Source organism: Trichocoleus sp. FACHB-591 (assembly GCF_014695845.1).
Lineage (GTDB): Bacteria > Cyanobacteriota > Cyanobacteriia > FACHB-46 > FACHB-46 > Trichocoleus.
Genome location: NZ_JACJPA010000118.1, coordinates 1 through 57,671 on the forward strand (window position 1 = coordinate 1; position 57,671 = coordinate 57,671).

The following is a 57,671-nucleotide window of genomic DNA, read 5'->3' on the forward strand; positions in this document are numbered from 1 at the left end:
GCGACAACCGTGCTCGGAGCCTGCCTAGGCGAGGTGGTTGTTGCCCTGTTGCTTCAGGAAGTTGAGCAAAAGCGCATGCTGTTACAGCAGCAGGGGTGGGAGGTTCAGATTACGAGGTGCAAGATCTGAGTTTCGCTTGTTTGGGGTGACGAGGAGGTAAGGGCACTCGGTAAGATAGAGGCTATAGGGGATGATTTCCCTCTGATCCCAATCGAACCCTTGCAAGTCAAGATATTTCTCGAATGATTCAGCAGCAGATGCCTTCTTCAGAAGCTCCTTCTTCAGGACTAGCCGAAAAAATACATTTACCTCGCACCAGCGAATCTGAAGCCTTGAAGAAGATTCGTCATACCACGTCCCATGTGATGGCAATGGCGGTGCAGAAGCTGTTTCCCAAAGCGCAAGTCACGATTGGCCCTTGGATTGACAACGGGTTCTATTACGACTTTGATAGTCCCGAACCTTTTACTGAGAAAGACCTCAAAGCCATCAAAAAAGAGATGGTGAAAATCATTAATCGCAAATTGCCTGTGGTGCGCGAAGAAGTGAGCCGCGAAGAAGCAGAGCAGCGCATCAAAGCAATTAACGAACCCTACAAATTAGAAATTCTGGAAGGTCTAGAAGCCCCAATCACGATCTACCACTTGGGTGAGCATTGGTGGGATTTGTGCGCAGGGCCCCACCTCGAAAACACTGGCGAACTGAAGCCCGACGCGATCGAGCTAGAAAGTGTGGCGGGGGCTTATTGGCGCGGTGACGAAACCAAAGCTCAACTGCAACGCATTTATGGCACTGCTTGGGAATCTCCAGAGCAGTTAACTGAGTACAAACGCCGCAAAGAAGAAGCCCTGAGACGCGACCACCGCAAGCTGGGTAAGGAACTCGGTCTGTTTATCTTCTCCGATATTGTCGGTCCTGGTTTACCTTTGTGGACTCCTAAGGGCACACTTTTGCGCTATACCCTAGAAGATTTTTTGAAGCAGGAGCAACTGAAACGGGGCTATTTGCCCGTTGTGACTCCGCACATCGCTAGAGTGGATTTGTTCAAAACTTCGGGGCACTGGCAGAAGTACAAAGAAGACATGTTCCCGATGATGGCGGACGATGAGCAAGCGGAAGCTGAGGAGCAAGGCTTCGTGCTCAAGCCAATGAACTGTCCTTTCCACATCCAACTCTATAAGAGCGAATTGCGCTCCTACCGCACCTTACCGATGCGCTTGGCCGAGTTTGGCACGGTCTACCGCTATGAGCAATCGGGTGAGTTAGGCGGATTGACTCGTGTGCGCGGCTTTACAGTAGATGATTCGCACCTATTCGTCACCCCCGAACAATTGGATGCAGAATTCTTGAGCGTGGTGGATTTGATTCTGTCTGTGTTCAAGAGTTTGAAGCTACAAAACTTTAAAGCTCGGCTCAGTTTCCGTGACCCTTCATCTGACAAGTATATGGGTTCGGATGAGGTGTGGGATAAAGCCGAAGGAGCAATTCGGCGAGCTGTCGAAACCTTGGGGATGAACTACTTCGAGGGAATTGGAGAAGCCGCTTTCTATGGGCCAAAACTCGACTTCATTTTCCAAGATGCGCTCGATCGCGAATGGCAACTCGGAACCGTCCAAGTAGACTACAACTTGCCGGAGCGCTTTGACCTGGAATATGTGGCAGAAGACGGCACTCGTCAGCGTCCAGTGATGATCCACCGGGCTCCATTTGGTTCCTTAGAGCGCTTGATCGGGATTCTGATTGAGGAATATGCTGGGGACTTCCCGCTGTGGCTAGCACCGGAGCAAGTTCGCTTGTTGCCTGTGAGCCAAGATCAGGTGGAGTTTTCTCAGAATGTAGTCAACCAGATGCGATCGCTCGGCATTCGGGCAGAGGTGGACCTGAGCGGTGAGCGACTGGGCAAGCTGATTCGCAATGCTGAGAAGGAGAAAATTCCGGTGATGGCGGTGATTGGAGCGAAGGAAGTGGAGGCGAATAGTCTCAGTATTCGGACAAGGACCAATGGGGAGTTGGGTTCGATTCCGGTGGTTGAAGTGTTGGATAAGTTGAAGGTGGCTTTGGCGAATCACGATAACTTCTAAACTTTCGGAAGTAAAACCAAGAGCTTGGGGGCGCTTGCCCCCAAACCCCCGCTGAGGGACGGTTGCGCCCCCCAGACCCCCTCCAAAAAGGGTTTTATTGCTTGTGTAGTCCTTTGTCTGGAAATTAAGGTGCCTCAACGGCTTTATGATCAGGTTTGCGAGAAATAATATTTCGCGATCGCTGCTAATAGGTATTTGTAATGTCGTTGAGTTCTACGGTTACTGTTACGGTTCCAGCTACTACTGCCAACATTGGACCAGGGTTTGATTGTTTGGGTGCCGCTTTAACGGTTTACAACCAATTCCAATTTGCTCAACTGCGAACCAATACAGAGCAGCAGGTCGATATTACGGTGGAAGGTTTAGAAGCCGATCGCGTGAACCGAGACGAGAGCAATCTGGCTTACCAAGCTTTTGTAAAACTCTACGAACACTTGGGTCAAACGCCGCCACCTGTGGAAATCAATATCCAACTGGGAGTACCGTTGGCTCGTGGTTTGGGCAGTTCGGCAACGGCGATTGTAGGTGGATTGGTTGGAGCAAATGCTTTCGCAGGTTCGCCTCTTTCCGCAGCCGAAGTCATGCAACTAGCGATCGCAATGGAAGGTCACCCAGATAACGTGGTGCCTGCCTTAGTTGGCGGTTGTCGCCTTGCCGCTACCACCTCGGAAGGCAAATGGGAAATCTGTGAAATTCCTTGGCACAGCGATATCGTGCCTGTCGTTGCCATTCCTAATTTTGAACTTTCCACTGCCGAAGCTCGCCGGGTCTTGCCCAGCGACTATAGCCGCGCCGACACCATCTTCAATACCGCTCATCTCGGCTTACTCGTCCGAGCCCTAGAAACTGGCAACGGTAAATGGTTGCGAGGCGCCTTGCAAGACCGCATCCACCAACCCTATCGCCAAACCCTCATTCCTGGATACACCGCTGTTCAAGATACTGCGATCGCAGCGGGAGCCTACGGTCTTGTGATCAGCGGGGCAGGTCCCACCCTACTGGCCCTCACGAATAACCAAGAAGCTGCCAATGTAGAAGCCGCGATCGCCAACACCTGGATCGAGCAAGGCGTCACCCCTTTAGTTAAAGCGCTGAAAATCGACTCCACTGGGGCAACTACCAAAGAGGCATGAGGAGAGGACTAAGGGTAGGGTGCCGACGCAATACTACTTTGCTGATAAAACGGCTTTGGGGTAGGCGATGCGTTGGTGATTGAATTGTTGCCAAACCTGGACAAAGACTTCGGCGATTTGGTTCATTTCTTCGCGGCTCAGACCAGAGTGAACTAGCTGATTGTCTTGCCAGCGGGCTCGCAGGATTTTGTTAATCATGGAGAGGGCTTCTTCCGAGCTAGCATCTTTGAGCGATCGCAAGGCGGCTTCGCAAGAGTCGGCTAGCATGACGATGCCTGTTTCGCGGGATTGGGGCACAGGGCCGTCGTAGCGGAAGTCGCACTCATCGACGGTGCAAGTAGAGTCTTGTTTGGCTTGCTGCTGCGCTTGGTGATAGAAATAGGCGATTAACATCGTGCCTTGGTGTTCTGGAATAAAAGCTTGAATAGCTTTGGGAAGACGGCATTTGCGCGCCATGACCAACCCCGCACTCACATGCTTCTTAATCAGTTGAGCACTTTTCCAAGGGTCGTTGATGGTGTCGTGCTTATTCGGACCACCCATTTGGTTTTCAATGAAACCCAAGGGATCATGCATCTTGCCAATATCGTGATACAAGGTTCCAGCCCGCACCAGTTCCACATTGCAGCTCAAGGCTCTGGCCGCAGCTTCGGCTAAGGTGGATACAAACAAGGTGTGCTGAAAGGTTCCGGGCGCATCAGAAGCTAACCGTTTCAACAGGGGGCGATTTGGGTTAGAGAGTTCGGCTAGACGAATGGGGGTGACAAGATCAAACAAGTGTTCCAAGTAGGGGCTAAGTCCTAGCGCCACTACGCTCCAAGCCACCCCAGCTAAGCCATGCAGCATGGCTCCACTAAGTACGAGGTACCAGACAGGCCCAGAAGCTGCATTCAGAATTAAAGTCAGAATTAGGTAGGCGACACCTTGGGTCAGACCCACCACACCGCCTAAGAGGGCGAGTTCTTCCCGCGATCGCAATCTTCCCGCAATCAAGCCGCCTAGTAGACCGCCAACAGCGCTAGCTAGCCAGTAGCTCCAACTCACTTCCAATCCTAGGGGCACTAGCGCTGCCAGTAAGCCGACAACTGCCACGCTCAAGGCAGAACCGTAGAAACTACCCACTAACAAACCAATCGCGGGCAGGCTGGTGGAAGAAATGCCAAAAATTCCTAGCAGAGGAGCGCTTAAAGTTAAAACCAGGAGCAAGAGATGGTCCCGCTGCCGCAACCCTGGGTGAAATCGTCGCTCTACCACCCAAACAAGACCTACCGCCCCAGTCATCACCCCACCGAAACCCAGCAGGCCGAGCCAATTAATTTCTCGACGGCTCAAGCGGAAGTAGTCTAGCAAGACAAAGTTAGCTTGGGTAATCACCTGCCCTTCTTTCACAATTACTTCGTCTTGCTGAGCGGTGACGAAAACAGGCTTAACTTCTTGAGCTGCTTGCTCGGCGCGGAGCTTAGTTTGCTCGGGATCGCGAGTGAGATTAGGTTCTAAAACTTTAGGCAAAAGATTGATCGCGATCGCCACTGCTGGCTCTGGAACGACTCCCCTCACTTGCACTTTTACCGCGTTTTGCAAAATGGCTTTAGGTAAGCCTGGGGAGATACCTTGGGCCAAAATGCGTGTCACAACTTGGCGAATGTTCGCTTGAGCAGTCTCCCACTCTGCATCCGACAAGTTAAATAGGGTGGCGTTGTAAAGAGCCTCCGAATCCGGGGTGATTGTGTTGGATAAGGTGGCCAGGGCAATCGGGTAACTCCTACGACTTTTAGCAATGACTTCCGCGAAGGCAGCAAAGTCTTCAGCAGGCATAGTTTGGCGATAACTACGCAGTTCGGCGATCGCTTGCTGCTGAGCTGCATTCAGGGGAGGATTGCTTGGGTTTAGCCATTCATTCAAGCTTGGGTCAGTACTACTCTCCAGCCCTGAGTTATTAACGGTAGGAGGCTCCACAGCTTCCAAAACCGCGCGCCACTCCCACTCTTCAGCTTGGCGTAAGTAGATTTGCGTAGGCAAAGATAGGCTAATAGTAGGGACAAACGGAAAAGTTCCAGCCATGCGCCGCAGTTCAGTGCCCTGCGTTAAAGCTTGATCTAAGGCCTGCTGCACTCGTTGATTCACCGCCCCATCTAGCGCTAACACTGGAACCGCGCCAGTCCGGGCTTCTCGACGCTTTTCTTCTGTGGTTTTAGGGTCTTCTACACTGGCATTAAAGGGCGCTCGAATGGTCTGGGGCGCTGCTGTACCGACGTCTAGCTTCGGTTCGTTATAGAAACGGTACCCAATGGTGCTCGTTAAGGAAAGAACAGCCACGAAGATCATAGCCGGAGGGCGATGACGGTGATGGTTGGGCGATCGCGGACCTGCTGCGGCACTAGTGAGGGGTTGCCGATTCCAGGTTTGGCTCAAAGCATGACCGAACGTCTTACGCGATACGTCTGCCACGTACACACGCCACCCTTCATTTCGATAGCGTCTGTGCAGCCGCTCTGCCCGCCGCATCAACAATTGAATCGCTCTCATAGTAGTTAGGGTCTACCAGCGAGAGGGTGAGGTGGAATGCAAACGAGCAGGTAAAAAATTTATTGTGTGCATGAACTGGTTTCCCTGGTTAGAAGCTGTCTGTAAAGTTTGTGACAGCACCCGCTTGGTTTATTTATTCATGCTACTCGGTTCATAGAGGAAGGTGAGTGGGGGACACCATCACAATCGAGGCGATGAACAATAGAGGTGAATGGGTAAAGTTAACGGGGCCGAATAACACGAGGAGCGGCGATCGCCGGAACTTGACAGCGCTTAACTGGAAACTTTTGTGTATCATAAGTGCCCGACCAGGTAGCTAGCAAGTGAGTCGCTAATTCAATCACCTCTGCCTCGGACTCAACCACCTGCCAAATTGATTTGAGCGTAGAAATTCCAGAGTGTTGGCGATCGAGGGCTAGCCGCCAAACCACCGGAATGCCAGCCAAGCTGTTGTAAGCCCCAGCCAAAGCACCTGTGAGGGTTGCCACTAACTGTGGCGAAATTTTCATCTGCAAGGAGCGTAAAACAGCCAAATGCCAATCCTGGGGTGTCGCCAGGCAACAATAAAGTGCTGCCATCATCGGTGAAACGAATTGAGCGTTTGGCAAAGCTGTAGCTTGCAGAGGCTGGCATAACTGCGATCGCGCCATTTCTAAACTGGCATTCTGCTGTATTAAGGTTTGCACTTGAGCCAGTTGCTGCATCAATACAGCGATAGTCTCTGAGTCGGCAATCGGATCAGCGGATTGGGCCTCTAAGCGAGTTAAGGCATTAATGATTTGGGGAATTAACTCTTGGGGCTGCAACTGATTCTGTAAAGCCTGAGCGATCGCCAAACTCAGCACGAAGCTAGGCAGAACAGCACTGTTCAGAATCGAACCGGGAGGCAGGGAAGCGCACTGGTAAAGCTGGCTTAGCTTTCGATAGAGTTTGGTTTCATCCTCATGAAAAAATAAGGCGATCGGTAGACTGGCGATCGCTATTCCTTCCGCTCCTAACTCATCTGGATGACCAAGCTCAACATCTGACTGGAAGCGCTGCTGCCAATCTGCTAAATCCAACTCTCCTCGCTCCACCAGACTCCGAGCCCCTAGTACCGTTAGGCGGCCCCATGCTGGGGCTGAAAGGCTAAGGGGTTCGGAAGCCAGCAGTTGCTGAGCTTGGCGCTCAGGATGACCCAAAAAAAGTTGAGGCTGGGCTAGCTCACTTTGGTCTTGTTGAGACAAGTGAGCTGCCCAAGCTAAAAGTTCTCCGATCGCCGCGCCTACGAGTACTCCTTGAAATTGACTCAAGAGTGAGTATCGCATTCATTTTCTTCCTGGTTGAGTGCAATCGATGGCAGAGGCAAGCGTGGCTTGAGCTGTCCTTCCCTACTCACCATCCCAGCCAATTCTGCCTACTTTCATAGTCCTTGGTGCATAACAAAAGAGGGGTGAAACACCCCTCTTTCTGCCAATATTATGCCAATGTAGTTTGGTGCTGGTTGAGTACCAAAGCGTCAATCTACTTTAGTGGTACAGCTACAGAACAGCGATCGCTGCCTTAGGCTTGGCCTGGCTCCAGACGAGCATAGAAGATGCCCCGGATCTTAACTTCTACAGGTTCACGAGAACCCATGTCAGTTTCCGAAGGCTGCTCACTTTCAAAGGTGCCAGCAATCTCGCCACTGGTATTATCTACCTTAGCAACTTGGAGAGAAATCTTACCTTTACCGACATCAAAGCTCTTCACGTTCTCGCGCCGTAGTTCATCACTATCAGCTTGAGCGGGTAACGCAACAGCGTTGTCATAACCTGTTGCTAAACCACGGCCCTTGGGGTCTAGGAAGTTAGCAGTCCGGTAGGATGGGACTTTGAATTTACCTTCGAAGTCAGTAGAGGTGTTGATCACACCATTCAAACCCGGTTGGGTCTGCGCGACTAACCCTTTGATGGTGAATAGGAAAGGCACCCGCTCACCACCAGCCAATTGCACGGTAATGGCTTGGAAGTCGAGACCATCTTCTTCCTTAAAGGTGAAGCTGCCATCAGCATTGGGTTCAAGTGCGCCGCTGACGGCTTCAATAGAGGAAGTTTGACGGGTCACTAGCTTCGCAGGCTTATAGGCAGCCTGGGAGCGCTTGCTAACACCTTCTTCCTTCACAAAGAAGTCAACTGGCTGTAAGCACAGGCTGTTTAGGGTGTAAGACTTACCCGTATCCACGGTGATAGACCCACGTGAGGTCTCATCTAATTGGGGACAAGTGTTTGCCAAACCAGTTCCTCTGATCTGCTCGTAAGTGAGAAGATCTCGGTTCACGGTAGTACTTGGCCCACTGCTACAAGCAGTCAGCACACCCAAGCACAAAGCCAGGAGTGAAACGATTAAAGCACGATACCTCATAGTCAACCTCAATACCAATGTTATAAATCCCTGCCAGGGCAATCTAAAATTTGGGCTTCAGGCACTCAAGCGAGTAGGGTGATGGCCCGCAACCAACCTGAGGCAAAACGGCCACACTTCATAAACGCCTGCGCTCTGTTTTGGGCGTGCTGCCGCAACCACCAGGAGAATTTTGAACCACTGCCAGGTTTAGCTGGATTCTTATGATTTTCGCAATGGTCCGGCCAAGACCTAATACAGCATTTTACACGTCCTTGGATCGCCTTTCGCTTGAGGTGGCAAGCAAATCACAATTGTTTGAGTGAACGGGGATCAAGCTGAGTGATTTTTACCTGGAATGGCGGAGTAGTTTTTGAGCAGTAGATTCTAATTCAGCTTGGGATAAAGACTCCTGTAAAGTTGGGTTGACCCAATTGCGATTGATTGAAACGCAGCCCACAAGGATTAAATGGTGATGGATGACAATATTCAGGTGGCATCGGAGCTAAGGCCCGACTTTGCCGCGATCGCTCAGGTAGTAAGAACTTCGGCTCAGAGCCATGAGGGTGACTGTTTAACTCTCTTAGCTCTCCTGCGACTGCTGGAAAGCTTGCACCGAGAAATTAGTGACAGTTTTTTTCAAGATTCGCTACCGACCAATCGCCAAGCGCTCTATGCATTGTTACGGGACATAGAAGCTGAGGGAGGTTGGCCCTATATTCATCGCATGAAGCTACAGGCACTTTTAGTGAATTTGCCACCAGAAGATCCAGGTGAGGTATCTTCAGAAGTAGTTTCAGAAGTAGTATCGATGACAGCTGAACCTGGAGTTGAGTCTGAGGATTACGGTTGAAGGTAGCCATCGTTCACTCTATCGTTAACTATTGAGCTTCAGGTCAGCAAAAGGGCTCTAGACCTGAAGGCTCTCAACTACGGTTCAGTTTCAGTTGTCAGGACTAGGTGTCAGGACTAGGGTGTAACGAAGCTAGAAAAGTTAAGCTTAAATTCAGTTCAAGCTCGCAGCATTCAAGCTTTACTAAAGCAGTAGCTGACGCATCTCCTTAAGCTTAGGCGCGTCTTACATAGACAAGCAGATCTTAGTATCTTCCCTAACTCCAGGAACTTTTACTGATCCTTATGTCTAGTGCCTCCCACTCCCGATTGCTTCCCCTGTTGTCAGACATTTGTGGGCGAAATCTGAAGCTGGAGTCAACTTTAGCAGAATTAACCCTATATGACTTTGCAGTTGAGTCTCATCAACCGGGAGAAGAGGTAGCGCAAGCGTTCCATCAGAATCCTTTGCTGCCAGGGGTGATTCTGATGGAAGCAGGGCGCTTTGTCGGGATGATTTCTCGGCGGCGCTTCTTGGAACATCTCAGTCGGCCCTATGGGTCGGAACTGTTTTTAAGGCGACCGCTAAGAGCGTTGTATCGCTTTACAGGAGAAGATTTTTTAATGTTTTCGAGTGACGTTGCCATTGTGGTAGCAGCCCGTCAAGCCTTGCAGCGATCGCCCGAACTTTTAGCAGAACCAATTTTGGTGCATTTTCAGCCGCACACTTACAAATTGCTGGATGTACATCAATTGCTCGTGGCGCAGTCTCAAGTTCATGAACTCGCTACTCAGATGTTAAATAAGCTTTATCAAAGACTAGAAGTTACCAACCAAGAGCTATATCGCCTCGTAGTCTTAGATAGCGTCACTCAAGTGGCAAATCGGCGGCACTTTGATGAATATCTGGCGCAGGAATGGTGGCGAATGGCCCGTGAGCGATCGCCTCTTTCATTAATCCTCTGTGATATTGACTGCTTCAAAGCCTATAACGATACTTATGGCCATTGCGAGGGCGATCGCTGTCTAAGGCAAGTAGCTCAAGCCTTGAGTCAAGCGGTCAAGCGTCCTGCCGATCTAGTCGCTCGCTATGGCGGAGAAGAGTTTGTGGTAGTTTTGCCCAATACAGGAGCGGAAGGGGCGGTTCGGGTTGCTGAGGCGATTCGCTTAAGTATTAAAGATTTAGGAATTCCTCACGTTAATTCTTCGATTGGCGATCGCTTGACGCTTAGCTTGGGCGTTTCTAGTACGATTCCCAATCCAGAGATTTCTCCTGAGGAATTAGTGGTGGCTGCTGACAAAGCTCTTTACCATGCCAAAACTGCCGGGCGCGATCGAACCATTCTCAACTTGTCTCTGGGTAAGATTTAAGTTTTTGATTTAATAAGCGGGTGGCGAGAATCGAACTCGCATCAATAGCTTGGAAGGCTATGGTTTTACCACTAAACTACACCCGCACTTGAATTTTGCCTGCTTGCCAGTCTTAAACATCGCTGGTAATCAAGCCTAAACTAGGATAGCACAACTATTAAAAACTTCAAACTAAAAATTGTTCAATTAATTAAGTTGATCGTGATACTCACATTTAGGTTACTAGAAACCTCAGATTTTTCATTCTCCTTTATGAGGTTAGAAGCTGGGGTAAAATCCCAAGAAGTGATCACACACTTGGCTAGTTCGTCATAGGCTGGACTCGCACTAGGCTTTATGACCTCTATCTCTCCCTCTCGATTTGAAACGCGCCCTTGCTCATCGATCGTGATTCTTAGTTCTACTAGCTCACCATAATAACGCCGACTTTCAGGCTCGAGTAGACAGCCAAAACTCGAAGCATCTGAGAAAAAGGTTTGGTTGGTGACTTTAGGCTCAGCGGGGTAATCGGGAATATCTCCCACATTTTCAGGCACGCTGACCCCGGTTAAGCTAGCTTGAAATCCAGCAGGGTTTGGATCTTGCGAAACGGGTACTTGACCGATCGCCTCACCTAAACCGCCATCAGTCGGAGGGGGCGCTGAGTCTGGAACTGTGGGTGCTGGAGGTAAAGGGTTTGATTCAGTTTCCGATTCTTCCGAAGCACTGTCAGGATTCCCCAACGGAGCTTCGCTACCTTCCTGAGTTGTTTGGCCTTCAGGTGCTGGTAAAGCCCCAGTATCCTCCGAGGTTTGTTCGGGTGGGATATTAGATTCTGTCGGTGCCTCACTCCCATTGTCCGGCGCTACAGGTGCCTGATTATTATCAGCTGGCGGGGGTACTACATTTGCTTCTGGCTCTGGATCGCGGCTGGGTTCGGGACTGGCTTGGGGGTTGGGTAAGACAGGTGGAGTAAACGGTAAAGATGCTGGTGGAGTGGCAGAGGATGGTTGCGGCGGCTGCGATACAGGAGGCGAAGGGCTAGGAGATGGGACCGTAGCCTCTACAGACTCTGGGAGGATGGCAGTTACCCCAGGTTCCAAGACGGCAACTCCGTCATCAGCTTGAGGTGGTGCTGAATCAGTCACAGGGTCTGGAGCGATTGGGGCGGTTGGGGCGGCTTCAGCTTCTATAGACGCTGTTTCAGGGGCAATATCTACCACCTCAATGGGTGCAGAACTGGCGTTTGAAGATTGAGCGATCGCGACTCGAATGGACCACCACCGCAGCGTCAACGCCAAGAGCACATGGATCACGATGGAGCCAGAGAGGACAGCCAGCCAAAGGTTGGGCGGATCAGCGTGGCGACGCCAATCAGCAGACTGGGTTTGAGCGCTGGGATCAATTAATGGGGTCATGGTCAAACGAGATAAAAGCTAGGCGATAAAAATTCTAACGATTCCTCATCTAAATTTGCTTTTTCGAGATAATCGGAGCAAAGCTGGGAAAATGTTTAATGCGGTTACAAGATATTTGCAACGGACCTGCTACCTTAACCTTGAATCAGGTCGCGCATGATGCAGATTTAGTGAAGCAGATTCAAGTTCGTTTGCGCGATTTACAAATGCCCATTGGTGAGCCTGATGGTCGGTGTGGACCTTTAACTGCCGCAGCGATCGCTCGTTTTTGTAAAGCGTTTAACGCGGCAAATGACGACCTCACTCCAGAGATTGCTAAGCAGCTAATTCAAGCAAAAACGATTCCTAACTGCAACCCGTTGCTGGAGATGCTAAGTCCAGGACAGGTGGCTGAGATTTTGGACTGCCCTCTGAGTGATCTGGAGGCTTACTTACCGGGAGTTTTGCAAGCGTTTCATCAGCGTCAGTTGCTTAATCGTCCTACTTTAATTGCCGCGATCGCCACAATCGGCGTTGAAACAGGAGGTTTTCGCCCGATCCATGAGTGGGGAGACGACGATTATTTCACCCGCATGTACGAATATCGGGATGATTTAGGCAACACTCAACCCGGCGATGGAGCCCGCTACCACGGACGTGGTTTTGTGCAAATCACGGGACGAGCGAATTATCGAGAATATGGTCAAAAGCTAGGGTGCCAGCTAGAAGAGAATCCAGACCTGGCCCTCGACCCCAAAACTGCTGCCGAAATTTTAGCGTTGTATTTTTACGATCGCGGAGTCGATCAGGCTGCCCAAAACTCTGATTGGGAACAAGTTAGACGACTGGTTAATGGTGGCCTCAATGGTTGGGATGAATTCATCAACTTCGTCAAACGGGCTCAAAAAATGCTGTAACAGTACGTCGCTGCTTTTTGCTGCGTGTTTCGTCACTACTCCTGCGACTTCGCTTCTGGGTTAAGGGCAAAAGTCAATACCGTTTCATCCACTCCTTTTAACTTGAGCGGGCTGAACTTGGTGATTTCTTCTTCTTCCAAATAATCCGCTACTGCGGCAGAAACCAGAATGCAATTAGGTTCCGCCGCCTCTTGGATGCGCGAAGCAATATTGACACTGGGGCCAATGGCTGTGTAGTCAGCGCGGTCAGCACTACCAAACATACCCACCACAGCGGTTCCTTGATGAATACCACAGCGGAACTGAACTTGACTAATCCCTTGCTCCTGCCAACGCTGGTTGAGTTGATCGAGCGAGCGATACATCTGCCGAGCCGCCGCGATCGCCCGCCGCACTTGCTCGTTGGGGGTTAGTTCCTCAGGAGCCCCAAACAAAGCCAGAATCGCATCTCCCATAAACTTATCTACCGTACCGCCATTGTCAAAAATGGCCTGGGTCATTTCTGCCAGGTACTCATTGAGCAATTCTGCCACGCGGCGCGATCGCAACGTATTCGACAGTTGGGTAAAGCCAATGATGTCGCTAAATAAAACCGTTATAAGGCGCGGTTCAGGCCGTAAATCTAGGGACAAATCCCCTGCTGCGGCTTTCTGCACCATTGTTGGTGGCAAGAACCGTCGTAGGACAGACTCTGTTAGGTAAGTATTCAGCTCTGCTACTCGTCGCTCATTCGCTTTCAATGCGAGCAAGTTCCGCACTTCTGCCAACAACTCTCGATCATTAAAAGGTTTAGACAGATACGCATCTGCACCCCGCTCCGCTCCCTCAATCCGGGTATCTTCATCGACCTTCGCAGTCAGCAGAATAATTGGAGTGCCGCGCAAAGTCTCAGAAGCCCGCAGCATTTGGATCATGTCGAGTCCAGACACCAGCGGCATCATCAGATCGGTCACAATCAAGTCTGGGTGCTGTGCCTGAGCCGCCTTAAAGCCCTCACCCCCATTGCGAGCAGTTAATACTTGGTAGCCCGCTTGCCGCAATACCCTGGAAACATAAGTTCGTAAGTCTGGATTGTCATCTACAACCAGAATCTTACTGAGCGAGGCTACCGCAGTAGCAGTTTTCTCCTGTCCGGGTCTGGCAATTTTACTGACAACTGTATCTAATCCAGTGAGTCCTGATTCTGGTGTAGGTGATGCTTTCTCATCCTTTTCATATCGTTCAGCTTCAATATCAGCCAGTTCGACAGCAGCACGACTCATCTGGGCTTCTGTCGCGACTTCAATCACTTGCTCCGCTGGCAAGTGCGCCAGACCTGTCTGGAGCCAAACAGTAAAAGTCGTGCCTTCGCCATACACAGACTCAACTGAGATCTGTCCTCCGTGCAGCTCAACTAACTCTTTCACCAAGGCAAGGCCCAAACCGCTTCCTTCATAGCTCCGATTCGCAGAGCCCTCAGCTTGTCGGAAGCGCTCGAACAAGTGAGGAATTTGGTCGGTACGAATGCCGATTCCGGTGTCTTTGACCTGCAACAGGCAGTGATCGCCAGCCAATTGCATCGATACTGTGATTCTCCCGCCCGCTGCCGTAAACTTCATGGCATTGGACAAGAGGTTGTAGAGTACCTTGTCAAATTTTTCTAGGTCAAGGTAAATGGCAGGGCAGTCTTTTAGCTCAGTCAGCAGTGTAATTTCTTTCTTATCGCAGTAAGGCTGAAACGACTCCACCACCTGACTAACAAACTCTGTCAGGTCGCAGGGTCGGAAGCTCGGCTGCATTCGCCCAGCATCGAGTCGCTGCAAATCAAGCAATTGATTGACCAACCGCAACAGGCGGCGCGAGTTTCGCAAAGCGATCACTGATTGGTCAGCAGCCAACCCTTCTTTCTGAGCAACTGCCGATTCTAAAGGACCAATCATCAACGTGAGCGGGGTACGAAACTCGTGAGAAATATTTTGAAAGAATTCAGTTTTTTGGCGGTCTAACTCTATGAGCTGCTCCGCTTGCTGCCGAGTTTTTTGGTAAAGGCGGGATTGTTGCACAGCGATCGCAGCTTGTGCTGCCACAGCTTGAGCCAAATCAATCTCTGAAGCTTTCCAGCGGCGAGAATGACGCACTTGGCGCAGAGAAATGCTGCCAATGATCTTGCCATCGGACAGCAAAGGCACTACCAACAGAGCGCGGGCGGGCGATCGCAAAGGTAAATCAACTACGTTCAACTCTGGATGCTGACTCAGATCCTCAGTGGCTACCGGTTTTTGAGTAGTCAACAGATGCTGTAATACTGGATTCCCCTTGATCGGCACCCGGGACTGGGGCAGATGCCGCAGAGTCGCTCCCGCATCTTCTAATCCATCCAGCGATGTTCCACTCCGACGAGTATTTATTTGAGGATGACCCGCTGAAGGTAATTGGGTGGTTTCCAGAAACAAGTGTGAATTCAGCGACGAATTGGTACCAACTGTAGAAGTCGGCAGCAAGCCAACCAAATCTTCGCCTATTGACTCACTCGTCTGCGAGCTGGAGTCATGCAAGCCCACACACTGCACATATTCATCATCTTCCGTCCACAGCGACAGCGCACAGCCATCCACATGCAGGGCTTGACCTAACTGTTGAGTAATCGCAGCAAAAATATCTTGCGGATCTAAGCTAGAACGAATTGCTGAGGTAATCGTATTCACCAACGCCTCTCGCTGGGCCAAAGCCTGGACCTGCTCGTAAGCGCGGGCTTGGGATAAAGCTAGGGCTGCTTGATCCGCCACCACAATTACTAATTGAATTTCGTCATCCTGCCAGACTCGGGGTTCACCACTTTGGTGCAACGCTAGCACCGCCATCAACTCTTGGCGGCAGATCAAAGGTACAACCAGGCTAGAACGAATATCCGCATCACGATAAATCTGCTGACGCAGCTTAAAATCTGGAATCTCCGATTCAGAATCGCTCAGCGTAGCAATATCGTCTAGGATTTTGACTTCCTGAGTTTTCCAGACAGTCTGAGCTAGGTGGCTCCAATCATTAGTACTTGGCTGTGCAGCATCATTGGGCACAGAGATCAGTGTGCCTGCACTACTCTCAGCACCATTATTCTCCAGAGCGTGGTCATTTGAGTGGGTATCGCCATAAAAACGAGCTGCATAAACAAACCACTCATCCTCCATGCGATCGTCTTGAAAGGGGCGTAGAACGCAGCAACTCACTTCAAACATTTGCCCCATCGTATCGACAATCGTCTGCATGATTTGTCGATAATTGAGAGCGCTGCGAATTGTATTCGTAACAGCGTTTAGCAAAGATTCTTGACGTAGCGTTCGACACAATTCTCGGGTGCGAGCTTTAAGCACATTGTGAGTATCAACTGCTTGCCGCACTACACCTTTAAGCTCCTCATCATCCCAAGGCTTAGTGACATATTTAAAGACTTTGCCAGAGTTAATAGCCTCTACCAAATCTTCCACATCCGTATAACCCGTCAAAATGATCCGGATAATATCTGGATATTGCGTGGCTGTGAGGCTCAGAAACTCTGTACCACTCATCAGGGGCATGCGCTGGTCTGAAATGATGACCGCGATATCCCCCTCATTGGCTAGAATATCCAGCGCCAGAGGTGCACTTTCAGCTCTAAGTACCTTGAACTCCCGGTGGAAAGTTCGGTAGAGCAAATCCAAGTTGTCTGGTTCATCATCGACAACCAGAATTTTGGGTTTATTATTTTCTGGTGGTTTCATGCACCGCTCTCCTGCTGTAGAGGCAGTTGGTTCAACAATCGTCGTGCTGGATATGAGTTACTTAAACAGGAAAAACCGAGCTGTGCCAGACTAGCGGCACACCTGAGCGCTCCATCAGTGAGTTGATCGACACCAAGTTGCTGCACTACAGTTAAAGCGATAATTCGTATTTTTCTCCCGCAAACTCTTGGTAGAGATTGCAGACTTGAAGGTTGCTGACGAGATACCCCCATCAAAAGCAGCAGGGCAAAGACCTGCATCACAAACCTAGGTTGCGGTCCTTTGCTACCAGTTCTGAAGAAAAGAGATGTGACGACAGTCCCGATACTCAAAGACGAGAAAATCCAGTTGCTAATCTGTACTGATTTACTAATTCCGTCTGAAATAGGACTCCTCAGAAAAAATCGTGACAATTTTAAGGAGCAAACCTCGATCATGATGGTAGTTAGTACGCGAACGCTCTGCTGTACAACTTGTGCAATCAGAGCTGAGTCTTGCAAGACTATCTAAATATCTAAAGTTAAGGTGCCCAATCTAATTGAGGATTTAGCCAGGCTTAGCTCAAGGTTAATGCACTCCTCATACAATCCTAATACAGTTCCAAAATTGCAAAAATTAACAAGCTAGCTATGGTGCGGAGGGCTCTAGTCTGAATTGCAGCCTTGATAGAACCCTGACCTCGTCTCGGCAAATAATTTAGGATCTTTACTGGCTATGTATCCTGAAAACAGTGAGTTTTCCTTTTTATTCCTCAATGTCTGATGAGCAAACCTCTTCTGAACGACTACTAGACTCGGCCAACTTCAGCATTCGTGTTGCTCAGTTGACAGATTTAGGTGGTCTAGCTGACGTTCTGGCCGATAGTTTCCATCCTCGGTCTGGCCTTATGCATTGGTTGTACCCGCTGCTCCGCCTAGGCATTTATGAAGATTTGCGGAATCGCCTCCGGTCTGCAGTTCCGGATTATGTCTGTTTAGTGGCTGTGCAAACTTCGACCGAGTCGGAGTTGTCCGCTTCAGCGGCGGGTGATGCCTTAATGGGAACGGTGGAGATGGCGCTACGCCCTGCGCACCTGTTCCAGTTTCATCAGACTAAATATCTATATCTTTCCAATTTAGCGGTTCGCTCAGAGTACCGTCGGCAAGGGGTGGCTCATCACTTGTTAACTGCTTGTGAGAGCATTGCCCTAAGTTGGGGCTTTCAAGATATTTATCTCCATGTTTTAGAAAATAATCATCAAGCCAGACGGCTTTATCTCAAAACAGGTTACAAACTGCAACAAGCCGATCCAGGTTGGAGTGCTTGGTTACTAAGGCAGCCACGACGTCTGTTTTTACACAAGCGTCTAACCCCTATATCAGCAGCACAGCTCACATAGGCATGTACTGCTTACTGCAACAAACTAGATTTACAAGATTTCGTTAGTTAGGGCTGGCCACGTTCGAGCGCCTAAGACAACCCTAACTAGCAAAATAAACGTAGTGAATACTAAAAGCATGCAGAACTTGCCTGTTTATTCTGCATTGCTTCTGTAGTTATAAGCAGTCAGCATAATTTTTGCTAAGACAGATTAAATTCCCTAACAAAAGCTGATTTTCTACGACAAGCCATTCAATTTTGTCAGGAAACTTTACTCTTTCTTGATTTAACTTCTGTTTATCTTTATATGCACTTTAAACTATGACCCATCAAACAACTTTTGAGCATCAAGCTACTCCTAAGGATTGATTAGTCTAGGGTTGATTGCATGCCATAGAATATGGGTATGAAGCCAGCATTTGACTCCTGAATGCAAATTAGACAAAATTAACCTCAAGTTATAGCCGACTAACCAAGATTATTTTTAATCGCCATACTTGCCATACTTATGGTTAGTTAGCTAGTCTGTGCTGGGTTCGGGTGCATGCCCACAGGAAGTTACTAGGAGTAAGTCTTGATGGATAGCGAAAGTCAGCAGCGCTACCAGACTGCCTCTTTCGAGGTTGATGTTCCCGTCAACCGTACCTGTGCTGTAGGCAAACACGCAGAAGCTCAAAACATTCAAAGGATGAATATTCCAGATCCCAACCCTTGCCGAGCTGTTGTTGAGCACCCAAGTTCACCTGAATTTATCACTCAACTAAACAGCGGACGGTTGTTGATGGTGAATAGCCGCCGTAGAAATGGTTTAGTTATTTACAAACAATTTCATGCCGAGTTCGCTGGCCCTGGTGCGGCGGTAGGCGGATTCTTTGATGTTAATTGTACAAAAGCAATTGCGGTTGGAGATTTGTCGCTCATAGACCCTAACGCTCATGAAGAACGACAAAAAGCTTATTTAATTCGCCGGCAATGGATTCGGCTAACTCAACAATTTACAGATAATGCGGTGCCCCTCCAGCGGGCACAAATGATTTTGAATCAGTTTGACAATTATTTTGACCCAGATACAGTAGCTCAGTTACCAGATGAAGCATTTGCGCTTTTGGTGGGGGTGCTGCCTCAAACGATTCGGATGGTGCGTCAAGGCTCCACTAATCTCAATGCCAAAACTCGACGCTAGGGCTTGAGTTGGCAAAACCTTTGAATAGCGATCCATATCTGCTCGCTGACGTTGATAAGGGCATGATCGCTCTCTAGCTCTATCATCTCAACCCACGATCGCTGGGCTGCAAACTTTTGACTAGCTTGGATCGGGATCACATCATCGACGCGGCCATGTAAAACCAACGTAGGAATAGGGCGTCGTAGTTGGGCTGTTGGGTATTGGGCCGCATCGCGAATGAATTCATAGTTGAGGGGTAGCGATCGCTCTTCGCCATAGTGGTAGACCGATAAATACTGCTCAGCTTGCCAACGTTCTACTTGAGCGGCTCCTAAGCGCGGTAGCCAGTGGTCTAAAAACTGAAATGCTGGAGCTAGTAAAACCAAGCGTTGAATCTGAGGTTGCCCCTCAGCGGCCCAAGCTGCTGTTAAACCTCCGAAACTAGAGCCAATTAAGGTGACAGGGGTAGAATCTGCCGGAAGTAACGCTGAGACCTGTTGCAGTTGTCTGGTCAGGGTTAAATCGGTAAAGTCTGGTTGATTCAAGTCGGGGATTATTAGCTCAATGCCTAGCGCTTGGAAGCGATCGCGGAGATCTTGGGCTTTCGTAGAACGAGGGCTGGAGGCAAAGCCATGCAGGTAAATGTAATGAGGCGACGCAGCAATCATGCTAGGAAGTGATAGAAGTCTAGCTAAGGTCAGACCTGAGTATGCCAAAATCCCACGTCTGCTAGAGACAAATTTCTGTCAAACATTGCAAAATGGGGCGGCAATCCATTAGACAGCAGCATGGCTGAGCGATCGCCTGCAACCTTTACACCTTGACTGGAGTTGGTCATGTCTTATCCTTGTCCGCTTGCCGAACAAGTCGTTCTGATTACCGGAGCTTCTACCGGAATTGGCGCGGCTTTGGCACGAGTTTTAGCTGCAAAATTTTTCGGTATTCGACTGGTGTTAGCCGCTCGCAGCGCCGAAAAGCTAGAAACTGTCGCTACGGAGTGCCGCAAAGCTGGAGCCGAGGTTTTGGCGGTTCCCACGGATATTGCTCAAATTGAACAAGGACAGGCATTGGCCCAAACAGCGATCGACAAGTTTGGCCGAGTTGATGCTCTAGTCAATAATGCTGGCTATGGTCAGATGGGGCCCCTGGAGATGGTTCCTGCCCCCGCCACTCGTCGCCAGTTTGAGGTCAATTTGCTCGGTCCTTTGGCCTTAACCCAAGCCCTAATTCCGGTCATGCGGCATCAAGGCGGGGGCCGCATCATCAACATCAGCTCTCTCGGCGGGCGCTTGGCGTTTCCCTTTGGCGGTCTCTATAGCGCTTCCAAGTTTGCCCTAGAAGGGTTGAGCGATGCTCTCCGGATGGAACTGGAGCCGTTCAATATTCAAGTCAGTGTGGTGGAGCCTGGACCTGTCAGCACTGACTTTTTTGGTGTGGTGGCGACGGCAGTCGAGGAAGCAGTTCCCGATCCCCAGAACACGCCTTACCGTGCGGCTTTCGAGAAGCTGGAAAAACTAGAGCAACAAACCAGCAGTCGCGCTTGGAGTGCAGAGCGAGTGGCTGACGTAATTATTCAAGCACTGAGCGATCGCCGTCCTCGGCCTCGTTACCTAGCGGCTACGGGTGGGGGCATTTTGCTGTTTCTCATGACCAAACTTTTACCGACTTGGGCTGTCGATAAATTTTGGCAGCGTTTCTACGGCATTGACCGTGTGGCGAAAGACTGGCAGAGTCGGCAGAAATAAGCGAAACTAGCCTTTACCGAGCTGTGTGAAGTAACGAGTCTGCCAGCTCCAGCTCAAACCGAAGTTGCTTCACGCTTTTTAGTGTTTTTCTCCACCGATTACAGGCATTCTCGGCTCTCATGGATTTGCTAGAGTACCAAGCGAAGGAATTATTTCGGGAGATGGGCATCCCTGTCCTGTCCTCCCAACGGATTGACCACCCCAAGGATCTGAAGGGCCTGAAAATTCCTTATCCTGTTGTGCTCAAGTCGCAAGTGCGGGCTGGCGGACGCGGCAAAGCCGGGGGCATCAAGTTCGTGGAAAACACCATTGATGCGATCGCGGCGGCTCAGACCATCTTTAACCTGCCGATCATGGGGGAATACCCTGAAGTTCTGCTGGCCGAAGCTAAATATGACGCCAATCAAGAATTTTATTTAGCAGTTGCTATTGATCCCTCCGCTCGCCGTCCGGTGCTGCTGGGCTCACAGCATGGCGGGGTGCAACTGGAAGTATCCCTAGAGAAAATGCAGCAGGTCATGGTCGATCAAGAATTCTCGCCGTTCTATGCTCGTCGCCTAGCGCTGAAGATGGGACTCCAGGGAGCACTGATTCAATCAATTAGTGCCGTAGTCGAGAAAATGTACCAGCTGTTTGTCCAGAAAGATTTAGATTTGGTAGAAATCAATCCGTTGGGAATCAGCATTAAAGGCGAGGTCATGGCCCTAGATGGCAAAGTCACGGCCAATGATGATGCTCTGCATCGCCATCCCGATCTAGCTCAGCTAGCCGTCAAACGCAGTCAGCGCATGAAGGAGACAGCGGCGCAGTCAGCGGGCCAGTACCGTCGCTTTGCCAAGCTGCCTTTCTTGATCGAGATGGAGGGTAATATTGGCATTCTCTGCAATGGCGCAGGTCTGACCATGACGACTCTAGACTTGGTGCATCAAGCGGGAGGTAAGCCCGCCAATTTACTCAACATTGGTCGAGATTTCTATAGCGATCGCATGCCCGCCGCTTTGCCAGAACGCATTGAGCAAGGATTAGAGCTGATCCTTCGAGACAAAAGCGCCAGAGTAGTTTTGGTCAATCTACTAGGCAATATTGTTTCCTGTGACGAAATTGCTCAAACCATCACGACCTACATGCAGAACAAAAACTGGGCGGGGCGGATACCACGGTTGATTGTGCGCTTGGTCGGGCCAGATTTTGAAGCTGCGAAAGAACGATTGGCCGCTCAACAAATTACCCTTACAGAGAGCCTAGACGAAGCGATCGCTCAGGTCGTCTCCTCATCTAGGTCTAATGCTAAACAAGCCTAAGCTCCCTTTAACCAATTGCGAATTGAATGTAACTGCTGGTCTTCTGACCCCATACAATCAAAGTAGATCAGCACTTGGGGCAGGTGCTATATCTGGGGATCAGCTTCGTTCCAGTAGGTAGAAAGATATGAACTTTAATCCAGACAGCAAAGTCCTGGTTCAAGGCATTACAGAACCACTGGGCAAGCTATACACCCCTCTGATGAAGGCTTACGGCACCAACATTGTGGCAGGAATCAGCCCTGGCTATGGCGGACAGCAGCTTGAGGACATCCCCATTTTTAATATGGTGGAGCAGGCGCTACCCACAGTCGGGCCAGTCGATACCACCATTTTGTTTGTCTCGCCCTATCTCATCCTAGACGCAGCTCTAGAAGCGATCGCTGCTGGCATTCGACAGATCATTATTGTGACTGAGGGGATGCCACCCTTGGATATGGTGCATCTGACTCGCAAGGCAGAAGCGACAGACACTCTGATTGTGGGGCCGAATTGCCCTGGCATAATCGTACCGGGGCAGAACGTGTTGCTAGGAACTCATCCAGCGGAATTCTACACCCCTGGGCCAGTCGGTCTGATTAGTCGCAGCGGCACGCTCACTTATGAAATTGCCTTAGAACTTACCCGCTCAGGTTTGGGGCAATCTATTGGCGTGGGCATTGGAGGAGATAGCATTGTCGGCTCCTCGTTTCCCCAATGGTTGCAAAGCTTGGACGAGGACGACACGACCGAAGTTATTGTTTTGGTGGGAGAGATTGGGGGAGACAGCGAGGAAGTTGCCGCTCGTTATATTGCGGAAGTGATTGATAAACCAGTGATTGCTTACCTTGCGGGCCGTACCGTTCCTAAGGGCAAACACATGGGACATGCGGGAGCGATTATTGCAGCCCAAGTAGCTGAGTTGGGCACCGAAATCGGGACGGCTGAAAGTAAGATTGCCGCCTTTAAGCGGGCCAATATTCCTGTTGCAGAGCGCCCTTCTCAAATTCCAGCTTTGGTGAAAAAGGCGCTCCGCTAGGGATAGTTTTAGTTAGGTTCTCCCGGACAAGTGGGGGCGATCCAGAGGGCGATCGCTCAGCAAAGCCTTGGAAGCCGACTCCCCAATCTGTCGCACTTGCCGCGTCAAGTTCAAACTCAATAAGCTCACAATGCTTAACTGGCCTAGCCAACTCAGCACAATTTCATGAGCGGTAGCCTCATGGATAGCAGCGAAGGGAACCGCCGAGAACAGCCACAGCCCAGCCGCTTTGTCAGGACCGAGGGACAAAATGGCAAAGACTAGAACTGGTAATACTACTGCTGCACTCACTGACCCAAAAGCCCAGAAACCCCGCTTGGGGCTAGGCAGGAGTAGTAAGACTTGTGCTAGCACTGCGTAGACAGCCAGCACGCTAAAACCCAGCACTAGTCCTGCGATCGCTCTTTCTCGGGTTGCGACCGGAGGCCAAGAAAGCACCCAAAGCAGCAGCATGATAGAGGCAATGCCTAGATTATTGGCGATCGCCAATACCGCAGGACTTTTCTCATTCCACAGTAAGTCGGCAATCAGAGCCCTGGACCAAAAATGTTTACGACTTGTAACTCTCTCATGCCGATACCTGGCCCAGTCCTGAACTGCTTGTCGATGGGGTAGCAAAGCAGCGATCAGGCCCAGAAAGAACACCAGATTTAGCAATAGGGCAAAATCTAAGTTTTGCGATAGCAAGTGTAGAAAATGCTGGAATGAAGCTGACTCTTGACCCGCAGGAACAATCTCGTTTGGCATTTGTTCCAGAGATTTCTGGGTCTGTACTGCCAGACCTAAAACCAAAGTTTCAAAGCAAAGCGTCAAACCATAACTTTGCTGTTTGCTGAAAAGCGGAATATTAGCGTTACGAAAGCGGCGACCTAGGGCTTGCCAAGCCCAAAAACTGTAGAACCCATAATTTAGCAATGTAAAGCCCAGAGCCGCAAACAAACTGCTACCGACAGGCAAGTGGAACCATTGTAGGTGCTGGAGCCTTTCCTGATACAAAAGGGATTTCTCTAAAAGCTCCATAGGCATTATTTGCTCTAATACCAAACCAGGCGTGAGCCCCCTTAGTAAATCGCCCGGAGAGTTGTTAACCCTTTGGCTGAGAGAACAAACAAATAGGAACAGTAGACCTCCGCTACCTAACCAAGCTTGAAAACCACCTAACCAAGTCCCTGTCAAGCCAATCAGTAGCGCGACACTATAAAAACAAACACAGCTGGCTAAGACTGCTCCATAAAATATGAACATGGCAGTTAGGGAAATTCCCGCTGCATTACCCAACCATAGATGTAATGGCACTGCTAGCAGAGTCGCCCAATACAGCAAAATTGGTACTCCCAGCATCTTGCCAACTAACAGACCGCCCGCTGACTGAGGGGTCAAACGCAGAAAGTTAAGGGTACCCCGTCGCTCCTCGCGATCGAGATCGCTTACTAGCAGATAAGTACCCACTACGGGTAGCATCACCATGCCAATCATGCTTAGGGTGATAAAGGCATCCAGGGACCATAGGGGCCAATCGACTAAAATATGGCCCAAGGCATTAGTTAGGCAACGACGTGCATGATCTGATCCAACCCCCGTACAGTATTGATGACTAGAAGTTAGGGTTGGCAGCTGTCCCCACACGTACAGCAGAAAAACTAGTTGTACCCCGACCGAAATCACGATCGTGAGTAGTAAATTGCGCGGCTTTAAGCGACCCTTGAGTTCTCGAAATAGTTGCGGGTTCCAATCCCCCAGACGGTCCAAGCCAACTTGTAGCATGGCGATTTTCTCCTGGTAATGATTTTGGTCATCAAAGCTCAGTGAAGGGCGATCGCTAATCTGGCTAATCTGCACCTCGCGGTCTCACCCGGAAAGCGGTATCTCTTCCAGGGAGCAAAGCTTTTGTTTCGGAGGCACCCAGTTGCGTCAGTTTTTGCGTGAAGCGGAAGGTCAGCAGCCCCAGCAAACCCAAATGCCCTAACAAACTCAAGGCGATCGCGGTTGCAGAAACATTGTCTAAGACCAGCCAGAGCAAAGGAGAAAAGAGCATGAGTTCTTTGGCGTGGGTGGGCTCTCCTTGAGCGGCCAAAACCAAGAGCAGTGGTGGCAATAAAGCAACTCCACCAATGGCTACTGCAACTTGCAAAGTATGTTGCCGTGACTTGGCTAAAGTGGCAAACTGAGCGATCGCGACGTAGATTGCCAGCAAGGTAAAACTGAGGAGCAAGCCTGCGAACAATCGAAGTTTTGGTGCCTCGCCAGACACCACAAAGACCCAAGTACCCAGGATTGCAGCCACAAGGCCGAAGTTGAGCAACATCGCCACCAGCACAGGGCTTTTGTCACCCCCAATCAAATCTGAGATCAGAGAACGTTGTCTTGCTCCTGAAGCCATGTCAGTCATGGCGTGGCGATACCGAGCCCAATCTAGCAAGGCTTGCCGCTGAGATGAGAGGAGCAACATTAAAACTCCAAACCAAATCAGGTTGACCAGGCTGAAGCAGAGTAGAACGCTAAACCAGTCAGATGTAGCGTTCAAGGAAACGGAACTTTGAACCAAAAACCCTAGCAGCAACAGCTCTACATGAGCGGTCATTAAGTAGCTGTAGTGCTTACTCAGTAAAGCTCCTGTCGGAGAACGAAAACAGCGGTTGAGGATATGCCAAACCCAGTAAATCCCTAAGCCCGCATTGAGCAAGGTAAAGCTATGGGCGATCGCTGGACTGCCTCCAATCGGCAAAAAGAACCATTGCAAGTCATTGGCACCCCCTGTATCCAGCCCTGACAGCCAGACACTCCAGACGGTGAGCTGATTCCAATTCATGTAGATCGGCAAAAAGGCTAGTCCTACCAACAATGCAGTTACTAGAGCCGAAGTACTGCCCAAGGAGTTTGCCTGTCCTGCTGAAAATCGCCCGATAAAGGCAGACAACAGCGCCAAGCTAAAGATGAAAGCGCAAGCGACCCCTAAAAGACCATAGAAACTAACCAGAAAGCTGAGAGACACGTTGGCCGCTAAGGTAGACCAAATATGCATCGGTACTAGCAATGCTGCACCGAGGTACACCAGAACGGGTACTCCCAGCAACTTGCCTAGCAGAATACTTTGGCTAGTTTGCGGACTCAAGCGAATAAAATTCAACGTGCCTCGTCGTTCTTCTTGCTCTAAATCGGTCATCAGCAAGACGGTACCCAGGACAAATAGCATCATGGGTAGCAGCCAATTCAGAATACGGAAGACAGGAACAGGATCGCTCCCACTCTCAAACACCAAACTCCCTAGCAAAAACTGCAACAGCAGAGCTGCCAAAGTGACTAAGAAAGCGCTTTGCCGCGTTAAACGGCCTTTCAGTTCTCGAAACAATTGTGGGTTCCAATCTCCCACCCTATCCAACCATTTAGCTGTCATTAGCCCCTGTCTCCCTTTCATCCTTCACTTTCACGTCTACCCTTTATCCTTCCTCCCATCCCTCGGGAACGCCAAAGGCGGAGGGATGTACGCCTTCCTAGGACGCTTGTTTGTGCCCCAGCTTGAGGAAAATTGTTTCCAAATCTTCTTGAGTGCAGTGAAATTCAGTTAAAGGAATTCCGGCAGCAACCAGCGATCGCAGTAACACTGCACTTTCTTCAGCCCCACCCGAAAACTGCACCCGTACTTGCTGAGTTCCGGGTACGATTTCGTAACCTTCTACCGAGGAGTGATTTCTCAACTCCGCCTGCAACGCATCTAAACTGCCCAGCGTCGCTACCACAATTTGCTGCCGACTGAGGCGACGATATAGGTCTTTGAGAGAAGCGCTTTCGACCAAATAGCCCAGCTCCATGATGCCGACCGAGGTGCAAAGCTCGGCCAAGTCGCTGAGGACGTGTGACGAAATCAAAATTGTCATACCCGCTTCGCGCAAAACCTTGATGATTTCGCGAAACTGCATCCGGGCGATCGGGTCAAGACCTGAGACAGGTTCATCCAAGAGCAGCAGAATTGGCTCATGAATAATCGTGCGTGCGAGACTGAGTCGCTGCTTCATGCCGCGAGACAGGGTGGCGATCGCACTATTTCTTTTGTGGCTCAGTTGCACCAGTTCCAGCACATCTCGCAAACGCCGAGTCCGCCGGGGTTCTTGCAAGCGGTAGAGCCGCGCAAAGTAGTCTAGGTAGTCCCAAACAGTGAGGTCATCGTAGAGAGGAAAGTCGTCGGGTAAGTAACCCAGTCTTCGCTTCAGATTGGGGTTGCTGTGGTCTCGCAACAAGCGATCGCCGTTGATAAAAATTTCGCCTGTGGTTGGTTCTTCTGCCGCCGCCAACATGCGAATTAACGTAGTTTTTCCCGCCCCATTGGGGCCAATTAGCCCGTAAACTTCCCCCGTTGCAATTTCTAAATCTAAATCGTGAACCGCAAGGTGACGGTCGAACTGCTTAGTCAGCCCACGAGTCCGAACTGCTAATTCTTTTGCCATAGGTGCTGAGGAGCGATGCAAGTTAACAGCAAGGCTAGCCTTTCACCGATTGCTTTGGCATCTGGTTTATAGAATTGAAACAACTGGCACAATCAGCTTCTTCGTAGTGCCTAATAGCAACGTTATTTCTATGTTTAAAAAATATTCAGTTGCGATCACAAATCAGGTGGATGCAGGGGCAACTGGCACTGCTTCTAAATGAGGTTGCTCGACTGAACCATCCTTGAGGGCTTCACGAAACTCACGCCAATCTCTCTCCACCTGCTGACTGTAATGTTGGGCATAGTCCAGCGCTGTGGTTTGCCAAGTGGGTTGTTGAGCAAAGTCGATCAGCTCATCCGCGATCGCTGAGCCTTGCCGCCCGCCGCTGCGCAACTGCGCCCAAGCAACCACCTCTCCCATCGTCGCGATCACCTTTTCTAAACGCTTCAGTCTGCCGCGATTCGCTTCTAGATTGACTCGACTTTCAAAAGGTTGCAGTTCGGTCAAAACAAAGGATTTGTTGTCCTGAGTCACTGCTTTGAGTAGGGCAGGCGGACAAGCCTGAACTCGTTTGTGAACAGCCACGATCCGCTCTGCTTCGTTGGGCCATTGCGGTTGAGCCACTGTCAGGTAAGGTTGCAAGGCGGAGGAGTGAGCTTGCTTGAGATCGAGCAGGTAGTTGCCGTTAGGCGAGCCATGCCCCACCACTAGCAAGATGTAGCGCTCTATCCCCAAGCTGCCAGTGCCCGCTGCTCGCTGAGCCACATCCAGCAGCTTAAAAAACTTAGGTTTGGTTTGCTGCGCTCTAAATTTCTCAATCAAAGCGGTGATTTTTTTGCGCTCAGCAGCTTCAATTGGCAAGGCTCGTTTGCCATCTAAGCGAATGCGGCGAGTATTGCCCTTGATCTCAGTCCGGTTGTTCAAAAAATCTGGGCGTTGGCGCTGCTTGAGCTGACTCAAAAGTTCTTGTACTAAGCCAGTCGCGGTGCTGCGTTCAATCCAGCCTGCTTTGCCAGTCGCAAGTGCCTGCTTATAGTGGGCGAGAAAAGATTGGGCCAAAGCGATCGCGTCTGTGTGTCCTAAACCTAGGGTGTTGGCTCCGACAAAAATGCTAGTGAGAAAACGAGTAACATCCCAAGTACAGGGAGCCAGCACAGCTTCATCAAAATCGTTTAGGTCAAAGTAGGTTAAGCGGTTATCACCCTTGAACGTGCCAAAGTTTTCTAGATGTAGGTCGCCACAAATCCAACTCAGAGGCGCTTGATTTAGAGCCGATGTACTGGGCCAATCTTGATAAAACAGATGGCAAGTTCCGCGCAAAAAGACAAACGGACTTCGTTGCATCGCCTTGTATTTGCGGTGCAGAAGTTGGGGGTCGCGACCTTGATTAAATTGCTGAATGCGCTCGACTAGGGGGGCACGGGTCATAGGCGATCGCTGCAAGCCATTGCCGTACTCTACAGCGTCATCCTAACAACAAATCAGCAGAAATCCTAAAACATTGGGTGGTTCGTTGATGGCTGAATTAGCTGGAAAGACTGGCGATTTCAACTGGAACTAATCTCAGGTTCAGATAGCCACAGCGTCTTCATCGGGACTTACGAAACACTCGCATCCTAGACCAATTAGCCTTCCGAGTACTCCAATCGGAACCGCCGAGAGAAATGCAAGCTGAACATGATGGCGGACAAGAGAATTTTCCTGTGTCTCTACAGCAGGCCTGTTGGATCTCTCCATTAAATTGCGTCTCTGGTCCTTCAAATCCTGTTCTAAGCAGGTTATCACCCGTGTTTTAACCATTGGCTTATCCCTTACGAAAGAGGGTTAGACGCAGAATTTTCGATAGGTTGAAGTCGTCATATTTTCGTGGCAAAAAACAAATTTTTTAGAGGAGATTGAAGTGAATTTACTTCAGCAAATTCGTCGAGTTCTGACCACTGTTGTCTTAGGATTGGTGCTGACCTTGGCTAATGTAGCCTTGGCTCAGCCTAGCTTGGCTGCTTCTAGCCAGGGTGGTAATGAAGTAGGCCAAGAAGTAACAGGATTTGTCCAAAGCCTACAGGGCAAAACCCAGGAAATTAAAGGTAATTTGACAGGCGATCGCGAAGACCAAATTCGTGGCAAAGTTCGCCAAGCCGAAGGCAACATCCGCCTGAGCCAACCTAATTCTGATGTAGGGGCTAAAACTCAAAAAGCAGAGCAAGATATCCGCGCTCGCCAAGCTCGTCCTGAATCCGCAGGCAATTTGCACAACGTCGTGCAGTAGTCGCTAATTCTTGATTTAGCCTTGTTACCCGTAAAGACTAGTGATGACCCTAGTTTTTGCGGGTTTTCTGTTTCCGATGCGCCCTACTGGTTGGTGCCCTTGCCAGGTATGATAAATACCCTGTGAGTACTTCCACCGTTCCCTTTGAGTTGACCTATGGCACAGCAGTACCGAATTACCCTTCTACCTGGCGATGGCATCGGCCCTGAAATCATGGCAGTGTCGGTAGACGTGCTGAAGGTTGTAGGCCAGCAACTCAATCTAGAATTTGATTTTCAATCGGCATTGATTGGGGGAGCCGCGATCGATGCTACAGGTGAACCGCTGCCTGAAGAAACTCTAGAAACCTGCCGTAACAGCGATGCTGTCTTGTTAGCCGCGATCGGGGGCTATAAGTGGGACACCCTACCGCGTCACCTGCGCCCCGAAACTGGGCTACTGGGACTCCGCTCAGGTCTAGAACTCTTTGCCAACTTGCGTCCTGCCAAAATTTTGCCTCAATTGATTGATGCTTCTAGCCTGAAGCGTGAAGTCGTGGAAGGTATCGACATCATGGTGGTGCGAGAGCTGACAGGCGGTGTTTACTTTGGTCAGCCCAAAGGTATCTTCGCAACCGAATCGGGTGAGAAGCGCGGTGTCAACACAATGGCTTACACAGAATCAGAAATCGATCGCATTGCCAAAGTAGGGTTTGAAACGGCTCAGAAGCGGGGCAAGAAACTGTGCTCTGTCGATAAAGCCAATGTGCTGGATGTGTCGCAGTTGTGGCGCGATCGCGTGACGCAGCTAGCTTCTGAGTACTCAGATGTAGAGCTTTCCCACATGTACGTAGACAACGCGGCGATGCAGTTGGTGCGTTGGCCTAAGCAATTTGACACCATTCTCACCAGCAACTTGTTTGGCGATATTTTGTCCGACGCTGCTGCTATGCTGACCGGAAGTATCGGCATGCTCCCCTCGGCTAGCTTGGGAGCTTCTGGCCCTGGTGTTTATGAGCCAGTTCATGGCTCCGCACCCGATATTGCGGGGCAAGACAAAGCTAACCCGATCGCGCAAGTGCTCAGTGCAGCTATGATGCTACGCTACGGACTGAATCAACCGGAGGCAGGCGATCGCATTGAGCAAGCGGTGATGCAGGTGCTCGACCAAGGATACCGCACCGGAGACATCATGTCTGAAGGCAACACTCTAGTCGGTTGCCGAGCGATGGGAGATGCTTTGATTCAAGCACTGGAGAAGGCTCAGTAGTGGTGGTTAGCAATTAGCGATTAGCAGTGGGTAATTAGCTAAAAACTAATCGCTAAAAGTTAAAGCTAAAAACCGATCGCGAATCGCCAAAAACCAACAATTTTCTCTTCCACTCTTGCTGTAATCACCCAAATCGACTAAAGTCGAGCGTAAAAATTAGGGATAGGTTTGTGGTATACGTTTCCCAACAACGACCCGAAAATAGGATAGAAGATGTGGAGTTTCCCGTCTTTGTGGACCCAGCAATTATTAGAGCTGCGCGGCAAATTTATCGGACTTACTACGAAGTACACCCCGAACTGACGCAACCTCCTCTTGGAGTCGCGATCGATCGCTACACCCATCGGGGCAAACTGATCTTCTCTGGCAGGCCCGTTTTACTTCCCCAAGAGTGTTTCGTGCCGTTCAATCAAATTGAGTCAGAACTTTATTAACGCTGAATGAGTGCTGGCAGTTTGGAGCCACTAGAGCCTCTAAGTGCCCTAATGTTCAGTAACCTGACCATAACCGTTCGGCCACTACTGCCAAACTAAAGCCTTGGTTATGGACACCCTGTTTACCGTTCTCACCGCTCTGATTGCCTTTACCCTCGGTGCCTCTATCGGCAGTTTTCTGAATGTCGTGGTCTATCGCTTACCCGCAGGCTTATCCGTTCTTTGGCCACCTTCACGCTGCCCCCAATGTTCGCACCGCTTAGGTAAGCAAGACAATGTCCCAGTTTTAGGCTGGCTGTGGCTACGGGGACGTTGCCGTTATTGCAAAAGCCCTATCTCTATTCGGTACCCGTTGGTAGAAGCCGCAACGGGTGCTCTCTTTGTGCTAGTGTTTCTAATCTTTGGCTTTTCCGTCCAAACTTTGGGCTACTGGACTTTTGTTAGTTGGTTGCTAGCCCTATCCCTGATTGACTTGGATACGATGACCCTGCCAGAACCGCTGACTCGATCTGGTTTGTTGGTGGGCTTAGGTTTCCAAGTTGCTGTTGGGTCGGTACTGAGTTTTAGCGTCACTCCAGTCGTCAACCAACTAATGGTAGGGGTGATTGGTGCCGTTTTGGGTCTGTGGCTACTCAACCTCATTACTCTGGCTGGTTCGGTCGCATTGGGACAAGAAGCAATGGGAGCAGGCGATGCCAAACTAGCTGCCATGATGGGCGCTTGGCTCGGTTGGAAATATCTGCTGCTAGCAGGATTTGTCGCCTGTGGAGTCGGTGCTTTTGTTGGAGGCGGGGCGATCGCTTTTGGCTGGCTGGGTCGGCGTCAACAAATGCCGTTTGGACCCTTCCTGGCGTTAGGAGCTGTAATTGCAGCGTTATGGGGCGAAGCCATTATCTCAGGCTACTTACAGCTATTTTTTCCGGCTCTATAAGTAGCGATCGCCGATAAGCCCTAAACTCTTCACTTCCTTAATCTTTTGATAAAATTCCCATATTTTTGATACAATCCCTCCGTGTCATGGATCACATTACGAACGACGAGTACCCGTTGGGAAGCGGAAATTATGCAGCAGGTTTTGGCTGCTCATCAAATTCCAGCTCGGGTGCTTGACTTAGGTGTAGCGCCTTATTTGGGGCTAGGAAGTCCTGCTGCTTTACAAGTGCGTGTCGAAGACCAATGGACAGCTCTACTCCTCATTAGCCCTGTGGAGGAAGAGCAAACAGAGGGATAACAAAAGCGGGTGAACCAAATTCACATCAACTCGTTAGCAACTCACAAGAAAACTTTCGGTCTACAGTAATTGCTGTAGCAAAATTTTTACTGGAGTATCAAAGCTGTTTTGATCAAGACTGACTAGGCCATTCTGGCTAGGTCATTAAAGCTTAAATTCAGGATTTTGCCTGCTTGGGGCTGATTGGAATAGAAATAACAAAATAAAAGGAATCAATCGCTTTCATGTCTCTATTTGATTGGTTTGCAAATCGACGAAAGGCAGAGCCGACCAGCAAGGAACGGCAAGAACGAGAAATTGCAGATGGTCTATGGACTAAGTGTGAGTCGTGCGGCGCTCTGACCTACACCAAAGACCTGCGGGCAAATCAGATGGTTTGCTTAGAGTGCAATCACCACATTCGAGTCTTCAGTGACGAGCGCGTCCGCCAGCTCATTGATGCCAACACTTGGCTAGCTTTGGACACGGCGATTCGTCCGATCGACCCGCTGAAGTTTCGCGATCGCAAGGGCTATGGCGATCGCATCCGAGAAATGCAAGACAAAACAGGTTTGCCTGACGGTGTCCAAACAGGGCTGGGCCAACTAGAAGGCTTGCCCGTGGCGCTGGGGGTCATGGACTTCCGATTTATGGGTGGCAGCATGGGTTCAGTCGTGGGCGAGAAATTTACCCGCCTCATTGAACGAGCGACTCGTGAGCGGTTGCCAGTCATGCTTGTGTGCGCTTCTGGCGGAGCTCGGATGCAAGAGGGCATGCTCAGCTTGATGCAGATGGCTAAAATCTCTGGAGCTTTAGAACGGCATCGAGAGGCGCGGCTCCTTTACATTCCCATCTTGACCCACCCCACGACAGGCGGTGTGACTGCTAGCTTTGCCATGCTCGGTGACATTATTCTGGCAGAGCCAAAAGCCACCATTGGTTTTGCGGGTAGACGGGTGGTTGAGCAAACGCTGCGAGAGAAACTACCTGAGAACTTCCAAACCGCTGAATATCTGCTGGAACATGGCTTTGTAGATGCGATCGTTCCTCGGACGCAACTGAAGAAGACCCTAGCGCAACTGATTCGCTTGCACCAGCCTGTCCCGGCGGCCTCGCACTTTGTGCATTTGCCGGAAGCTGTTTCTCTCAGTCCTGCAAACCCCTTGTAGAAACTCAACGAGTCGTTCTATTGGGAAAGGGCCCCCTCAGTGGCATGATATTGATATTAGAAAGGCTCAATCCTGACCTTTGCAGGACCTCACTTCCAGGGCTGTTTTTGGGCCTTGACATGAGGATGGGGTTCCCAAAAATGAGGAGCAATGGGTTGAGCCAACCTGTGTTGAGGATTGAATATCTGCTAACTGAGCCACATTAAGGAGAACCATGCTTAAAAGATACATCTGGCTTGCTGTGGCCACTGTATTTTTCGCCTTCCAAACCTTTATCGGCAGTGCTAATGCAGTTGAACTAGATGCAGCTACCCGCACTGTCCCAAGTAGCGAAGGTCAAAATGTTGTTTTGAGCTTGAAGCAAGTTCAAGAAGGCAAACGCTTATTTAACTACGCTTGTGGCCAATGTCACGTAGGCGGTGGCACCAAGACTGACCCTAACGTGGGTCTGGAGCCAGAAGCCCTAGCTTTAGCAACTCCACCTCGCACCAACATTGAGGCCTTGGTGGATTACATGCACAATCCCACCACCTATGATGGGGCTGAATCTATTGCTGAGTTGCATCCCAGCACTCAAAGCACCGACATCTTCCCCAAGATGAGAAACCTAACCGAAGAGGATCTCGTGGCGATCGCAGGTCATATTCTGCTACAGCCTAAGATCGTTGGCCAGAAGTGGGGCGGCGGCAAAATTTATTATTAAGGCCTGCCAAATTAAGGAAATCGTCTTTGGCAGAAACTGGAGCCTTTCCACTTGAGCCCAACTCGCTACTAACGATTTTGAGCTAAAGAGTTTCTGCCATCTGCTGATTCACTTGCTGACCCACTAAAGGTTGCTCATGTCATGCGACGCCTACGCTTTTCAGTTCCCCCTTTACTCGCAACTTTGGTTGTTTGGCTAGGTATGCTGTTATTCAGTAGCCCCACGCAAGCAGCCACCGAGCCTTATATCACTCAGTATTTGCGAGTAACTGAGCCTGTAGCCGTGGAGTTGGATGGGCAAGGTCAAACACGTTGGTTTGCACCAGACGACTTTGTAGTGGGCAAGCATTTATTTGAAAACAACTGTAAGAACTGTCATTTGGGCGGCACTACCTTGCCTAATCCTCCGGTGTCTTTATCACTAGCTGCTTTGCAGGGAGCAGTTCCCCAGCGAGATAACATCAATAATTTGGTTGATTATTTGCGCCAACCAATGACCTATGATGGCACCGAGGAAAATTACGTCTGTCGCCAGGTACCCGAAAGCTGGTTACCTCAAGAACAAGTCGAAAAATTGGCTGCGTTTGTTCTCAGAGCGGCTCAGAAAGCGCCCGGTTGGGGTACTAGTGATTTTTGAGCTAAAGTTCAAATGCTTTGCGAATTTGCAAGCCATGAATGGGTAGATGTCCGTCCTCACTAAAAAACGCCTTGTAGAAGCGTAGAATAGTCTAAGCAAGGCGTTCTTGTTGTTTGCTGTGTATTGATTGAGTAGAGGAGAACTGTGTTGAGAAAGCTATTGTCTATCGTCTTGGTGGCGATCGCCCTGTTTGCTGTTGGTTTCGGTCGTCCTGCCCTCGCAGGTGATGCAGCGAATGGTGCCAAGGTGTTTAGTGCTAACTGTGCTGCCTGCCATATGGGCGGTAACAACGTCATTATGGCTAACAAGACCCTGAAGAAGGACGCTCTAGCCCAATTTGGCATGAACTCTGTGGAAGCCATTACCAACCAAGTGAAAAATGGTAAGAATGCCATGCCCGCTTTTGGTGGCCGCCTCAGCGATCAGCAAATTGATGATGTAGCAACCTATGTTCTAGAGCAATCTGAAAAAGGTTGGTAAGCTTCTAGCAAACTGACATCTGCTGACAAAACTATTTTCTATAGATTGAGTGATCTAGTCTTTGCAAGAACCCCTCCAGTATGTGAGGGGTTTTTTGCTGATCCCAACGGAAAACTTTGTGAAGAAATCTATCTCGAGATCAACAGACAGCCTTAAATTAAATCAGTTATCTTCCAGCTAGTAGATACTTAGGAAAAACGCCTGTGGTTCCTCTCCGTGATGATAATCCGACTACAATCACGCCCTTTGTTACCTACGGCCTTATTGTTGCAAATATATTAGTTTTTCTAGTTGAATTGAGTTTGGCTCCCGGCCAATTGGAGAAGTTCTTTTACACTTGGGCCGTTGTTCCTAGAGAATTAACAGCTAGTTTCGCGGGGCAAGCCGTTAGTGCCGGACCCACCGAATGGTTCACTTTATTTAGCTCGCAGTTTCTGCATGGTGGCTTCCTACATATTGCAGGCAACATGCTGTTTCTCTGGATCTTTGGCAACAATGTAGAGGATCGCCTTGGTCATGTTAAATATTTAATTTTTTATCTAGCCTGTGGTGCTTTAGCAGCCCTGACTCAGTGGTTTTTCTCGCCTAATTCCGCTATTCCCTCCTTAGGGGCAAGTGGAGCGATCGCAGGTGTGATGGGAGCCTATATCTTGAAATATCCTAAAGCGTCTGTCTTAACTCTGCTACCTTTGGGCTTCTTTATCACGACCGTCCGCATTCCAGCGTTTTTCTTCTTAGGCTGGTGGTTTGTTCAGCAAGCTTTCTACGGTGCGGCTAGCCTGAATGCCCCCACAAATATTGGTATGGAAGGCGGCGGTGTGGCTTACTGGGCTCACGCGGGTGGCTTTGTCTTTGGTGCCATCTTAGGACCGTTACTGGGTCTCTTTTCTTCTGACTCAGAAGCCAGCGTCCTTTAAATCCGTTAAATTGTTCTCTCCCAAACAGGTTGTCTAACCGCTGAAACTCTGTAGCAATACAACTTCAGCGGTTTTTTTTGTACAAAGTTGAATGACACTCAACTAATCCACGGGATGCAACAGCCAGAAGCCACTATAGGTCATTCCAGAGTCATCGGGCTGCACCAATAAGAAGTGCAGCCCTTGAGTCACTTGTTTTCGTTGTTCATAGGCTTGCGCCGCAGCTTGCACTTCTAGATCTTCAAAGGTGGCCATGACCCAACGCTCGGCTAAACCAGCTTCCAAAATTAAGCCGTCTGGACTCCCAGCCATGTAGTTTAAGGCAACAGGATGAACTTGCTGCAACCACTGAGCCAACTTCATAGAGCGGCGGCCCGCGTCAATAATTACACCAGGTACAGGCAAATCAGAAGCCAATCCTAAACTGAGAGGTAAGAGAATTTCGGGCATCTCCAAAATCGGGATGGGGCGGTCTTGGAAAGCATCGACGAGTTGACCTGCGGCGATCGCGGCAAATCGCCACTGTTCCCCTTGAAGATTTTCGGCAATGGGAGTCGGTGGGGGCTTATCTAAAGCTAGGGGCGAATAAGGCTGCTGGGCGTAGCTGCTGGACTGAGAATACTGCTGGGCTTTCTCGCGTAGTAGCTGCTTTAGAGCAAAGGTCCGGCGAGTCGGCTCCACTGTTATTCCTAGCTCTTTCCCTGCCAACTCAAGTAAACCTAGGGCTTGAGGCCGAAAAACCTGCAAGCGCTCTGGGAATTGCTGTTGCGTTTTCGCTGCCGCCTGTAGCTGGCTCACGACCCAAGCAACATTGGCTTCTGGTTGGGGGCACAGAGCGCTAAATTCCCAGTTCCGGGTGCGATCGCAAAGCAACAACTCCCAAAGGGGATGCCCCTGCTCATCCTGCAAGGGACGACGATAAAAATCAGCTTCCCAAATCAGCATACTGTGGTGGTCCAAGTTTAATTCCCGTTTGTTGAGTTCGTGCGTTATAGCTGTGCCTCCCAGATGCTACGGTCGCGGTTGATTGGGCCAGCTTCAGCCAATTCATTCTCAGGCTATCAGCTAGAACGGGGTCAATGGGCAAAAGCTCGGCGAATCACTTGGCAACATTGCACTCAATACACAAAAAGCTGCCGCAGACATATCATCTACGACAGCTTTTGATCGCTAAACTAAGTTAACTGTTTGTGCTCGTATCTGGGCTTAGCAGCTAAAACACTTACGCCAGAGCACTCGCCAGAATCGGTTCAGCGTTGACTGCTGTCCCAGGAGCATACATTTGTCTCACGTAGTCGGCCACCATGCGATCGGTGTTGAAAGCAACGGAGTTGGTCTTGATCGAAGCCTTCATTTTTTGAATCCAACCGTGGGGAATGCCATTGGCATCTTGGTCGTAGTAGAGGGGAACAATTTCCTCGGTTAGGAGCCGATACAACGATTCAGAATCAATGCGGTCTTGCAGTTCTTGGTCGCTGGTGTTGGCATCTTCACCGATCGCCCAACCGTTCAGACCTTTGCCGTCGGGTCCAACTTGGTAGCCTTCGCACCACCAGCCATCCAGTACGCTACAGTTGAGGCCGCCATTAAAGCAGACCTTTTGGCCGCTGGTTCCAGAAGCTTCTAAAGGACGACGAGGATTGTTCAGCCACACATCTACACCTTGAATCAGCTTTTGAGCAGTGTAGATGTCGTAGTCTTCAATGAACGCCACGCGATCGCGAATGGCATGATGACGACACCACTCCATTAAGCGCTGAATAATCCGCTTGCCTTCCTCATCGGCAGGGTGAGCCTTACCTGCAAAGATGATCTGCACAGGGCGATCAGAGTTACCGAAAATTTGCAGTGCTAGCTCCGCATTTCGCAGCAGTAACGCCCCACGCTTATAGGGGCTGAAACGACGAGCAAAGCCAATCGTCAGAATGTTGGGATCGAGCAGGTGATCCGCCGCGTGGATTTGATCTGGCTCTTCACCTCGTCCTTGCCGCGATGCCTTAACCTTAAAGCGAGTATGAGCAACTAACCGCTCCTTCAAGATTTGGTGGCGCGACCACAGTTCCTCATTCGGAATTTGGTCTACTCCTGCCCACATCTGGGGATCAACCACCCGCGCAGACCAGTTCTCTCCGAGATATTGCGCGTATAAATCGCTTAGCAGGGGAGCTGTCCAGGTGCGGGCATGCACACCGTTGGTGATGTGGCTAATCGGTACTTTGTCTTCTGGGCGATCGGGGTACAGAATGCTCCACATCTTGCGGGACACTTGACCATGCAGCTCACTGACGCCATTGGCACCACGGCACAAGCGTAAGGCCAAAACTGTCATGCCAAATGGTTCCCAAGGATCACCGAGGCGACGGGCACCCAAGGAGAGAAACTGCTCTCGTGACAGCCCTAACTCTGGCCAGAAACTGGCAAAGTAGGAATCCATCAGATCAGCCGAGAAAACGTCGTGGCCTGCGGGTACAGGGGTGTGAGTCGTGAATACACAGCGATCGCGCACTGAGGCTTCAATGTCGTAGAAAGACTTGCTCGTCCGTTGCACTTCCAAGCGCGACAACTCTAGAAGGCAAAACGCCGCATGACCTTCATTCAGGTGATAGACCGTAGGCTCAATCCCTAACGCTTGTACTGCTTTAACGCCACCGATCCCTAACACAACTTCTTGGGCGATCCGGGTTTCCTGGTTGCCGCCATACAAGTGTCCTGTCAACCAGCGATCGATCGGATCATTGTCTTCCCGGTCTGTATCCAGCAGGTAGAGCTTCACCCGCCCTACTTGCACCCGCCAAATTTGAATTTTGACCATGCGCTGGCGGATTTGTAGCTGAACCGTAATCGGTTCTCCCTCGGCATTGGTCATTAGTTCCAAGGGCATCTGCTCAAAAGGATTGTCTGTGTAGTAATCCTCTTGCCAACCATTGCGGTTGAGACGTTGGTGGAAATAGCCTTGACGGTAGAGTAAACCGATCCCAATCATTGGCACGCCTAGATCGGAAGCCGACTTGAGGTGATCCCCAGCCAAAATTCCCAAACCACCGGAGTAAACGGGGAGCGATTCGTGGATGCCAAACTCAGCACAGAAATAGGCGACAGGATGCTCTTGAGACAGTTGTGGAGCTACTCGGCTTGCCCAAGTATCTGTTTCTTGCATGTAGCGATCGAATTGGGTCGCTAAACCTTGCAAGCGCTTGAGATATAGGGGATCTTCTGCTAGCTGAGTTAAACGTTCGTAAGAGGAGGACTCCAAGAGAGCCACAGGATTATGCCCAGAGCGCTGCCATTCGTCCGGGTTAATGTTTTGAAATAGAGAAACATGGCCATTGGCCCAGCTCCACCAGTAGTTGTAAGCTAAGTCTGCTAGTCGTTTCAGCGGAAGGGGTAGCTTCGCACTCAGCTTAGCAGCAGGTGTCATAACGGCAGTATTCGTCATAGGATTTAAGGCTCTCGTGCTTCACTAAAATCTCGGCTCAGGCTTATCCAATGGCATCACTCCAGATGAAGCCTGAATCAGGGGTCCAACGTGCTTAGCGGGGTTCGATCGACGACTGGACAAATACAAATCTTTTCGAATCAGCTCTCTACAAGCAACGCAACGTAACGGGACTGGGTTCTAGCTTGACAGGACTTAGAGAGGGAGGGGCGATTATTTCATACTCTCTAAAGCTTCGTTACCAAAGTTGTAAGTAGAGCTAAAGAAATTTTTTGCCAAGTTAAGTTTTGAAAGCTACCTCAGCGTTTAACAAGCTTCTATCGCGCCCCTCTAACGGTTAGCATTGATCAGCATCCTCAAGTAGCACTGGTCCCAAGTTCTTCTATGAACCCTGTCTTGACTCAATTCGGCGCTCAGATGTCCCAGCTAACTGGGGTGCGAGCCATTATGAAAGACATTATTGAAACGCTGCGAGCCGGAGATGGTCAAGAGTTCATCAATTTAAGTGCTGGAAATCCGGTGATTTTGCCCGAAGTGGAACAACTGTGGCGAGATTGCACCGCAGAACTCCTAGCCAGCAATGAATATGGAGAAGTGGTTTGCCGTTATGGGTCAAGCCAAGGCTACCAACCGCTGATTGAGGCGATCGCCCAAGATTTTAATCAGCGCTATGGGCTCAAATTGAGCGATCGCAATATCCTGATTACACCAGGTAGCCAAGCCCTGTACTTCTATGCTGCAAATGCTTTTGGCGGCTATACCACTAGCGGCAACCTAAAGCAAATTGTCCTGCCTCTTAGCCCTGATTACACAGGCTATGGCGGCGTTACCTTAATTCCCGAAGCTTTAGTTGCTTATAAGCCAGCACTAGATATTGACGCTAGCGCTCACCGCTTCAAGTATCGCCCCGACTTCAGTCAACTGGAAATTAACGAAACTACAGGGTTTGTGTTGTTTTCGCGGCCTTGCAACCCAACGGGTAACGTCCTCACCGACGAAGAGGTGCAAAAAATTGCCGCCCTCGCTACTCCTCACAATGTTCCGGTTTTGATTGACTCCGCTTATGCGTCACCCTTTCCAGCCTTGAACTTTACAGACATGACTCCGGCATTTGGCGACAATATCGTTCACTGCATGAGCTTATCTAAAGCAGGGTTACCGGGAGAACGGGTGGGGATTGCGATCGGAGATGAGCAAGTGATTCGAGTGTTGGAGTCATTCCAAACCAATCTTTGCATCCACTCTTCTCGTTACGGCCAAGCGATTGCCGCCCGGGCGATCGATTCAGGAGCTTTGGCAGAAATCTCAACTCAAGTGATTCGCCCTTACTACCAAGAAAAATTTACCGTCGTGGAGACGAGCCTCGATCAAGCAATGCCCCAGGAAATTCCTTGGCTGCTCCATCGCGGAGAAGGTGCTATTTTCGCCTGGCTGTGGCTCCAAGACTTGCCCCTCACAGATTGGGAGTTTTATCAGCGACTCAAACAGGTGGGTGTTATTGTGGTCCCCGGCAGTTCGTTTTTCCCAGGCTTGCGGGAAGATTGGCCCCACAAGCAGCAGTGCATTCGCATTAGTCTCACCGCTAGCAACGAAGAAATTGCTATAGGCATGCAACGTTTAGCCAAAGTGGTTGCCGAAGTTTATCAACTGGTAACCGCAAGTGAGTGAGTTTCTTCCATGATTCGCGAGAACCCCATGTCTGAGAGCCGTAAAACTAATCCTTCCCGGCCCAATACCACCCCGCCAAGCTTGGCTGCAGTCCCTGAAGGTTGGCTACAAGTTGGTAAAATTGTTGCCGCTCAAGGCTTGAAAGGCGAAGTGCGCGTTTACCCAGACTCCGACTTTCCAGAACGCTTTGAGCAGCCGGGAACCCGTTGGCTATTGCCCACCGATGCGACTGAACCCCAACCGATTGAGTTGATCAAGGGCCGCTATCTGCATGGCAAAAACATGTATATCTTGCAGTTGGCAGGTATTGGCGATCGCGACCAAGCTGAGGCGCTAAAAGGCTGCAAGTTATTAGTGCCAGAAAGCGATCGCCCCCAGTTAGAAGAAGGGGAATTCCATGTCATCGACTTGATCGGCTTAGACGTGTTTGATCAAGCGACGCAAGCGCTGCTAGGTACAGTCACAGATGTGATTCCTGCTGGAAACGATTTGCTAGAAGTCAAACTGGTCGCTCCTTCAAATCCTAAGCAACTCACGGTTTTAGTTCCATTCGTCAAGGAGATTGTTCCTGTGGTAGACCTAGCGGCCCGGAGAGTAGAACTGACTCCGCCAGTGGGATTAATCGAATAGGTTAGACGATTACACCAACGGTAGGAGAATCGTAAACTCCGTCCCAACCCCTAGTTGCGATCGCAGTTCAAATTTGCCTCCATGTCTAGCTGTCACAATTTGATAACTCATGGACAAACTAGTTTCCTTCGCAGCCCGTTTCTCTACGGAAAACGATTCCAAAATGCGTTGATGTTGTTCTGGAGCCAAACCGGGGCCATTGTCGGCGATTTTTACGGAAATCCAACGAGTTCCGGAAGCGACGCTGAGTAGCTTAGCAGGACAAACTTGAGTGGTAATTTCAATCTGAGGCTTTTGGGGCAGAGCCAGGATACCTGGACTGCAATACTCAATGGCTAGCTCTTGTCGAACCGCTTGATCAATTAAGGCATCGACCGCGTTCGTCAAAATATTCATAAAAACTTGGCTGAGCTGCCCCGAAAAACATGAAACTGGTGGGAGCTGACCATAGTTTCTAACAATCTGAATTTCCCCAGTCAAGCGGCTTTTCAGGAGTAGCAAAATGTTGTCAAGGCACTCATGCAAATCGGCTGGCTTCGGATAAACCTCATCAATATGACAAAAGTTTTGCAAGCTGGTTGCTAGTTTTGATAACCGTTCTGCTCCGGAGCGAATACTAGCAATGGTATGGGGGAGATCCTTGATCACATACTCCAATTCCAAGTCTTCTTGTAAATTGAGAATCTCTTCTGGGGGTTCTGACAGACAAGCTTGATAGGCAGCAATTAACTCCAGCAAGTTCTGGCTATAGCTGGAAACATGGGTTAAATTGCCCCAAATAAAACTGACTGGATCTAAGATTTCGTGGGCGATACCATCTACTAAGCGCCCCAAACTGGCCATTTTCTCAGTCTGAATCATTTGGGCTTGGGCTCGTTCGTACCTCACCTGCGTCTCAATGCCACGAATTTGCCAGTAAGCAATGTTTAACTCGTGCATGTTAAGCAGTTGATAGGTTTGGGGTTCTGTGTAAACCACAATCGGCTCCCCTAGCAACTCGCGCGATCGCCGTAGAGCTTGCTGAGCTGCTGTCACAATGGGGGTGCTGGCAGACAAAACTAGCGGCTTGGTTCGGGCATAACTGTACAGCACGCTCAAAGGTTGGTTGAGAAACAATTCTAGTCCTTGAGGACGTAGCAAATATTCCAAAAATTGCTGCCGAGAAATCATCCCGACAAACTCACCTTGCTCTAGCAAAATCACCCCTGGCAGCAAAGGGTTTTTTTCAAAAACCTGAGCAATTTCTGACCCTAAATGGCTGAGTTCAACTTGAAAGCTGTAGAGCCGTAGGTCCTGTAGTGGAGACTCTAAACTGAGGGCCAGCCCATTTCCTTCTGAGAGAGAGGGTGGAATAAAGTGAGAACTGGATTGATTTAGCACAAGCACTCAACTCTCCCAGACACCCTAAACTACATCCCTTGAAATAGAACCAGCCCCAACTTTTGTCATCAAGTCTATCTACGCCTCAAACCCATCAGCCCTAGCCAGGTTAGCCTTTACAATACCTTGGCCTCGGCAATTCGGCTTCTGCCTTTCAATATAGGTGCTATGGAAATTCCAAATGGGGTGCGGCCCTCACAACCCACCAACCTGATCAATCATTTAGGACGGCGATCGCAGTATAGGGGTTAAGAAGTGGTAAATCGTCCGCAAAACTATCAGGACTAACCCAGTTCTAATTTCTTCGGGTCAACTTAATCCGTAATTTCTGATAGTTGAATCCCTGGAAGAATAGGCTATATCCCTCAAATCTTGCCAAATTCGATCGCTAACAGGCTAAGTCTTTGACCATTAGGGTGTAGAGACAATGGGCAGCCGAATTTCAAATTCAGTCCCGACTCCAGGTTGCGATCGCAAGCTCAGCTGCCCTTGGTGCTTTTCAGTCACAATCTGATGACTAATAGCTAATCCAAGCCCGGTACCTTGGCCCACTGGCTTGGTCGTAAAGAAATTTTCAAAGATTCTTGCTTGAATCTCACTGGGTATGCCGCAACCATTATCAGCAATCTGAATCACAACCCAATCATCAGACTTTAAGGATGCTGATGCTTCAACCCTAAAAACTGTGGTTGAAATTTTAATTTGAGGCTGCCAAGAATTCGCTTTGACTGGCTGTTTTGCCAAAATTCCGTTTAGCTTCTGCTCATTAGTGGTATTGTCTGTTTTCTCAGCTAATGCATCAATGGCGTTGCTAATCAAATTCATAAACACTTGGCTGATTTGACCGGGATAGCAATTAATTAGAGGTAAATCTCCATAATGCTTCACTACCTCAACGCCGTACTTCAGGCGATTACCCAAAATCAGCAAGGTGTTATCAATACATTCATGCACATCTGTTGCTCGAAGCTTTGCTTCATCCATGTGTGAGAAGCTACGCAGGCCCCCCACAATTCTTTTAAGGCGTTCTGCGCCCATTCGCATGCTGTCAATTACCTGCGGCAAATCTTGAAGCAAAAAATCAAATTCAATTTCTGCTTTTTCTTGCTGGACTAGGGTGCTATCAAGAGAAACTTGAGCTACTTCCTGGTCATAAGTTGACACCAGTCTAATCAAGTCCTGACTGTATCTAGATAAATACCCTAAATTTCCCCAAATAAAATTTACAGGATTTAGAATCTCATGAGCCACACCTGCCACCATTCGACCTAGACTCGCCATTTTCTCTGTCTGGATCATTTGAGCTTGAGTTTGCTCATGGAGTAGCTGAGTGGTCAACTCATGAATTTTAGCTTGAGCTACTAATAGTTGATGTACATCTAATAAACGGTAAACTGAAGGCTCTATCTGTACAATAATCGGCTCATAAATCAGCTCTAGCGATCGCAATAACGATTGCCGAGCCGCAGCCACAATTGAAGTACCACCTAGTAAGATTAAGGTTTCATTTTTAGTGAAGTTATAGAGTATCTTTAGAGGCCGTTTAGAAAATAGTTCCACCCCATAAGGACGGCTCATTTGCTCTAGAAACCTACGACGTGAAATAGCACCAATCAGCTTTTCACAGTCAACTAAAATAACACCAGGTAGCAAAGGGTTCTGTTCAAATACTTGGGAAACCTCTGAGCCAAGACAATTAGAGTCAACTTGAAAGTTGTGTAGCTGTAATTCTTGCAGAGTGGACTCCAAAGACAAGGTAGGCTCTAAGAAGTCCAAATGAGATTCAGTCATCATAGCTATTGGTGAGTATATCAACAGGGTGGTAACTAACTAATCAATCAAGCACACAACTGAATATCACTATTTTGCATGACACTAGGCTTGTCTCAAATCCATTAAAGACAATCTAGATTTAACCCAAAATTAACCTTTAAGCGCTTAACTATGTTGAGCAATTAAATTAGTTACGCCTGGCACAGACTTTAACTCACTTCTTAAAAGAAAAAACTTATCAACTAATTCATCGCCCATCCCTTAATTATTTTCATAAAAAAAGGGCAGGTTACAGGAACCTACCCTAGAGTTTGAAACCTCTAAAACAGAGGTGAGATTGGCTGAAAGAATGTCAGTAGTGACAATAAGTGAGCTTTAAGACTCCCTAGCGACTCAAGCTATTTACCTTGAAGCTTTTCAAGATTCTTCTTGATGGTTTGTTCAACCGAAGGAGCCGCATCCTGAGAATTGGAAGGACGATACATCTTGTCAATATCAGCGTCGCCCTGAGCCGCATTTAAGCCTTTACCTTGGGTTTCAACTTCTTCTTTTTCTATTCCATACGGATCGTTGGCTTCGATCGCCTGGTAAGACTTCTCTTCAATACCTTTGAGCTGAGCTTCACCCTTGGTGGGGCTGCTGCTGCCAGAATACATAGAAGAAGCGGCAAAAGCAGGGGCGGCTTGCGTTACCAACAGTAATGCACAAGTAAAAGCAATTACTAAAAAGCGCACAGGACGTAGAAGAGCAGATAAGTTGATGCGAATAGATTGCATATAGAGCTTCTCCGTAGTAACAGTTATTATGTGTTGTTAAGCAGGAATTTAGTGATTAACTTCCTGAATGACCTGCACTTAATTTGCTGGAATCTGTGACTCTGCTGCATCTATACCCGGATAGATTCTGGAGAAATAAATTCGAAGCGAGGAGCCACAATCGTTTGAAAACCTAACTGTTACGAGACTGAAGATAGAAACTCTACCTGAGGTAAGAGTGGATCTTGGACAATACCAACCCCTGCAAACCCCCAACGCTTCATTAAACCAGTGATTTGCGTGCCAGGAACGGATTCCACGGCAAAGCGATCGCTTAAATCAGAGGCATGAGTGTTCAAATAACTTAAGGCTTCGAAGTCCTCACGAAACATTAATAAATAACTAGATTTAGTACCGCTAGAACCTTGACTAAAATTCGCAGTTAGGTAGTTGCCATCGAGTCTAGACCGAATGATGTAATAAACCTGAGAAAGCATAGTCACCTCAGGGAGAAGATTAGGAGTAACTATCTACTAAGTTGCTTAAGCTGCTGGCGTTGGCTACTTCAAATTTTCTAAGCGAATTCGGGGGTCTACTGCTTTGAGCAACAAATCGGCTAATAGATTGCCGATGATTAACATCACAGCCCCCATCATCAAGCTAGCCATCACTACATAAAGATCTTGAGCAATCACAGCTTGCAAAATTAATCGACCTAACCCAGGCCAGTTAAAGAAAAATTCTGCAATAAAGGCACCACTCAGCAGACCCGCAAATTCAAACCCTAGCAGCGTAATTAAAGGGTTGATCGCATTGCGGAGGGCATGCACGTAAATGACTTTGTTTTCTGGCAAACCTTTAGCCCGTGCCGTCTGGATGTAGTCTTGCCGCAAAACATCCAGCAGTTCTCCTCGCATGATGCGCTGTAAGCCAGCAAAACTCGTGACGCTCAAGGCTAAAGTGGGCAAAATCATGTGCCAACCCACATCTAAGATTTTGCCAATGGGGGAGAGATCATCATGGTTGATGCTGGTCATATCTCCCACGGGAAAGAGCGGCGAGGTATTTTGGGCCAAAATCAACAACAGCAGCGCTGTGATGAAACTGGGAAACCCTTGGCCCACGTAACTAATGACTTGTAGCACTCGATCCGCTGTCCGGTTTTGATTCACAGCGCTGACAATCCCTAGAGGAATCGCGATCGCCCAAGTAATCAGCAATGAGGAAATCGCCAACAACAGCGTATTACCCACCCGCTCCCACAACAGAGCCGCCACCGATCGCTGATAGACAAAGCTGGTGCCAAAATTCCCTTGGGGCAAAATCAGGGGAATCGGTCCCACCTTCACCACATGAGGCTTGAGGATCTGCCAAAGCCATCGTCCGTATTGCTCCAGCACTGGCTTATCCAAACCAAACTGTTGCTGCAACTCTTGGATTCTCTCCGGCGAAATCTTAGGATTCTGCCGCAAAGTATCGAGGTAATCCCCAGGTGCCAGTTGAATAATCGCGAAACTCAAGGCCGAGGCCAACAATAAAGTCAGCAGTGCCTGTAATAGTCGCTTAACGACATAGACAGCCGTTTCGCTGGTAACTGAGGAGATTACCCGTTGCCCAAAAGAGTCTAGCCCACCACGATCAGAAAGAGTCATTCAACCTAGTATTAATAATCAACCAAGGTCACAATCGGAACTTCGGGCAACCGTTCACGGCCTTTGAGGTCCCGTAGCTCGATGATAAATCCAAAGCCCACGAGGTGACAGCCTGATTGTTGCACTAACTTGGCCGTTGCCTGAGCGGTGCCACCTGTAGCAATTAAGTCATCTACGATCAAAATCCGACAGCCCGACTGAAAGGCATCTTGATGCACTTCCAAGCGATCCATGCCGTACTCCAGCTCATACTCAATCGCGTGAACTGGACCAGGCAACTTCCCAGGCTTGCGGACGGGGATGAAACCAGCTCCCAATTTGTAAGCCAGAGGAGCGCCAAAGATAAATCCTCGTGATTCCATGCCAACTACATAGTCCGCACCCAAATCAGCACACTTATCCGCTAGGGTGTCAATGGTGTAACGGAGCCCTTCTGGATCGCGCAGTAAGGTTGTAATATCTCGGAACAGAATTCCTGGCTTAGGAAAATCGGGAATCTCACGAATGAGGGATTTCAGATCCATAAAATTGCGAGTAAGAATTGAGGGTGCAGTTGGCAACTATTGTCTAATTGAACCTGAAATTGGCTGCGATCGCTTGAATAAGCTTTTTAGAGCGTCAATCATTTAGTTGCCTCAGAAATCGTACAATGGAAGTTTGTAAAGTTTTGGCTGATTCTAAACATTTGGAGTTGTTATTAGCTGGGTTCGAATAATCTAAGTAGAGTTGGGGAATGATAGAAATTGGCACATCCCCGATGCTCTGAGTGCAAAATTCTAAACTATCGGTAGGTTGCTGCTGATATCTCACCCCCTAAGGTCTAGCAAGCTGGAATGAATGTGTCTGTGAGCGTAATGCCGTCAACGAGTCTATCCGCCCCGTCAGCTCCTTTATTCTTGGAGAATCTACCCGATCCAGACTTAAGCGCTGGCGTTTGCCCCCGTCGAGCTCGCTTAGAAATTGACCTAATGCTTTTGGCAATTGAAGCGCTGGACTTAGGGGGCTCTGAAGCGATTTTGTCAGTGGCAAAGGAGTTGGAACTCCAGGGGATTATTAAGAATCGGGTCGCTTTGTGGCGCATACGCAGCACCAACCCACTTCGTCGCTATAGCCAGCGCCAACCCCTGACCTTAGTAGAAGCCAAGGCCCTCGTCGCGATCGCCTGTCACTTAGCTCGCCGCCTGACCGTGGTGATTCGCCAGTTATTGCTCGCCTACCAGCAACTCACAGAAAAGCAACTTTCAGTAGAGCATCACTTCCGTTTGTATGACTACCTAGAGCGCTTCCGGGCGCACTTCCGGGCCAGAATGAACCCCCGACGCGCTGGGGTTCTAGCCTACAGCTCCGATGAGAAACTGAACGAATTGGCGCTGAGTTTGCTAGGCAAATTACTCTTCTGCACTGGCACCTTTGGTATGCAACGGTTTTGGATTAGTTTGTTTGATGGAGAGGTAGAATGACGATTCAACGTCAATACAGCTTGCCTAACTGCACGCTGGTTTTAGAAGGATTAAGCGATCCGACTGCCTCCATGAATCCGGCTGAAATGCGGCCTTTGATGTCGATTTTGATCAACGCCGAGTGTCGGATTTCTGGACGAGAGCAACCCATCTCCGGTGGACGTGACTTTTTTGTCGCTTTAGTAGCAGCCGTGAGCCGCTATGCTCAAGAGTTTCTGAGCGGCATCCACCTACCTGTTTCCGCTTCAGCTGTCCAAATACACGGGGTGGATCGGAAGCAACATCGCTTAGTTGTGCAGCCTCCAGAAGACGCAGCCAAAGAGACAACGCGTTCCACCCAGGTCGATTTAAACACGGTGCAGCTATTCGATCTGGTGGATGCGATAGATCAATTTTTTGCCGACGCCCAGACCTTGCCCGACCTGACCCTACAGTTAGCCCCTGTCTCGAAGCGCTATACTGCGGCTCGGCAGATTACAGCGGAACGAGTAGTGCCCGCTGCCATAGGGGTATCCAGCTTGGCTCTTACGGCTGTGGCTCTTTTCTTCATTCCCATTCCTGAAGTTCAGAAACCTAAAGATCCAACTCCTCAGTCAAATACTAGTCAGTCGCAAGAACCCTCACCTACAGGTGCTGCTAGCCCTTCCCCTCAGACAGCCGCAGCCCTACAAACCAGTCCTACTACTTCTCCTACCACTTCGCCAGCAGCTTCTACAACACCTAGTCCTGCTAGTACAACTCAGCCCAACCTAGAGGACGTGCAAGCCGCTCTGGCTGCTGCACCAGAGATCACCGACCCGACTCAACTCAATAGTTTGAGCAAAAAGGTATACGACCAAATCGACCAATCTTGGAAGCAAGAACCTGAGTTCGAGCAGGAGCTAGTGTATCGAGTCAGTGTTGCCCAAGATGGGGCGATCCTGGGCTACAGAGAAGCTGAGAATACACCTACTGAAGCGGCTCAGCAAACTCCTTTGCTCGACCTTCTTTACATTCCTGCCAATGGTGGCAGCCTTGCGCAAGAGCCAGTTGGTCAGTTCCGAGTGGTCTTCCGGCCCAATGGCGTGTTGCAAGTCAGCCCTTGGGGTGGTTATAGCGCTCCACCTAGCCCTAATTCAGAAATTACTGACTCATCGGCGATTGAAGATTTGACTGGAAAGCTCTACGACCAAATTGACAGAAATTGGAAAGAGAAGCCTACCTTTGAGCGGGAGTTGGTTTACCGGGTGAATGTCGCACCGGATGGTTCGATCGCCAATTATGAGCCAGTCAATCAGCCTGGTTCTGACTATGTAGAAGATACGCCTTTACCCACCTTGCTCAAGTCTGATGCTGCCCCTGCTCAGAATGACTCTGCTCAGAACAACTCTGCCCAGAATAATTCTGCTCAGAATAACGCTGCCAACCAAGCTTCCCTAGCCCCTTTTAAGGTGGTATTTAAGCCTAATGGGGTGCTGCAAGTCAGTCCTTGGCGCGGCTACCAGTAACTGCGAGATTACCCTAACGCTCATTTGGCCTACAGATGTGACTGGGGGCCTGTCCAAATGCTGTTAACCGAGCGACCAAACACTTGGGGGCGATCGCGGGGGGCGGCAGTAGTCTGACCTGCGAGATCCACGGTCCACAAGGGCCAAGGAGACTCACCAATATTGCCCGCTTGGAATAAGGTTTGTTCCGGGTGAGCTTGGCTCCATCCGAGCAAGACCGCATTGGTATATTGAATCCGAGTCGGTGCCACTGTGCTGGTACGGTTCAATTGGCGATCCCAAATAACGGCGTAGTCCGAAGCAATATCTGACCCAAAAATAGACTCAAACTCCCTTGCTAAGATGCGATCGCCTGTTGCAGACCAAGCAATAGGAACCAGAATCGCGATCGTGCCTGCCACTGCCTCCGCTAGATTAACTTCCGTTGGCTGACCAGACATGGAGAGCGGCGAAGAAGCAGTGATTGTTCTTAAATCTCCAGTTCTCAAGTTCTCCAGAAACAAAACGCTGCTGACCCAACTTTGAGTGAAGTCTGGGTGAACCTGCATTTGAATTCGGCTGTAGGCTACGTACTGTCCATCGGGAGAAATGAGAGACTGACTCCGGTAATACTGCCTATGAGCAGCTTCACTGTCTTCGGTTACCGTCAGGTTGGCTAGAACCCAATTCCAGGGAATAGGGTGGGGGCTATTGAGGGGATCAAGTTGAACTGAAGATGAGCGCATGGGAGGAACAGTCTCAGGAACCGCAATACCAGCATCAGTAGCGCATCAGTAGCCAAAGGCGAATGCCCAACTAAGCTGGATGTAATATGAGTTGAAGCATTAAACCAATCAAGCTGGCGTTTTCGATGGTCTGGAGCAACGCCTATGAGCTGGGGCCAATCCTTTTAACTATGTATAACAACCGGAGGTGGAGGAGGTTTTACAGTTCATCAAAGTTTTCATGCCTCGTAACGTTTCTTAGCCCAACCTCGAAAACTCCCGAAGAAATTCTAATTTGCTCAATTGGTTCCCGGAGTTGAGATAGCATCACAAGTGAATTGTTTTTAGATTGATTAGTTAGCGTGACTCCCGTTTCTAAAGCAAACTCTCCCACGACAATGCCACCAAGGCAAAATTGGCCGCTTTTGGTATTTATTTTTAGACTCCTGCTCTTGCTGGTGGGAGGAGGATTTGCTTGGCTGGCTGGGGTAGTAGTCGCTACTTTCTATCCGCTTGCCAATCCAGAAGTGCCTTTTTTTGAAAAGGTGTTGCGCCGTTCCAGCGACTGGGTGACTCAGGTCAAGCAGTTGCCCGAAGTTTGGACCCAACCGAGTGCTTCGCCTCAGTCTAATGCTGCGCCTGTGGCTCCTAGCCCCACGGTGGAAGTGAGTCCCTTACCTTCGCTCACCCCCACCCAACAAGAGCAAGTCCAGACAGAGGTGGCTCAGCTAGAAGCGAATGTGCAAACGTTAAGCGATCGCCTCACCAACTTGGAAACTCAGCTAGGAACAAACCTGGGTTCGGAACCTTTAGAAAACCGTCTGGCTATCTTGACTCAACAGCTAGCAGCAGCATCTGGCCAAGAATTGCCGAGTCCTGCTCCTACCACGGCTGCCGCTCCCGCGATCGCTCCCGTCGCAAACGCGATTAATAGCACTGGTACTTATCCAGGCGATCGCTTAACAGTCACGCTACCCAGCGATTTGCTGTTTAGACAAGACCAAGCGGGATTAAATCCGCAGACGCGCAATCTGCTGGATAGCATAGTTGGAGACTTACGCAATTACCCAGGAGCCTCAGTCCAAGTAGCAGCTCACACGGATAATGCAGGTAAAACAGAGGTCGTTCCAGATGCCTCGTTTCAGCAGGCACAAATGGTCCAGCAATATCTTGCCAGTACCCTAGGCAACGACTATCACTGGGTGGTAGTTGGTTATGGTGCAGCCTATCCCTTAGCAGAAAACAATAGTGCTCCTAATCGTCAGCGGAATCGGCGGATTGAAATCGTGATTGATCCCCGATAAAGTGTGGATTCTGAATCAAATTTGCCACAAAGCATGAGAGTTGTTTTCTTCGGTACGCCCCAATTTGCGGTTCCCAGTTTGGAGCAGCTGCTCAATCATCCTGAGTTTGAAGTGGTAGCAGTGATTAGCCAACCCGATAAACGTCGCGGGCGGGGTAATCAGCTGACTGCTTCACCCGTTAAAACAGTGGCTTTGGCGCACCAGTTACCCGTTTGGCAACCCCAGCGGATTAAAAAAGATCCTGAAACACTAGAGCAACTAGCAGCTTTGCAAGCCGATGCCTTTGTAGTGGTAGCTTATGGGCAAATTCTCTCTCAGCGGATGTTGGATATGCCCCGACTGGGATGTGTAAATGGGCATGGGTCCATTTTGCCTCGATACCGTGGGGCAGCTCCGATTCAGTGGTGCCTCTATCACGGTGAAGCTGAGACGGGCATTACCACCATGCTGATGGATGCGGGCATGGATACGGGGCCAATGCTACTCAAGGCTACGACTCCAATTGGGTTACTGGATACAGCCCAAACGCTAGCTACTCAGTTAGCAAAGTTGAGCGCGGATTTGTTAGTGGAAACCTTGCTGAAGCTAGAGCGCCAAGAAGTTGAACCCACCCCACAGGATGCCGAGGCTGCAACTTACGCTCCCCTGATTCAGAAGCAAGATTACTGGCTAGATTGGTCGCGCTCGGCGATCGCCCTGCATAATCAAATTCGTGGTTTCTTTCCCAACTGTGTGGCAAACTTCCGGGATACTGTCCTCAAGATTGAATCAACCCTGCTCTTAGGACCTGCCTACTGGGATCTGCTGCCCACTGAATTCCGTACCTTGGCAGCAGACTGGCCAGAGCTAAGTGCTCAGTTAAGTGCTCAGCAACTTTCTCCGGGGTCAGTCGTGCAAATTGCTAAAGGCTTGGGGCCGATTGTGCAAACGGGGGATGGTTTATTGTTGCTGCGAGACGTGAAATTAGCGGGAAAGCGATCGCAATCAGGCTGGGACTTTGCCAATGGTGCTCGCTTAGAAGTGGGGGAAGTCTTAGGCAACGGCCAAGAGTTTTGAGACTAAACCGACTGCTCGTAAAACTGACAAGCTTCACAAGGGCCTTCAGGATTGACCGCACAACGAATGAGTTCAGACTGAGCATTAAAGCGACAACTGACATCGCCCAGAACCCAGCGCCCTGCCACTAAACTTCTCTCTAGAGGGCGTGGCGCAGATTGGACATAAAGGGCGATCTTATGCAGTTGGTAACGGCCAGCTCTGAGCTGATAGCGATGATGACGCTCTAAAACCGCGTAGGTTTTGCCGTCTAAATCCAAGTAGGAACCAGGCTGAGGAGACCAGTCAAGCTGGACATTGCCAATGGTTTGTTGTGGGTGGGTGAGAATCACCTCGGTGGATAAAGCGGGTTGCTCCATGAGTATTGCTGTAATTCGACTGGGCTCCGGCTGACATTAGTAGAGATGCTAACGCATTTATCCACAGCCACTTTTTGCAGTCTAAATTCCAGCGGGCACCTCGAAAAATAGCTAGCCTACTAAAGAAAAACTAAATTTTCGGCAACTTGACGATAAAGCTGGTTCCTTGGCCTTCACTACTTTGGACCTCAATCGTCCCTTGATGGGCTTCAACAATACTCTTGGCCAGAAATAATCCTAATCCCCATCCTGTTTTATCCTCTGCAGAGACGGTTCGGCGAAATTGTTGAAATAGAATGGATTGAGCCTCTGGGGCAATCGGATTGCCTTCATTGTGCAAGGTAAGGGTGATCAACGTTTCACTTTGTTGGAGCGTGAGTGTAATCGGTGTGTTAGGGGCTCCATATTTCACCGCATTAATTGCTAAGTTTTCAATCACTCGCCGGATTTCTTTAGGGCTACATTGGGTCCTGACACCAGAATCCGAGACTACAACAAATCGATTGCCATAAGTGAAGTTCAAATCCTCCACTACATCCTGGACTAGAATCTCTAAGTCGCATTCTTCGAATGCAAAGCTCAAACTCTGCCCTGCCCGTAAGCGACTGGCATCGAGGAGATTTTGAATCATTGCGTCGAGGCGATCGATCGCAGTGATCATTCTCGCTGCCACATCAATGTGGGCGTCCCCCCGTTCCAGGCGGCGTAGAATCAACTGGGTTCCCATCTTGATGACATTGATGGGATTTTTGAGGTCGTGAGTTAGCGTCACCATAAACAGCTCTTGAACATCTCGTAGCGTCTGGGAAAATTGAGTCGCAGCGTCATTAACAGCTTGCTCAATAGAGCCAATAATGATGTCTCGTTCCCGCACACCTAAAGGCGCTTCTGCTTCTAAAACTTGAAAGATAACTTGACGGAGGATGTGATACTCAAGAATTAGCTGGCTCATGGAGTAGTCTGCGTACCCCGCCCGTTCGTGCCCATGCAGCTTGCCGATCCGAGTGCTCTCTACTTCGTCGGATGCAATGCGGTCAGGAGTTCTGTCGATTGTGGTTGAGAGTTCATCAATCAGTTGGTCTAAGTAAAGGGGTAGCGAATTTCGCAAGACCAAAGAGTTTTGATGCATGGAGGCATCGACTTCATCACGCGCCCGCTTCTCCCATATCTGCATGATGCGTGGGGCATTTTGCTTAAGCTGTTCAGAGGCTTGGTTAGACATCGTTTTTGAGGCTTAGCAGGAGTGGAAGTAGAGACAAGTTTCTAAAACGTGGACGTGAGCTGTGTTCCCCCAGATTTATTGCTTAGCTTCTAATGCTAAAACCCTTAATCTAAAAAAGTAATAAAGACAGCGCGCCGCGATCGCTTGGTTGAGCCATGCCGTTTACTGAGTCACCTGGACGAGAAATTGCTCGAAGGTCTGGACAGAACGCAGGGCTATTTGAACCAGCGGCCAACCAACTAAGCAAATTAATCCTGCCCAGCGCAAGCTGATATCTAAGCCTTGACGAACAGCCAGAATCACGGTCAGCAAGCTCCAGAGGGCAAGGGCAAATTCTATGGGTGAGCCTAGCAAAGGAATCAGCGTCAAAAAGTTAAATGCTTGCGGCGCGTAGGCAAAGCCGATCGGAATCAACAATTCGCCATAAGTCGGTTGGCTAGAGCGCAACCACTGACCAAGCTGCCAAATTGTAGCCGTCCAAAAATAGTAACCTGCGACCACTGCGAGACCATCAATTAAGAGAGCGATGCCTAGAATCGGCAGTGAGGCGCGGTTTGTGATCAAAATAACGGCGCTGCCCAGCATGTGGGATAAAGCCGCCAAAATCACGATTGCGCGAGCGATACTACGATTTCGGGATGTGTTTAAGGCGTTTTCATAGAACTCAGCATTCAAAGCGATCGCGTTCCAAAGAGTTTGAACCAATGTCGCCTTGGTTTCTCGGTCCCTTATGTGTTCACTCACAATGGCTCCTATTACTGGTGATGCTACTACTGGTGATGGATGACAGCCTTGAGTAGGATACGGTACAAAATCAACTCATGTTCAACTTCGTAGGACGTCTACTTCTGTGGTTGCGGGGTGGTAGCCTCAAGCTTCTGGCCTTGGCAGGTATTATCCTGCTGGTCTGGGGCACAGTTTCGCCTGTGGGAACTCTAATTTGGTGGCTGAATGAAGGTGCAGAGACTTTAGGTCTTAGGAAAAGCTCGGCCAAGCGCTTACTTCCTAGCGATCGCGCTCAAGTTGCTCCTGGTAAGCCCATCAACTGCTACATCGTCTTTTTGACTGGGGTCGGAGACTTTTCCGCCAACCAGCTTACGCCTGGGGAAGAATATTTTCTCAATCAGCTAGATCAAGCTCATCCTGATTGCGTCACGGTACGAGACGTATTTCCTTACTCTGCCGCCAACGAAAGTTTGGGTGGCCGACGGCTCTTAGCTCCTGTCTGGCGCTTTGCTGACAATGCTGACGGTTGGCTAAGAGCAGCTAGTATGTTGATCCAAATTCGCAATTTGTGGCGCTTTGCCATCTCCGCAGACGATCGCTATGGCCCGCTGTACAACCAAGGCATTGCCACTGCCATCATCGATCGCATGAATGCGGCTCATCCCATCACCCCCGCAACTCAGCGACCCTTAAAAATAATTTTGATGAGTACGAGTGGTGGCACCCAGGTTTCCTTGGGAGCGGCTGAGTATCTGGACCAGTGGCTAGACACAAAAGTTTTGGTAGTTTCCGTAGGTGGCGTATTTTCGGGAACCGATGGCTTCGGGGCTGCGGAGCGAGTGTATCACCTGCAAGGCAAGCGAGACTGGGTTGAAGACATCGGCCAAGTTGTATTTCCCTCGCGTTGGCCTTGGACAGTTGGTTCTCCATTTCACCAAGCCCAATGGCAAGGCCGCTACAGTGTCCATGACACCGGGCCTCACGACCATGATGGCCCCAAGGGTTACTTTGGAGAAGCGATTGCCCCCCCAGGACAAACCCAAAAAGGGCAACCCAAATATGTGGACTTAACGCTACAGGTGGTAAATCAACTACCGATCTGGACGGACTCTCCAACCGACTAAAGCACTCCGTAACAGGACTTTAATATCGATTGCGAAATTCTGGGCTGGCTTTCATACTCAGGGAGAAGTCAATCCAAAATTCTGCTGCCATGTCATCACCACAGAAAATAGCCAGGCGGCGCTTAGCTGCTCGTCGCAACCTCTGGTTTGAACGAGTGATGGCAATTTTGGCGTCTGCTAATCTGCTGCTAGTGCTGTTTGACGTGAGTTACATACCGCTGCGGGATTTCTACCTGTTGCGCTTACCTCGCCTGATTCCTCCTGCCGGAAACCTAACCAAGCTATATGACCCTATAAAAGGGATTGAACCGCATCGGGACACCCAAAATTACTTGCAGGCCGTCGCTGATTTAGAAGCGCAAGTGGAGAAAACGGGGATCAGCTCTCCGGAGGTCGAGCCGTACCTAGAGCAGTTGCGTAATCTCAGCACTGAAATGGTCGATACCGATCCCTTCCGAGTCGCTGACAAGAGTGGCACTCTGGAGAAAATCAAAAATCGGATGCGGGAGCACATCTACGATCAGCGCCGC

At 49.5% G+C, this 57,671-nt stretch carries 51 protein-coding genes and 1 tRNA gene (1 of these 52 running past the window's edge); 28 read left to right on the plus strand and 24 right to left on the minus strand.

Annotated elements, in window-relative coordinates; genetic code table 11:
* Positions 1-257 precede the first annotated feature (257 nt).
* Entirely contained in the window at positions 258-2,081 is a 1,824-nt protein-coding gene (gene thrS, locus H6F90_RS26410; RefSeq protein ID WP_199296196.1) for a threonine--tRNA ligase, read from the plus strand.
* A 200-nt stretch (positions 2,082-2,281) separates the two neighbouring features.
* Positions 2,282-3,214 (plus strand): homoserine kinase, encoded by a 933-nt coding sequence (thrB, locus tag H6F90_RS26415; protein WP_190555015.1) that lies wholly within the window; start codon positions 2,282-2,284, stop codon positions 3,212-3,214.
* A 33-nt stretch (positions 3,215-3,247) separates the two neighbouring features.
* Here thrB and H6F90_RS26420 read toward each other — a convergent pair whose 3' ends face one another.
* The 3 genes from H6F90_RS26420 to H6F90_RS26430 all read right to left on the minus strand — a co-directional run bounded on the left by H6F90_RS26420 (position 3,248) and on the right by H6F90_RS26430 (position 8,122).
* A complete protein-coding gene (locus H6F90_RS26420) occupies positions 3,248-5,740 on the minus strand; it encodes an HD family phosphohydrolase (protein ID WP_190555016.1) in 2,493 nt (830 codons plus the stop codon).
* 221 nt (positions 5,741-5,961) lie between these two features.
* Positions 5,962-7,047, minus strand: coding sequence for an ADP-ribosylglycohydrolase family protein (locus H6F90_RS26425; protein ID WP_190555017.1), 1,086 nt, complete (start codon positions 7,045-7,047; stop codon positions 5,962-5,964).
* A gap of 235 nt (positions 7,048-7,282) precedes the next feature.
* Complete coding sequence (locus H6F90_RS26430) at positions 7,283-8,122, minus strand: photosystem II manganese-stabilizing polypeptide (protein ID WP_190434151.1); 840 nt, start codon at positions 8,120-8,122, stop codon at positions 7,283-7,285.
* A gap of 454 nt (positions 8,123-8,576) precedes the next feature.
* On the opposite strand from H6F90_RS26430, the gene H6F90_RS26435 reads away from it, so the two are divergent.
* Both H6F90_RS26435 and H6F90_RS26440 read left to right on the plus strand, forming a co-directional pair.
* A complete protein-coding gene (locus H6F90_RS26435) occupies positions 8,577-8,954 on the plus strand; it encodes a hypothetical protein (RefSeq protein ID WP_190434154.1) in 378 nt (125 codons plus the stop codon).
* 284 nt (positions 8,955-9,238) lie between these two features.
* A complete protein-coding gene (locus H6F90_RS26440; protein ID WP_190555018.1) occupies positions 9,239-10,303 on the plus strand; it encodes a diguanylate cyclase domain-containing protein in 1,065 nt (354 codons plus the stop codon).
* Positions 10,304-10,318: 15 nt separating this feature from the next.
* On the opposite strand, the gene H6F90_RS26445 is transcribed toward H6F90_RS26440, so the two are convergent.
* A tRNA-Gly gene (locus H6F90_RS26445) sits at positions 10,319-10,389 on the minus strand.
* 96 nt (positions 10,390-10,485) lie between these two features.
* Entirely contained in the window at positions 10,486-11,700 is a 1,215-nt protein-coding gene (locus tag H6F90_RS26450; protein ID WP_190555019.1) for a hypothetical protein, read from the minus strand.
* Between the two features lie 98 nt (positions 11,701-11,798).
* On the opposite strand from H6F90_RS26450, the gene H6F90_RS26455 reads away from it, so the two are divergent.
* Positions 11,799-12,596, plus strand: coding sequence for a glycoside hydrolase family 19 protein (locus H6F90_RS26455; protein WP_190555020.1), 798 nt, complete (start codon positions 11,799-11,801; stop codon positions 12,594-12,596).
* A gap of 35 nt (positions 12,597-12,631) precedes the next feature.
* Here the strand turns inward: H6F90_RS26455 and H6F90_RS26460 are convergent, their stop codons facing one another.
* Entirely contained in the window at positions 12,632-16,330 is a 3,699-nt protein-coding gene (locus H6F90_RS26460) for a response regulator (protein WP_190555021.1), read from the minus strand.
* A gap of 754 nt (positions 16,331-17,084) precedes the next feature.
* Here H6F90_RS26460 and H6F90_RS26465 point away from each other — a divergent pair.
* Together H6F90_RS26465 and H6F90_RS26470 are read left to right on the plus strand one after the other, a co-directional pair.
* Positions 17,085-17,708: a GNAT family N-acetyltransferase gene (locus H6F90_RS26465; RefSeq protein WP_190555022.1), complete on the plus strand. Its 624-nt coding sequence runs from the start codon at positions 17,085-17,087 to the stop codon at positions 17,706-17,708.
* Between the two features lie 558 nt (positions 17,709-18,266).
* Entirely contained in the window at positions 18,267-18,872 is a 606-nt protein-coding gene (locus H6F90_RS26470) for a hypothetical protein (RefSeq protein WP_190555023.1), read from the plus strand.
* On the opposite strand, the gene H6F90_RS26475 is transcribed toward H6F90_RS26470, so the two are convergent.
* A complete protein-coding gene (locus H6F90_RS26475) occupies positions 18,869-19,522 on the minus strand; it encodes a YqiA/YcfP family alpha/beta fold hydrolase (RefSeq protein ID WP_190555024.1) in 654 nt (217 codons plus the stop codon). The genes H6F90_RS26470 and H6F90_RS26475 overlap by 4 nt on opposite strands.
* A 29-nt stretch (positions 19,523-19,551) precedes the next feature.
* The gene (locus tag H6F90_RS26480) at positions 19,552-19,692 is read right to left on the minus strand and encodes a hypothetical protein (protein ID WP_190555025.1); all 141 of its coding nucleotides are present in this window, start codon (positions 19,690-19,692) and stop codon (positions 19,552-19,554) included.
* Here H6F90_RS26480 and H6F90_RS26485 point away from each other — a divergent pair.
* The 3 genes from H6F90_RS26485 to H6F90_RS26495 all read left to right on the plus strand — a co-directional run bounded on the left by H6F90_RS26485 (position 19,691) and on the right by H6F90_RS26495 (position 22,918).
* Positions 19,691-20,599, plus strand: coding sequence for an SDR family oxidoreductase (locus H6F90_RS26485; protein WP_190555026.1), 909 nt, complete (start codon positions 19,691-19,693; stop codon positions 20,597-20,599). The two genes, H6F90_RS26480 and H6F90_RS26485, sit on opposite strands and share 2 nt — an antisense overlap.
* A gap of 119 nt (positions 20,600-20,718) precedes the next feature.
* Positions 20,719-21,900 carry a succinate--CoA ligase subunit beta gene (locus tag H6F90_RS26490; RefSeq protein WP_190555027.1) on the plus strand — a complete coding sequence of 394 codons (1,182 nt, stop codon included), beginning with the start codon at positions 20,719-20,721 and terminating at the stop codon, positions 21,898-21,900.
* Positions 21,901-22,027: 127 nt separating this feature from the next.
* Positions 22,028-22,918: a CoA-binding protein gene (locus tag H6F90_RS26495; protein ID WP_190555028.1), complete on the plus strand. Its 891-nt coding sequence runs from the start codon at positions 22,028-22,030 to the stop codon at positions 22,916-22,918.
* A gap of 12 nt (positions 22,919-22,930) precedes the next feature.
* On the opposite strand, the gene H6F90_RS26500 is transcribed toward H6F90_RS26495, so the two are convergent.
* From H6F90_RS26500 to H6F90_RS26515, 4 genes are all read right to left on the minus strand, one after another.
* Positions 22,931-24,757, minus strand: coding sequence for an ABC transporter permease (locus H6F90_RS26500; RefSeq protein ID WP_190555029.1), 1,827 nt, complete (start codon positions 24,755-24,757; stop codon positions 22,931-22,933).
* A complete protein-coding gene (locus tag H6F90_RS26505; protein WP_190555030.1) occupies positions 24,747-26,312 on the minus strand; it encodes a hypothetical protein in 1,566 nt (521 codons plus the stop codon). The genes H6F90_RS26500 and H6F90_RS26505 overlap by 11 nt, the downstream gene beginning before the upstream one ends.
* Before the next feature lie 97 nt (positions 26,313-26,409).
* A complete protein-coding gene (locus H6F90_RS26510; RefSeq protein ID WP_190434178.1) occupies positions 26,410-27,360 on the minus strand; it encodes an ABC transporter ATP-binding protein in 951 nt (316 codons plus the stop codon).
* A 162-nt stretch (positions 27,361-27,522) separates the two neighbouring features.
* Complete coding sequence (locus H6F90_RS26515; protein ID WP_190555031.1) at positions 27,523-28,770, minus strand: DUF2252 domain-containing protein; 1,248 nt, start codon at positions 28,768-28,770, stop codon at positions 27,523-27,525.
* A 472-nt stretch (positions 28,771-29,242) separates the two neighbouring features.
* Between H6F90_RS26515 and H6F90_RS26520 the strand changes: the two genes are divergently transcribed.
* The 10 genes from H6F90_RS26520 (at position 29,243) to H6F90_RS26565 (ending at position 36,405) form a co-directional block, all read left to right on the plus strand.
* Positions 29,243-29,608, plus strand: a complete 366-nt coding sequence (locus H6F90_RS26520) for a CsbD family protein (protein WP_190555032.1) — start codon at positions 29,243-29,245, stop codon at positions 29,606-29,608.
* A 156-nt stretch (positions 29,609-29,764) separates the two neighbouring features.
* The gene (leuB, locus tag H6F90_RS26525) at positions 29,765-30,856 is read left to right on the plus strand and encodes a 3-isopropylmalate dehydrogenase (protein ID WP_190555033.1); all 1,092 of its coding nucleotides are present in this window, start codon (positions 29,765-29,767) and stop codon (positions 30,854-30,856) included.
* A 170-nt stretch (positions 30,857-31,026) separates the two neighbouring features.
* Positions 31,027-31,290 carry a hypothetical protein gene (locus H6F90_RS26530; RefSeq protein ID WP_190434193.1) on the plus strand — a complete coding sequence of 88 codons (264 nt, stop codon included), beginning with the start codon at positions 31,027-31,029 and terminating at the stop codon, positions 31,288-31,290.
* A gap of 109 nt (positions 31,291-31,399) precedes the next feature.
* Positions 31,400-32,221 carry an A24 family peptidase gene (locus H6F90_RS26535; RefSeq protein ID WP_190555034.1) on the plus strand — a complete coding sequence of 274 codons (822 nt, stop codon included), beginning with the start codon at positions 31,400-31,402 and terminating at the stop codon, positions 32,219-32,221.
* 81 nt (positions 32,222-32,302) lie between these two features.
* The gene (locus H6F90_RS26540) at positions 32,303-32,521 is read left to right on the plus strand and encodes a hypothetical protein (protein WP_190434197.1); all 219 of its coding nucleotides are present in this window, start codon (positions 32,303-32,305) and stop codon (positions 32,519-32,521) included.
* 224 nt (positions 32,522-32,745) lie between these two features.
* A complete protein-coding gene (accD, locus tag H6F90_RS26545; RefSeq protein WP_190555035.1) occupies positions 32,746-33,669 on the plus strand; it encodes an acetyl-CoA carboxylase, carboxyltransferase subunit beta in 924 nt (307 codons plus the stop codon).
* A 214-nt stretch (positions 33,670-33,883) separates the two neighbouring features.
* Positions 33,884-34,372 carry a photosystem II cytochrome c-550 gene (gene psbV / locus H6F90_RS26550; RefSeq protein ID WP_190434201.1) on the plus strand — a complete coding sequence of 163 codons (489 nt, stop codon included), beginning with the start codon at positions 33,884-33,886 and terminating at the stop codon, positions 34,370-34,372.
* A gap of 141 nt (positions 34,373-34,513) precedes the next feature.
* Complete coding sequence (psbV2, locus tag H6F90_RS26555) at positions 34,514-35,008, plus strand: photosystem II cytochrome PsbV2 (RefSeq protein ID WP_190555036.1); 495 nt, start codon at positions 34,514-34,516, stop codon at positions 35,006-35,008.
* 144 nt (positions 35,009-35,152) lie between these two features.
* Positions 35,153-35,488 carry a cytochrome c6 PetJ gene (petJ, locus tag H6F90_RS26560; RefSeq protein ID WP_370588098.1) on the plus strand — a complete coding sequence of 112 codons (336 nt, stop codon included), beginning with the start codon at positions 35,153-35,155 and terminating at the stop codon, positions 35,486-35,488.
* 302 nt (positions 35,489-35,790) lie between these two features.
* Complete coding sequence (locus H6F90_RS26565; RefSeq protein ID WP_242024641.1) at positions 35,791-36,405, plus strand: rhomboid family intramembrane serine protease; 615 nt, start codon at positions 35,791-35,793, stop codon at positions 36,403-36,405.
* A 102-nt stretch (positions 36,406-36,507) separates the two neighbouring features.
* Here H6F90_RS26565 and H6F90_RS26570 read toward each other — a convergent pair whose 3' ends face one another.
* Both H6F90_RS26570 and glgP read right to left on the minus strand, forming a co-directional pair.
* Complete coding sequence (locus H6F90_RS26570) at positions 36,508-37,350, minus strand: Tab2/Atab2 family RNA-binding protein (protein ID WP_190555038.1); 843 nt, start codon at positions 37,348-37,350, stop codon at positions 36,508-36,510.
* 277 nt (positions 37,351-37,627) lie between these two features.
* Entirely contained in the window at positions 37,628-39,841 is a 2,214-nt protein-coding gene (gene glgP / locus H6F90_RS26575; RefSeq protein ID WP_190555039.1) for an alpha-glucan family phosphorylase, read from the minus strand.
* A gap of 396 nt (positions 39,842-40,237) precedes the next feature.
* Here glgP and H6F90_RS26580 point away from each other — a divergent pair, with 396 nt between their 5' ends.
* Both H6F90_RS26580 and rimM read left to right on the plus strand, forming a co-directional pair.
* The gene (locus tag H6F90_RS26580; protein ID WP_370588099.1) at positions 40,238-41,509 is read left to right on the plus strand and encodes a valine--pyruvate transaminase; all 1,272 of its coding nucleotides are present in this window, start codon (positions 40,238-40,240) and stop codon (positions 41,507-41,509) included.
* A gap of 9 nt (positions 41,510-41,518) precedes the next feature.
* Positions 41,519-42,139, plus strand: coding sequence for a ribosome maturation factor RimM (gene rimM / locus H6F90_RS26585; protein ID WP_190555041.1), 621 nt, complete (start codon positions 41,519-41,521; stop codon positions 42,137-42,139).
* A gap of 9 nt (positions 42,140-42,148) precedes the next feature.
* Here the strand turns inward: rimM and H6F90_RS31650 are convergent, their stop codons facing one another.
* The 6 genes from H6F90_RS31650 to H6F90_RS26615 form a co-directional block, all read right to left on the minus strand.
* Positions 42,149-43,519, minus strand: coding sequence for an ATP-binding protein (locus H6F90_RS31650; RefSeq protein ID WP_190555042.1), 1,371 nt, complete (start codon positions 43,517-43,519; stop codon positions 42,149-42,151).
* Positions 43,520-43,930: 411 nt separating this feature from the next.
* On the minus strand, positions 43,931-45,313 hold the full coding sequence (locus tag H6F90_RS26595) for a sensor histidine kinase (RefSeq protein ID WP_190555043.1): 1,383 nt from the start codon (positions 45,311-45,313) through the stop codon (positions 43,931-43,933).
* 377 nt (positions 45,314-45,690) lie between these two features.
* Positions 45,691-46,068, minus strand: a complete 378-nt coding sequence (locus H6F90_RS26600) for a low temperature-induced protein (protein WP_190555044.1) — start codon at positions 46,066-46,068, stop codon at positions 45,691-45,693.
* Positions 46,069-46,247: 179 nt separating this feature from the next.
* On the minus strand, positions 46,248-46,544 hold the full coding sequence (locus tag H6F90_RS26605) for a hypothetical protein (protein WP_190555045.1): 297 nt from the start codon (positions 46,542-46,544) through the stop codon (positions 46,248-46,250).
* Positions 46,545-46,607: 63 nt separating this feature from the next.
* Complete coding sequence (locus H6F90_RS26610) at positions 46,608-47,699, minus strand: ABC transporter permease (protein ID WP_190555046.1); 1,092 nt, start codon at positions 47,697-47,699, stop codon at positions 46,608-46,610.
* Positions 47,700-47,710: 11 nt separating this feature from the next.
* Positions 47,711-48,223: an adenine phosphoribosyltransferase gene (locus tag H6F90_RS26615; protein WP_190434225.1), complete on the minus strand. Its 513-nt coding sequence runs from the start codon at positions 48,221-48,223 to the stop codon at positions 47,711-47,713.
* 330 nt (positions 48,224-48,553) lie between these two features.
* Here H6F90_RS26615 and H6F90_RS26620 point away from each other — a divergent pair, with 330 nt between their 5' ends.
* Both H6F90_RS26620 and H6F90_RS26625 read left to right on the plus strand, forming a co-directional pair.
* Complete coding sequence (locus H6F90_RS26620; protein WP_206755423.1) at positions 48,554-49,159, plus strand: DUF3038 domain-containing protein; 606 nt, start codon at positions 48,554-48,556, stop codon at positions 49,157-49,159.
* Positions 49,156-50,646, plus strand: a complete 1,491-nt coding sequence (locus H6F90_RS26625; RefSeq protein WP_190555047.1) for a DUF4335 domain-containing protein — start codon at positions 49,156-49,158, stop codon at positions 50,644-50,646. The genes H6F90_RS26620 and H6F90_RS26625 overlap by 4 nt, the downstream gene beginning before the upstream one ends.
* A gap of 29 nt (positions 50,647-50,675) precedes the next feature.
* Here the strand turns inward: H6F90_RS26625 and H6F90_RS26630 are convergent, their stop codons facing one another.
* Positions 50,676-51,371 (minus strand): hypothetical protein, encoded by a 696-nt coding sequence (locus tag H6F90_RS26630; RefSeq protein WP_190555048.1) that lies wholly within the window; start codon positions 51,369-51,371, stop codon positions 50,676-50,678.
* A gap of 341 nt (positions 51,372-51,712) precedes the next feature.
* On the opposite strand from H6F90_RS26630, the gene H6F90_RS26635 reads away from it, so the two are divergent.
* On the plus strand, positions 51,713-52,654 hold the full coding sequence (locus H6F90_RS26635; protein ID WP_190555049.1) for an OmpA family protein: 942 nt from the start codon (positions 51,713-51,715) through the stop codon (positions 52,652-52,654).
* A 33-nt stretch (positions 52,655-52,687) separates the two neighbouring features.
* On the plus strand, positions 52,688-53,710 hold the full coding sequence (gene fmt, locus H6F90_RS26640; RefSeq protein WP_190555100.1) for a methionyl-tRNA formyltransferase: 1,023 nt from the start codon (positions 52,688-52,690) through the stop codon (positions 53,708-53,710).
* Between the two features lie 2 nt (positions 53,711-53,712).
* On the opposite strand, the gene H6F90_RS26645 is transcribed toward fmt, so the two are convergent.
* The 3 genes from H6F90_RS26645 to H6F90_RS26655 form a co-directional block, all read right to left on the minus strand.
* On the minus strand, positions 53,713-54,069 hold the full coding sequence (locus H6F90_RS26645; RefSeq protein WP_190555050.1) for a DUF6464 family protein: 357 nt from the start codon (positions 54,067-54,069) through the stop codon (positions 53,713-53,715).
* 130 nt (positions 54,070-54,199) lie between these two features.
* Positions 54,200-55,291, minus strand: coding sequence for a sensor histidine kinase KdpD (locus H6F90_RS30260; protein ID WP_199296197.1), 1,092 nt, complete (start codon positions 55,289-55,291; stop codon positions 54,200-54,202).
* A 162-nt stretch (positions 55,292-55,453) separates the two neighbouring features.
* Entirely contained in the window at positions 55,454-56,035 is a 582-nt protein-coding gene (locus H6F90_RS26655) for a hypothetical protein (RefSeq protein ID WP_370588100.1), read from the minus strand.
* Between the two features lie 77 nt (positions 56,036-56,112).
* Here H6F90_RS26655 and H6F90_RS26660 point away from each other — a divergent pair, with 77 nt between their 5' ends.
* Both H6F90_RS26660 and H6F90_RS26665 read left to right on the plus strand, forming a co-directional pair.
* Positions 56,113-57,141, plus strand: a complete 1,029-nt coding sequence (locus tag H6F90_RS26660; RefSeq protein WP_190555051.1) for a hypothetical protein — start codon at positions 56,113-56,115, stop codon at positions 57,139-57,141.
* Positions 57,142-57,230: 89 nt separating this feature from the next.
* Positions 57,231-57,671, plus strand: partial view of a hypothetical protein gene (locus tag H6F90_RS26665; protein WP_199296198.1) — the beginning only. Its footprint extends 1,029 nt past the window's final position; 441 of the gene's 1,470 nt are visible here — the first part of the coding sequence; it begins with the start codon at positions 57,231-57,233; its stop codon lies off the right edge, out of view.

Bases quoted from the DNA above. Each gene is read 5' to 3' on its own strand.
- thrS (WP_199296196.1), top strand. From the start codon at position 258: ATGCCTTCTTCAGAAGCTCCTTCTTCAGGACTAGCCGAAAAAATACAT.
- thrB (WP_190555015.1), top strand. From the start codon at position 2,282: ATGTCGTTGAGTTCTACGGTTACTGTTACGGTTCCAGCTACTACTGCC.
- H6F90_RS26420 (WP_190555016.1), bottom strand. From the start codon at position 5,740: ATGAGAGCGATTCAATTGTTGATGCGGCGGGCAGAGCGGCTGCACAGA.
- H6F90_RS26425 (WP_190555017.1), bottom strand. From the start codon at position 7,047: ATGCGATACTCACTCTTGAGTCAATTTCAAGGAGTACTCGTAGGCGCG.
- H6F90_RS26430 (WP_190434151.1), bottom strand. From the start codon at position 8,122: ATGAGGTATCGTGCTTTAATCGTTTCACTCCTGGCTTTGTGCTTGGGT.
- H6F90_RS26435 (WP_190434154.1), top strand. From the start codon at position 8,577: ATGGATGACAATATTCAGGTGGCATCGGAGCTAAGGCCCGACTTTGCC.
- H6F90_RS26440 (WP_190555018.1), top strand. From the start codon at position 9,239: ATGTCTAGTGCCTCCCACTCCCGATTGCTTCCCCTGTTGTCAGACATT.
- H6F90_RS26450 (WP_190555019.1), bottom strand. From the start codon at position 11,700: ATGACCCCATTAATTGATCCCAGCGCTCAAACCCAGTCTGCTGATTGG.
- H6F90_RS26455 (WP_190555020.1), top strand. From the start codon at position 11,799: ATGCGGTTACAAGATATTTGCAACGGACCTGCTACCTTAACCTTGAAT.
- H6F90_RS26460 (WP_190555021.1), bottom strand. From the start codon at position 16,330: ATGAAACCACCAGAAAATAATAAACCCAAAATTCTGGTTGTCGATGAT.
- H6F90_RS26465 (WP_190555022.1), top strand. From the start codon at position 17,085: ATGTCTGATGAGCAAACCTCTTCTGAACGACTACTAGACTCGGCCAAC.
- H6F90_RS26470 (WP_190555023.1), top strand. From the start codon at position 18,267: ATGGATAGCGAAAGTCAGCAGCGCTACCAGACTGCCTCTTTCGAGGTT.
- H6F90_RS26475 (WP_190555024.1), bottom strand. From the start codon at position 19,522: ATGATTGCTGCGTCGCCTCATTACATTTACCTGCATGGCTTTGCCTCC.
- H6F90_RS26485 (WP_190555026.1), top strand. From the start codon at position 19,691: ATGTCTTATCCTTGTCCGCTTGCCGAACAAGTCGTTCTGATTACCGGA.
- H6F90_RS26480 (WP_190555025.1), bottom strand. From the start codon at position 19,692: ATGACCAACTCCAGTCAAGGTGTAAAGGTTGCAGGCGATCGCTCAGCC.
- H6F90_RS26490 (WP_190555027.1), top strand. From the start codon at position 20,719: ATGGATTTGCTAGAGTACCAAGCGAAGGAATTATTTCGGGAGATGGGC.
- H6F90_RS26495 (WP_190555028.1), top strand. From the start codon at position 22,028: ATGAACTTTAATCCAGACAGCAAAGTCCTGGTTCAAGGCATTACAGAA.
- H6F90_RS26505 (WP_190555030.1), bottom strand. From the start codon at position 26,312: ATGACAGCTAAATGGTTGGATAGGGTGGGAGATTGGAACCCACAATTG.
- H6F90_RS26510 (WP_190434178.1), bottom strand. From the start codon at position 27,360: ATGGCAAAAGAATTAGCAGTTCGGACTCGTGGGCTGACTAAGCAGTTC.
- H6F90_RS26515 (WP_190555031.1), bottom strand. From the start codon at position 28,770: ATGACCCGTGCCCCCCTAGTCGAGCGCATTCAGCAATTTAATCAAGGT.
- leuB (WP_190555033.1), top strand. From the start codon at position 29,765: ATGGCACAGCAGTACCGAATTACCCTTCTACCTGGCGATGGCATCGGC.
- H6F90_RS26535 (WP_190555034.1), top strand. From the start codon at position 31,400: ATGGACACCCTGTTTACCGTTCTCACCGCTCTGATTGCCTTTACCCTC.
- accD (WP_190555035.1), top strand. From the start codon at position 32,746: ATGTCTCTATTTGATTGGTTTGCAAATCGACGAAAGGCAGAGCCGACC.
- psbV (WP_190434201.1), top strand. From the start codon at position 33,884: ATGCTTAAAAGATACATCTGGCTTGCTGTGGCCACTGTATTTTTCGCC.
- psbV2 (WP_190555036.1), top strand. From the start codon at position 34,514: ATGCGACGCCTACGCTTTTCAGTTCCCCCTTTACTCGCAACTTTGGTT.
- H6F90_RS26570 (WP_190555038.1), bottom strand. From the start codon at position 37,350: ATGCTGATTTGGGAAGCTGATTTTTATCGTCGTCCCTTGCAGGATGAG.
- glgP (WP_190555039.1), bottom strand. From the start codon at position 39,841: ATGACGAATACTGCCGTTATGACACCTGCTGCTAAGCTGAGTGCGAAG.
- rimM (WP_190555041.1), top strand. From the start codon at position 41,519: ATGATTCGCGAGAACCCCATGTCTGAGAGCCGTAAAACTAATCCTTCC.
- H6F90_RS26595 (WP_190555043.1), bottom strand. From the start codon at position 45,313: ATGATGACTGAATCTCATTTGGACTTCTTAGAGCCTACCTTGTCTTTG.
- H6F90_RS26600 (WP_190555044.1), bottom strand. From the start codon at position 46,068: ATGCAATCTATTCGCATCAACTTATCTGCTCTTCTACGTCCTGTGCGC.
- H6F90_RS26605 (WP_190555045.1), bottom strand. From the start codon at position 46,544: ATGCTTTCTCAGGTTTATTACATCATTCGGTCTAGACTCGATGGCAAC.
- H6F90_RS26610 (WP_190555046.1), bottom strand. From the start codon at position 47,699: ATGACTCTTTCTGATCGTGGTGGGCTAGACTCTTTTGGGCAACGGGTA.
- H6F90_RS26615 (WP_190434225.1), bottom strand. From the start codon at position 48,223: ATGGATCTGAAATCCCTCATTCGTGAGATTCCCGATTTTCCTAAGCCA.
- H6F90_RS26620 (WP_206755423.1), top strand. From the start codon at position 48,554: ATGCCGTCAACGAGTCTATCCGCCCCGTCAGCTCCTTTATTCTTGGAG.
- H6F90_RS26625 (WP_190555047.1), top strand. From the start codon at position 49,156: ATGACGATTCAACGTCAATACAGCTTGCCTAACTGCACGCTGGTTTTA.
- H6F90_RS26630 (WP_190555048.1), bottom strand. From the start codon at position 51,371: ATGCGCTCATCTTCAGTTCAACTTGATCCCCTCAATAGCCCCCACCCT.
- fmt (WP_190555100.1), top strand. From the start codon at position 52,688: ATGAGAGTTGTTTTCTTCGGTACGCCCCAATTTGCGGTTCCCAGTTTG.
- H6F90_RS26645 (WP_190555050.1), bottom strand. From the start codon at position 54,069: ATGGAGCAACCCGCTTTATCCACCGAGGTGATTCTCACCCACCCACAA.
- H6F90_RS30260 (WP_199296197.1), bottom strand. From the start codon at position 55,291: ATGTCTAACCAAGCCTCTGAACAGCTTAAGCAAAATGCCCCACGCATC.
- H6F90_RS26660 (WP_190555051.1), top strand. From the start codon at position 56,113: ATGTTCAACTTCGTAGGACGTCTACTTCTGTGGTTGCGGGGTGGTAGC.